This window comes from Streptococcus infantis (genome assembly GCF_047463315.1).
Taxonomy (GTDB): domain Bacteria; phylum Bacillota; class Bacilli; order Lactobacillales; family Streptococcaceae; genus Streptococcus; species Streptococcus infantis_AB.
Window position 1 is genome coordinate 115,344 of record NZ_JASHEB010000005.1, and the last position, 57,671, is coordinate 173,014.

54 protein-coding genes, 1 tRNA gene and 1 other RNA gene (2 of these 56 cut by a window edge) are annotated in these 57,671 nt (G+C 39.7%); 40 read left to right on the forward strand and 16 right to left on the reverse strand.

Translation table 11 applies throughout. From position 1 onward, the window contains the following. A protein-coding gene (gene galE, locus QM857_RS06735) for a UDP-glucose 4-epimerase GalE (protein WP_303407143.1) crosses the window boundary here: on the forward strand, nucleotides 1–153 show its 3' end. It extends 867 nt beyond the left edge of the window; only the last 153 of its 1,020 coding nucleotides appear in the window; its start codon lies off the left edge, out of view; its stop codon occupies nucleotides 151–153. Nucleotides 154–404: 251 nt separating this feature from the next. Here galE and QM857_RS06740 read toward each other — a convergent pair whose 3' ends face one another. Next, nucleotides 405–608, reverse strand: a complete 204-nt coding sequence (locus QM857_RS06740) for a ferredoxin (RefSeq protein ID WP_006148835.1) — start codon at nucleotides 606–608, stop codon at nucleotides 405–407. 45 nt (nucleotides 609–653) lie between these two features. Here QM857_RS06740 and QM857_RS06745 point away from each other — a divergent pair, with 45 nt between their 5' ends. The 6 genes from QM857_RS06745 (at nucleotide 654) to pdxT (ending at nucleotide 4,524) form a co-directional block, all read left to right on the forward strand. Next, complete coding sequence (locus QM857_RS06745; protein WP_414275470.1) at nucleotides 654–1,145, forward strand: SAG1386/EF1546 family surface-associated protein; 492 nt, start codon at nucleotides 654–656, stop codon at nucleotides 1,143–1,145. A gap of 8 nt (nucleotides 1,146–1,153) precedes the next feature. Continuing rightward, nucleotides 1,154–1,825: a (d)CMP kinase gene (cmk, locus tag QM857_RS06750; protein ID WP_414275471.1), complete on the forward strand. Its 672-nt coding sequence runs from the start codon at nucleotides 1,154–1,156 to the stop codon at nucleotides 1,823–1,825. A gap of 138 nt (nucleotides 1,826–1,963) precedes the next feature. Further along, the gene (locus QM857_RS06755) at nucleotides 1,964–2,302 is read left to right on the forward strand and encodes a zinc ribbon domain-containing protein YjdM (RefSeq protein ID WP_004253903.1); all 339 of its coding nucleotides are present in this window, start codon (nucleotides 1,964–1,966) and stop codon (nucleotides 2,300–2,302) included. A gap of 2 nt (nucleotides 2,303–2,304) precedes the next feature. Then, nucleotides 2,305–2,937: a Pr6Pr family membrane protein gene (locus QM857_RS06760; protein WP_414275472.1), complete on the forward strand. Its 633-nt coding sequence runs from the start codon at nucleotides 2,305–2,307 to the stop codon at nucleotides 2,935–2,937. Between the two features lie 138 nt (nucleotides 2,938–3,075). Further along, nucleotides 3,076–3,951 carry a pyridoxal 5'-phosphate synthase lyase subunit PdxS gene (pdxS, locus tag QM857_RS06765; protein ID WP_006153788.1) on the forward strand — a complete coding sequence of 292 codons (876 nt, stop codon included), beginning with the start codon at nucleotides 3,076–3,078 and terminating at the stop codon, nucleotides 3,949–3,951. After that, nucleotides 3,952–4,524: a pyridoxal 5'-phosphate synthase glutaminase subunit PdxT gene (gene pdxT / locus QM857_RS06770; RefSeq protein ID WP_414275473.1), complete on the forward strand. Its 573-nt coding sequence runs from the start codon at nucleotides 3,952–3,954 to the stop codon at nucleotides 4,522–4,524. It abuts the gene before it with no gap. Between the two features lie 32 nt (nucleotides 4,525–4,556). On the opposite strand, the gene trhA is transcribed toward pdxT, so the two are convergent. Together trhA and QM857_RS06780 are read right to left on the reverse strand one after the other, a co-directional pair. Further along, a complete protein-coding gene (trhA, locus tag QM857_RS06775) occupies nucleotides 4,557–5,204 on the reverse strand; it encodes a PAQR family membrane homeostasis protein TrhA (protein WP_414275474.1) in 648 nt (215 codons plus the stop codon). After that, complete coding sequence (locus QM857_RS06780; RefSeq protein WP_414275475.1) at nucleotides 5,194–5,649, reverse strand: DUF1836 domain-containing protein; 456 nt, start codon at nucleotides 5,647–5,649, stop codon at nucleotides 5,194–5,196. Before QM857_RS06780 ends, trhA begins: the two co-directional genes overlap by 11 nt. A 133-nt stretch (nucleotides 5,650–5,782) precedes the next feature. Between QM857_RS06780 and QM857_RS06785 the strand changes: the two genes are divergently transcribed. From QM857_RS06785 to trxB, 7 genes are all read left to right on the forward strand, one after another. Beyond that, nucleotides 5,783–6,283, forward strand: a complete 501-nt coding sequence (locus QM857_RS06785; RefSeq protein ID WP_036757749.1) for a GNAT family N-acetyltransferase — start codon at nucleotides 5,783–5,785, stop codon at nucleotides 6,281–6,283. 13 nt (nucleotides 6,284–6,296) lie between these two features. Next, nucleotides 6,297–6,788: a methylated-DNA--[protein]-cysteine S-methyltransferase gene (locus tag QM857_RS06790; RefSeq protein ID WP_414275476.1), complete on the forward strand. Its 492-nt coding sequence runs from the start codon at nucleotides 6,297–6,299 to the stop codon at nucleotides 6,786–6,788. Between the two features lie 12 nt (nucleotides 6,789–6,800). Further along, nucleotides 6,801–7,157 carry a Spx/MgsR family RNA polymerase-binding regulatory protein gene (locus tag QM857_RS06795; protein WP_006148818.1) on the forward strand — a complete coding sequence of 119 codons (357 nt, stop codon included), beginning with the start codon at nucleotides 6,801–6,803 and terminating at the stop codon, nucleotides 7,155–7,157. 156 nt (nucleotides 7,158–7,313) lie between these two features. Further along, nucleotides 7,314–8,114, forward strand: a complete 801-nt coding sequence (locus QM857_RS06800) for an amino acid ABC transporter permease (RefSeq protein WP_004253929.1) — start codon at nucleotides 7,314–7,316, stop codon at nucleotides 8,112–8,114. Beyond that, complete coding sequence (locus tag QM857_RS06805; RefSeq protein WP_004253930.1) at nucleotides 8,114–8,857, forward strand: amino acid ABC transporter ATP-binding protein; 744 nt, start codon at nucleotides 8,114–8,116, stop codon at nucleotides 8,855–8,857. The genes QM857_RS06800 and QM857_RS06805 overlap by 1 nt, the downstream gene beginning before the upstream one ends. Nucleotides 8,858–8,936: 79 nt before the next feature. Then, nucleotides 8,937–9,161: a DUF4059 family protein gene (locus QM857_RS06810; RefSeq protein ID WP_004253933.1), complete on the forward strand. Its 225-nt coding sequence runs from the start codon at nucleotides 8,937–8,939 to the stop codon at nucleotides 9,159–9,161. A gap of 65 nt (nucleotides 9,162–9,226) precedes the next feature. Beyond that, a complete protein-coding gene (gene trxB / locus QM857_RS06815; protein ID WP_414275477.1) occupies nucleotides 9,227–10,138 on the forward strand; it encodes a thioredoxin-disulfide reductase in 912 nt (303 codons plus the stop codon). A gap of 34 nt (nucleotides 10,139–10,172) precedes the next feature. Here trxB and rlmB read toward each other — a convergent pair whose 3' ends face one another. Continuing rightward, nucleotides 10,173–10,901, reverse strand: a complete 729-nt coding sequence (gene rlmB, locus QM857_RS06820) for a 23S rRNA (guanosine(2251)-2'-O)-methyltransferase RlmB (protein ID WP_414275478.1) — start codon at nucleotides 10,899–10,901, stop codon at nucleotides 10,173–10,175. A 44-nt stretch (nucleotides 10,902–10,945) separates the two neighbouring features. Beyond that, nucleotides 10,946–11,557, reverse strand: a complete 612-nt coding sequence (def, locus tag QM857_RS06825; RefSeq protein ID WP_414275479.1) for a peptide deformylase — start codon at nucleotides 11,555–11,557, stop codon at nucleotides 10,946–10,948. Nucleotides 11,558–11,705: 148 nt separating this feature from the next. On the opposite strand from def, the gene QM857_RS06830 reads away from it, so the two are divergent. From QM857_RS06830 to QM857_RS06850, 5 genes are all read left to right on the forward strand, one after another. Beyond that, complete coding sequence (locus QM857_RS06830) at nucleotides 11,706–13,025, forward strand: CapA family protein (protein WP_414275480.1); 1,320 nt, start codon at nucleotides 11,706–11,708, stop codon at nucleotides 13,023–13,025. 24 nt (nucleotides 13,026–13,049) lie between these two features. Beyond that, nucleotides 13,050–13,877 carry an HAD family hydrolase gene (locus QM857_RS06835; protein WP_414275481.1) on the forward strand — a complete coding sequence of 276 codons (828 nt, stop codon included), beginning with the start codon at nucleotides 13,050–13,052 and terminating at the stop codon, nucleotides 13,875–13,877. A gap of 1 nt (nucleotide 13,878) precedes the next feature. Continuing rightward, complete coding sequence (locus QM857_RS06840; protein WP_414275482.1) at nucleotides 13,879–14,514, forward strand: SGNH/GDSL hydrolase family protein; 636 nt, start codon at nucleotides 13,879–13,881, stop codon at nucleotides 14,512–14,514. 60 nt (nucleotides 14,515–14,574) lie between these two features. Beyond that, nucleotides 14,575–14,922, forward strand: a transfer-messenger RNA (tmRNA) gene (gene ssrA, locus QM857_RS06845). A gap of 398 nt (nucleotides 14,923–15,320) precedes the next feature. Beyond that, nucleotides 15,321–16,655 (forward strand): Nramp family divalent metal transporter, encoded by a 1,335-nt coding sequence (locus QM857_RS06850; RefSeq protein WP_225750159.1) that lies wholly within the window; start codon nucleotides 15,321–15,323, stop codon nucleotides 16,653–16,655. A 79-nt stretch (nucleotides 16,656–16,734) separates the two neighbouring features. Here the strand turns inward: QM857_RS06850 and QM857_RS06855 are convergent. Beyond that, nucleotides 16,735–16,822: transfer RNA gene (locus QM857_RS06855), tRNA-Ser, on the reverse strand. Between the two features lie 161 nt (nucleotides 16,823–16,983). On the opposite strand from QM857_RS06855, the gene QM857_RS06860 reads away from it, so the two are divergent. The 6 genes from QM857_RS06860 to QM857_RS06885 all read left to right on the forward strand — a co-directional run bounded on the left by QM857_RS06860 (nucleotide 16,984) and on the right by QM857_RS06885 (nucleotide 38,864). Continuing rightward, complete coding sequence (locus QM857_RS06860; RefSeq protein ID WP_414264160.1) at nucleotides 16,984–17,724, forward strand: DeoR/GlpR family DNA-binding transcription regulator; 741 nt, start codon at nucleotides 16,984–16,986, stop codon at nucleotides 17,722–17,724. Continuing rightward, nucleotides 17,721–18,632, forward strand: a complete 912-nt coding sequence (gene pfkB, locus QM857_RS06865; protein WP_006152496.1) for a 1-phosphofructokinase — start codon at nucleotides 17,721–17,723, stop codon at nucleotides 18,630–18,632. The genes QM857_RS06860 and pfkB overlap by 4 nt, the downstream gene beginning before the upstream one ends. Continuing rightward, nucleotides 18,629–20,578, forward strand: a complete 1,950-nt coding sequence (locus tag QM857_RS06870; RefSeq protein ID WP_414275483.1) for a fructose-specific PTS transporter subunit EIIC — start codon at nucleotides 18,629–18,631, stop codon at nucleotides 20,576–20,578. Before pfkB ends, QM857_RS06870 begins: the two co-directional genes overlap by 4 nt. Nucleotides 20,579–20,724: 146 nt before the next feature. Next, on the forward strand, nucleotides 20,725–23,010 hold the full coding sequence (locus tag QM857_RS06875) for a DNA translocase FtsK (RefSeq protein WP_414275513.1): 2,286 nt from the start codon (nucleotides 20,725–20,727) through the stop codon (nucleotides 23,008–23,010). Between the two features lie 326 nt (nucleotides 23,011–23,336). Continuing rightward, nucleotides 23,337–30,107, forward strand: coding sequence for a SpGH101 family endo-alpha-N-acetylgalactosaminidase (locus QM857_RS06880; protein WP_414275484.1), 6,771 nt, complete (start codon nucleotides 23,337–23,339; stop codon nucleotides 30,105–30,107). 153 nt (nucleotides 30,108–30,260) lie between these two features. Further along, on the forward strand, nucleotides 30,261–38,864 hold the full coding sequence (locus QM857_RS06885; RefSeq protein WP_414275485.1) for an SIALI-17 repeat-containing surface protein: 8,604 nt from the start codon (nucleotides 30,261–30,263) through the stop codon (nucleotides 38,862–38,864). Between the two features lie 144 nt (nucleotides 38,865–39,008). Here the strand turns inward: QM857_RS06885 and QM857_RS06890 are convergent, their stop codons facing one another. Further along, complete coding sequence (locus QM857_RS06890) at nucleotides 39,009–39,410, reverse strand: DUF6556 family protein (RefSeq protein WP_006153423.1); 402 nt, start codon at nucleotides 39,408–39,410, stop codon at nucleotides 39,009–39,011. 136 nt (nucleotides 39,411–39,546) lie between these two features. Here QM857_RS06890 and QM857_RS06895 point away from each other — a divergent pair, with 136 nt between their 5' ends. The 10 genes from QM857_RS06895 to QM857_RS06940 all read left to right on the forward strand — a co-directional run bounded on the left by QM857_RS06895 (nucleotide 39,547) and on the right by QM857_RS06940 (nucleotide 49,684). Continuing rightward, the gene (locus QM857_RS06895) at nucleotides 39,547–40,689 is read left to right on the forward strand and encodes a cysteine desulfurase family protein (RefSeq protein ID WP_414275486.1); all 1,143 of its coding nucleotides are present in this window, start codon (nucleotides 39,547–39,549) and stop codon (nucleotides 40,687–40,689) included. 8 nt (nucleotides 40,690–40,697) lie between these two features. Then, complete coding sequence (thiI, locus tag QM857_RS06900; RefSeq protein WP_414275487.1) at nucleotides 40,698–41,912, forward strand: tRNA uracil 4-sulfurtransferase ThiI; 1,215 nt, start codon at nucleotides 40,698–40,700, stop codon at nucleotides 41,910–41,912. Nucleotides 41,913–42,037: 125 nt separating this feature from the next. Next, nucleotides 42,038–42,862: an alpha/beta hydrolase gene (locus QM857_RS06905; protein WP_414275488.1), complete on the forward strand. Its 825-nt coding sequence runs from the start codon at nucleotides 42,038–42,040 to the stop codon at nucleotides 42,860–42,862. A 21-nt stretch (nucleotides 42,863–42,883) separates the two neighbouring features. Beyond that, nucleotides 42,884–43,624 (forward strand): esterase family protein, encoded by a 741-nt coding sequence (locus QM857_RS06910; protein WP_414275489.1) that lies wholly within the window; start codon nucleotides 42,884–42,886, stop codon nucleotides 43,622–43,624. A 12-nt stretch (nucleotides 43,625–43,636) separates the two neighbouring features. Further along, a complete protein-coding gene (locus QM857_RS06915) occupies nucleotides 43,637–44,803 on the forward strand; it encodes an ATP-grasp domain-containing protein (protein ID WP_414275490.1) in 1,167 nt (388 codons plus the stop codon). 157 nt (nucleotides 44,804–44,960) lie between these two features. Next, nucleotides 44,961–45,866, forward strand: coding sequence for an aquaglyceroporin Gla (gene gla, locus QM857_RS06920; RefSeq protein ID WP_195184239.1), 906 nt, complete (start codon nucleotides 44,961–44,963; stop codon nucleotides 45,864–45,866). Nucleotides 45,867–46,030: 164 nt separating this feature from the next. Continuing rightward, complete coding sequence (locus QM857_RS06925) at nucleotides 46,031–46,564, forward strand: YutD family protein (RefSeq protein WP_195184238.1); 534 nt, start codon at nucleotides 46,031–46,033, stop codon at nucleotides 46,562–46,564. Nucleotides 46,565–46,580: 16 nt separating this feature from the next. Then, complete coding sequence (gene rlmN, locus QM857_RS06930; protein ID WP_006153426.1) at nucleotides 46,581–47,666, forward strand: 23S rRNA (adenine(2503)-C(2))-methyltransferase RlmN; 1,086 nt, start codon at nucleotides 46,581–46,583, stop codon at nucleotides 47,664–47,666. 1 nt (nucleotide 47,667) lies between these two features. Next, a complete protein-coding gene (locus QM857_RS06935) occupies nucleotides 47,668–48,162 on the forward strand; it encodes a VanZ family protein (RefSeq protein WP_414275491.1) in 495 nt (164 codons plus the stop codon). Beyond that, the gene (locus tag QM857_RS06940) at nucleotides 48,143–49,684 is read left to right on the forward strand and encodes an ABC-F family ATP-binding cassette domain-containing protein (protein ID WP_414275492.1); all 1,542 of its coding nucleotides are present in this window, start codon (nucleotides 48,143–48,145) and stop codon (nucleotides 49,682–49,684) included. The genes QM857_RS06935 and QM857_RS06940 overlap by 20 nt, the downstream gene beginning before the upstream one ends. A gap of 114 nt (nucleotides 49,685–49,798) precedes the next feature. Here the strand turns inward: QM857_RS06940 and QM857_RS06945 are convergent, their stop codons facing one another. From QM857_RS06945 to QM857_RS06985, 9 genes are all read right to left on the reverse strand, one after another. Next, nucleotides 49,799–50,407 (reverse strand): hypothetical protein, encoded by a 609-nt coding sequence (locus tag QM857_RS06945; RefSeq protein ID WP_414275493.1) that lies wholly within the window; start codon nucleotides 50,405–50,407, stop codon nucleotides 49,799–49,801. Continuing rightward, nucleotides 50,404–51,096 (reverse strand): hypothetical protein, encoded by a 693-nt coding sequence (locus tag QM857_RS06950; RefSeq protein WP_414275494.1) that lies wholly within the window; start codon nucleotides 51,094–51,096, stop codon nucleotides 50,404–50,406. Before QM857_RS06950 ends, QM857_RS06945 begins: the two co-directional genes overlap by 4 nt. 110 nt (nucleotides 51,097–51,206) lie before the next feature. Next, nucleotides 51,207–51,446 (reverse strand): zinc-ribbon domain-containing protein, encoded by a 240-nt coding sequence (locus QM857_RS06955; RefSeq protein WP_414275495.1) that lies wholly within the window; start codon nucleotides 51,444–51,446, stop codon nucleotides 51,207–51,209. A gap of 27 nt (nucleotides 51,447–51,473) precedes the next feature. Then, nucleotides 51,474–52,280, reverse strand: coding sequence for a peptidylprolyl isomerase (locus tag QM857_RS06960; RefSeq protein ID WP_004253053.1), 807 nt, complete (start codon nucleotides 52,278–52,280; stop codon nucleotides 51,474–51,476). Nucleotides 52,281–52,345: 65 nt separating this feature from the next. Then, on the reverse strand, nucleotides 52,346–53,164 hold the full coding sequence (locus QM857_RS06965; protein ID WP_178894811.1) for an HAD family hydrolase: 819 nt from the start codon (nucleotides 53,162–53,164) through the stop codon (nucleotides 52,346–52,348). A gap of 13 nt (nucleotides 53,165–53,177) precedes the next feature. Next, a complete protein-coding gene (locus tag QM857_RS06970; protein ID WP_049494601.1) occupies nucleotides 53,178–53,921 on the reverse strand; it encodes a DeoR/GlpR family DNA-binding transcription regulator in 744 nt (247 codons plus the stop codon). A gap of 112 nt (nucleotides 53,922–54,033) precedes the next feature. Further along, nucleotides 54,034–54,243: a hypothetical protein gene (locus QM857_RS06975; RefSeq protein ID WP_259274724.1), complete on the reverse strand. Its 210-nt coding sequence runs from the start codon at nucleotides 54,241–54,243 to the stop codon at nucleotides 54,034–54,036. A 198-nt stretch (nucleotides 54,244–54,441) separates the two neighbouring features. Continuing rightward, complete coding sequence (locus QM857_RS06980) at nucleotides 54,442–54,666, reverse strand: helix-turn-helix transcriptional regulator (protein ID WP_178894812.1); 225 nt, start codon at nucleotides 54,664–54,666, stop codon at nucleotides 54,442–54,444. A gap of 2 nt (nucleotides 54,667–54,668) precedes the next feature. Beyond that, on the reverse strand, nucleotides 54,669–55,265 hold the full coding sequence (locus tag QM857_RS06985) for a DUF3796 domain-containing protein (protein WP_178894813.1): 597 nt from the start codon (nucleotides 55,263–55,265) through the stop codon (nucleotides 54,669–54,671). A gap of 483 nt (nucleotides 55,266–55,748) precedes the next feature. Here QM857_RS06985 and rpsP point away from each other — a divergent pair, with 483 nt between their 5' ends. From rpsP to trmD, 5 genes are all read left to right on the forward strand, one after another. After that, nucleotides 55,749–56,021, forward strand: a complete 273-nt coding sequence (rpsP, locus tag QM857_RS06990) for a 30S ribosomal protein S16 (protein ID WP_004253064.1) — start codon at nucleotides 55,749–55,751, stop codon at nucleotides 56,019–56,021. A 19-nt stretch (nucleotides 56,022–56,040) separates the two neighbouring features. After that, nucleotides 56,041–56,280, forward strand: a complete 240-nt coding sequence (kphA, locus tag QM857_RS06995; protein ID WP_000379617.1) for an RNA-binding protein KphA — start codon at nucleotides 56,041–56,043, stop codon at nucleotides 56,278–56,280. Between the two features lie 42 nt (nucleotides 56,281–56,322). Beyond that, a complete protein-coding gene (locus QM857_RS07000; protein ID WP_178894814.1) occupies nucleotides 56,323–56,655 on the forward strand; it encodes a MazG nucleotide pyrophosphohydrolase domain-containing protein in 333 nt (110 codons plus the stop codon). A 74-nt stretch (nucleotides 56,656–56,729) separates the two neighbouring features. Continuing rightward, nucleotides 56,730–57,248, forward strand: a complete 519-nt coding sequence (gene rimM / locus QM857_RS07005) for a ribosome maturation factor RimM (RefSeq protein ID WP_178894815.1) — start codon at nucleotides 56,730–56,732, stop codon at nucleotides 57,246–57,248. After that, nucleotides 57,238–57,671, forward strand: the 5' portion of a protein-coding gene (trmD, locus tag QM857_RS07010) for a tRNA (guanosine(37)-N1)-methyltransferase TrmD (RefSeq protein WP_178894816.1). 286 nt of this gene lie beyond the right edge of the window; 434 of the gene's 720 nt are visible here — the first part of the coding sequence; its start codon is at nucleotides 57,238–57,240; its stop codon lies beyond the right edge, outside the window. Before rimM ends, trmD begins: the two co-directional genes overlap by 11 nt.

A 57,671-nucleotide genomic window follows, 5' to 3' on the forward strand; every position in this document is an offset into this window, starting at 1 on the left:
GTTGAACGTCGCCCTGGTGATATTGCAGCTTGCTACTCAGACCCAGCAAAAGCTAAGGAAGAGCTAGGTTGGGAAGCTGAACTTGGTATTACAGAAATGTGTGAAGATGCCTGGCGTTGGCAAAGCAAGCATCCAAATGGATTTGAAGACTAATCGTTTGATTAAATAAAAAAAGAGGAAGTAATTCCTCTTTTTTTATAACTCTATATGTGGTTGAAATAAAAAATTTGATTAGTGCTTAAGTGATAGAAAAATGTCTTAAAAGAACGGTTTATTTATTATTGAAATGTTAGAACAAATAAAAGTAAAATTGTATAAAAATAGCTAGCAAAAGACTATAATTTTCTAGAAAAATATGCTAAACTAGAAGGAGTGGAAAATGGAGATTTATGTTCCACTAAAATTTAAGATTCATCTATAATCAGAGCACGAGTAGGGCAATTTTTAACGGCTTCTAAAATGTCGTCGTTGCAAGCAATTTCTCGCTCTAATTGCTCAGATTCATCGTAAAAACGGACGATACCATTATCATGGTAATCAAATAATTCTGAATAAGTTTGGCAGAGCCCACAAGCGATGCAACGTTCAGGTATAAGTCTAATCTTCATATTTATATTGTAATAAGAAACTAAAAAAAACTCAAGGAGTAAGGTATGGAAAAGGAACCGTGGCAAGAAGATATTTATGAAAACCAAGAGGAGGAATCAAGAACAGAGCGTCGTCAACGAAACAAAAAAGGTTCAGGTGTCGTGGCGAATCGTATTTTAACTATTTTGGCTGTTCTTTTCTTTGTCATTGTTGTTGGTATGGTAGTTGTATTAGTCTACTTGTCATCAGGTGGAAGCGACCGTACTTCAGCTCTGAAAGATTTTTATGATTCTTCAGCTCCAAAAGTAGAAGAAGTTACAACAGTGGCTACAACTACTCAGTCAACAGAGACAACTGAAGCAAAAACAAACCAACAAGAGCATACAGAGGCGCATACTGACTCTGAAGGAACAATCACAGTCTTACCAGGAGAAGGTGAAGCAGCCATTGCAGCTCGTGCTGGAATCTCTATTGCTCAACTTGAAGCCTTGAATCCTGGTCATATGTCTTCAGGAACTTGGTTTGCAAATCCTGGTGATGTCCTTAAGACAAGATAGGAGAGACAATGAAAACAATTCAGATTGCTATTGATGGACCAGCTTCAAGTGGTAAAAGTACAGTAGCTAAAATCATTGCTAAGGACTTTGGCTATACTTATCTGGATACGGGCGCTATGTATCGTGCAGCGACTTACATCGCATTGAAAAACCAAATTAGCCCAGATGAGCCATCTCAACTTCTTGAATTATTGGAACAATACCCGATTAGTTTTGGCCGCGCTGAAACAGGAGAACAGCTTGTTTTTGTTGGAGATGTTGATGTAACAAATCCAATCCGTGAAAATGAAGTAACTAATGCTGTTTCTGCCTTTGCGGCGATTCCAGCCGTTCGTGAAAAATTAGTAGCCCTCCAGCAAGAAATTGCCCGACAAGGTGGTATTGTCATGGATGGTCGCGATATTGGAACAGTAGTCTTGCCTCAGGCTGAATTGAAGATTTTTCTAGTAGCATCTGTAGATGAGCGTGCGGAACGTCGTTATAAGGAAAATCTTTCAAAGGGAATCGAAACAAATTTGGAAACTTTGAAGGAAGAGATTGCTGCGCGTGACTATAAAGATAGTCATCGTGAAACTTCACCTCTCAAGCAAGCTGAGGATGCAATCTATTTGGATACGACTGGCCTCTCTATTTTAGAAGTTGTTGAAAAAATTAAATCAGAAGCTCAAAAACATTTATAAGAACTATAAAACGATGAACTGAATTTCGGTTTGTCGTTTTTTATCATAATTTGTCAAATAGTCTGTTTTAAGGTATAATAGTTGCTGTTGAAGAAAATTTGACAATCAAATAATCATAAATTTTTTTAAGGAGATAACATGAGTCAATTACCAAATTGCCCAAAATGTAATTCAGAATATGTATATGAAGATGGCGCACTTCTAGTTTGTCCAGAATGTGCTTACGAGTGGAATCCTGCTGAGCAAGCAGAAGTTGAAGAAGGCATTGTTGCCATCGATGCAAATGGGAACAAACTAGCTGATGGAGATACAGTAACCTTGATTAAAGATTTGAAGGTTAAAGGGGCTCCTAAAGACCTCAAACAAGGAACTCGTGTGAAAAACATCCGTATTGTTGAAGGTGACCACAACATTGACTGTAAGATTGATGGTTTTGGTGCTATGAAGCTTAAATCAGAATTTGTGAAGAAGATTTAATCATGATTAAAAATGAAAAAGTAATATTTTATAGTCGTATCTTTTTATTTATAGCAGCCTTTACCGGTGTATACTTGGAGATTACCAAACGCGGTGGTTTAGGGATGTTGCTATACTACACAGTACTTTCTAACCTTTTGGTTGTACTTTTTACAGGTTATCTTTTGTTAAAGATGCGTAGTGGCGGTGATAGTTGGCAGAGTTCTGGTATTCTACGTCTCAAAGGTAGCGTCACTATGAGTATTATGATTACTTGTGTCATCTATCATTTCATGCTAGCTCCCTTGACGACAGATTTTTACCGTTTAGAAAATTTCCTTTGCCATTATATTGTCCCTCTCTGGTTTTTAGCAGATACAATTATTTTTGATAAGAGTCGTCAATATAAGTTAGTTGATCCCATGCTTTGGACTAGCCTTCCTTTGCTTTATATGATTTTTGCCCTCTTAAACGGTTTTGTTCTAAAGATGGATGTTCCTAATGCTAAGGATAGTCCCTTCCCTTATTTCTTTTTGAATGCTACCAAACATGGTTGGGGCTTTGTCTTTAAATGGGCGGCAACTATTTTTGTTGCCTACATGGTTTCAGGATATCTCTTTTATCTTGTGAAAAGTATTAAAAAATCTAAGAAATAAAAGTACCCAATGTGGGTGCTTTTTTTGTGATAGAGATAATTGTACCCGGACAAATCGATTTATTTTATCTTGTTATGCAGTCTTTTATACCTTACAATAAAACTGTAGCTACCAATACAACTATTGAGGATGAAAAAAATGACTGAAAATCGTTATGAATTAAATAAGAATTTAGCACAGATGCTTAAAGGTGGCGTCATCATGGATGTCCAAAACCCTGAACAGGCAAGAATTGCTGAGGCTGCAGGTGCGGCAGCAGTTATGGCTTTGGAACGAATCCCAGCTGATATTCGTGCGGCGGGTGGTGTCTCTCGCATGAGTGATCCAAAGATGATTAAGGAAATCCAAGAAGCAGTCAGCATTCCAGTTATGGCTAAGGTTCGAATTGGGCATTTTGTTGAAGCACAGATTTTAGAGGCTATCGAGATTGACTATATCGATGAGAGCGAAGTTCTATCTCCAGCTGATGACCGTTTCCATGTGGACAAGAAAGAATTTCAAGTTCCTTTTGTTTGTGGTGCTAAAGATCTAGGAGAAGCCTTGCGTCGTATCGCTGAAGGAGCTTCTATGATCCGTACAAAAGGGGAACCAGGAACAGGAGATATCGTTCAGGCGGTTCGTCATATGCGTATGATGAATCAAGAAATTCGCCGCATTCAAAACCTCCGTGAGGACGAGTTATATGTTGCTGCAAAAGAACTCCAAGTACCTGTAGAATTAGTTCAATATGTCCACGAACATGGAAAATTACCTGTTGTTAACTTTGCGGCTGGAGGGGTTGCAACACCAGCGGATGCTGCTCTTATGATGCAGCTAGGTGCAGAAGGTGTCTTTGTTGGCTCAGGGATTTTCAAGTCAGGTGATCCTGTTAAACGTGCAGCAGCCATTGTCAAGGCTGTTACCAATTATCAGAATCCTCAAATTCTGGCTCAAATCTCGGAAGACTTAGGAGAAGCCATGGTTGGTATCAATGAGAATGAAATCCAAATTCTCATGGCAGAGCGAGGAAAATAGATGAAAATCGGAATCTTGGCCTTGCAAGGTGCCTTTGTAGAACACGAGAAAATGCTTGCTCAACTAGGAGTTGAAAGTATTGAACTGCGAAACCTAGAAGATTTTCAGCAACATAGAAGTGAGCTATCAGGATTGATTTTGCCAGGCGGTGAGTCAACGGCCATGGGGAAACTGTTGCGAGATCAGCAGATGCTAATTCCTCTAAGAGAGGCTATTCTCAATGGTTTACCAGTCTTTGGAACTTGTGCGGGTTTAATTTTGCTAACAAAACAAATCACTTCTAAAGAGGAAAGCCATCTAGCAACCATGGACATAGTAGTAGAGCGCAATGCCTATGGACGTCAGCTAGGAAGCTTTTATACAGAAGCTGACTGCAAGGGCGTTGGAAAAATTCCAATGACTTTTATCCGTGGCCCGATTATCAGTAGTGTTGGTGAGGATGTTGATGTTTTAGCAATTGTGAACGATCAAATCGTTGCGGCACAAGAAAAAAATATGCTGGTAACCGCCTTTCATCCTGAATTGACAAATGATCTTCGCCTGCATCAGTACTTTATAAATATGTGTAAATAAAAAAAGAAGTTGGGATTTTTCCAACTTCTTTTTTACATGTAATAAACAATAGCAATGTATTGGAGAGCAGAGGCTGCTAGAATGAAGAGATGCCAAATCATATGGAAGTATGGTTTCTTTTTAGCGTAGAATCCAGCGCCAACTGTATAGCAAAGGCCACCTGATACCATAAGACTCCAAAACATTGGACTTGTCTGACTGATGATTGCTGGTAAGATAGCCAATACAAGCCATCCCATGATGAGGTATAGGATGAGACTGAATTTTTCATTGACCTTCTTGGCAAAGATTTTATAAAGAATACCGAAAATAGTTGTCCCCCATTGGATAGCAATAATGAGATAACCAAACCAATTATTCATCAGGGTTAAAACCACCGGGGTATAAGAACCTGCAATCGCAACATAAATCATAGAATGGTCAATAATTCGTAACACATATTTATGAGTTGAACCATAAGCCATAGAATGATAAATAGTTGATGATAAGAACATGAGAAAGAGGCTGATGACGAAGATGGAAACACCGATAGACGATAAGAAACCATGGGACTCATAACTGTAAGTAGATGAAATGGGAAGTAGGATGAGCATGATAAATGCTCCTACAGCATGGGTGACACTGTTGGCAATTTCTTCTCCAAAACTAAGTCGTTTACTAAGTTTGAAACTAGTATTCATTTGTTTCCTCCTTTTCGGTTTCTGTATAGACTAGTGCAAGTGTTTGATGATAGAGTTTGACCGTTTGGCAGCTTGCCTGGATAATGGGATTAGCTGGATCAATATCTTCATTCATATAGTCCACAAAAGCATTGTAAAGTTCTTCTGAATTAGTGTCTGTGTGAAGGATATTAAGGGTTTGAGCAATTTCTTGGATAGAAAAAACAGACTTGAGAGTGGTAATAGCAATCAATCGTGCGATTTGTTTGCGTTGGTATTTTTTCTTTTCAGGTTTACTGATGTAACCGTGTTTGACATAGTTGTTCACCATGGATGCTGTCAAACCTTTCTCCTTGTCAGGAGAAGCAGGAGGACAGATTTGATTGACATAGAGCAGAACCTGGTCCAGATAGAGATTGATACTTGGAATTTCTTCCCATTTTGGATAGGAAAAAGTAGTATTCATTTTCAACTCCTTTTTATCTAGTTTTAATAACTAGATTATAAAATATTAGAAATAATAAGTCAAGTTTCAAGTGCTTGTAGAAAGAAATAATTTATGCTATGATGAGAGAAATAGTATGAAAAGAGGATGAATGATGGAGATTCGCTTAGCCTTTCCAAACGAAGTTGATGCAATTATGCAAGTGATTGAGGGAGCCAAGAAATATTTGGCAGAAGCTGGTAGTACTCAGTGGCAAAACGGCTACCCAGATGCAGATACCATTATTGAAGATATCATCTCTGGTCAAGCTTATGTAGCCCTAGACGAAGGTGATCTCTTAGCCTATGCAGCAGTGACTAAGAGCCCCGAAAAAGCTTATGAAGCAATTTATGATGGCAACTGGGAGGGAAATGAAGCAGAATACTTAGTATTTCACCGTATTGCTGTTGCTAGAGACGCGCAAGGTCAAGGTGTTGCTCAGACCTTTTTAGAAGGCTTGATTGAAGGCTTCGATTACCTAGATTTTCGTTCAGATACACACGCTAAAAACATAGCCATGCAGCATATCTTTGAAAAACTTGGCTTCAAACAGGTTGGTAAAGTTCCAGTAGACGGGGAACGCTTGGCCTATCAAAAATTAAAATCAAATGCCTAAGAAGTATGTAAAGATGCTATACAAGTCACCGATTGGCCCCCTATCTCTGGTAGCAGATGACCACTATTTGTTTGGGATATGGATTGAAGAAGAGAGCGATTTTGAGAAGGGATTATCTGAAAATGATGTGACTATTGTTGAGAGTCATCCCATTTTAAATCAAATTACTTCCTATATAGAGACTTATTTTAAGGGGCAAGATCAAGACTTATCTGAGATTCCTTTAGCTCCTGTCGGTAGTGACTTTGAAAAAAGAGTTTGGAACTACTTGCGAGGAATTCCTTTTGGTCAGACAGTTACTTATGGGCAAATAGCTAAGGACTTGCAGGTGGCTTCTGCTCAAGCAGTCGGAGGAGCAGTAGGTCGCAATCCCTGGTCTATCCTTGTACCCTGTCACCGTGTGCTAGGTGCTGGAGGACGTCTGACAGGCTATGCTTGGGGACTCGAAAAGAAGGCTTGGCTTTTGAGGCATGAAGGTGCAGGTTATCAAGAAAATAAAAAATAGAAAGAGAAGAAAATGTTAGAATTTATCGAATATCCAAAATGTACAACTTGTAAAAAAGCTAAGAAAGAATTAGATCAACTCGGACTAGAATATAAAGACGTTCATATCGTTGAAGAGACTCCGAGTGAAAAGGTCATTTTAAACTGGCTCGAAACTTCGGGATTTGAATTGAAGCAATTTTTCAATACTAGTGGAATCAAATATCGTGAACTCGGATTGAAAGATAAGGTTGGAACATTGTCAAATAAAGAAGCAGCCAAACTCTTGGCCAGTGATGGTATGTTATTGAAACGTCCAATACTAGTTGAAAATGGACTTGTAAAACAAATTGGCTATCGTAAATCATACAATAACTTGGATTTGAATTAGTTTTTTTCTATCTCCTTGATAGATAAAATATATAACCTCCCACTTTTAAAGTATGATACACTAGAAGGTAGATGAAGTCTGATATGCTCGTAGCAAATATTTTTAATTAGAGCATAAGTATGATAGAATGAATCATTATCTTGAGAGGATGTTTCTATGAATGTTACAACGATTTTAGCATCTGATTGGTATCAAAATTTGATGCAATATATTCCAGATGGCAAACTTTTTAGTTGGCGTTCTGTCTTTGATGGGATTCCAAGAATTGTACAGCAATTACCTACAACATTGATGTTAACGGTATTTGGTGCCTTTTTTGGTATCATGCTAGCCCTAATCTTTGCTATCGTGAAAATCAACCGAGTTAGATTTATTTACCCATTACAAGCCTTTTTTGTAAGTTTCTTAAAAGGAACTCCAATTTTAGTTCAACTGATGTTGACCTATTACGGGATTCCATTAGCTTTGAAAGCCTTGAATCAACAATGGGGAACTTCTCTGAACATTAATGCTATTCCAGCAGCAACATTTGCGATTGTGGCTTTTGCTTTTAACGAGGCGGCCTATGCCAGCGAAACTCTTCGTGCGGCAATTCTTTCTGTAAATCCAGGTGAGATTGAAGCTGCTCGTAGTCTTGGTATGACACGTGCGCAAGTTTATCGTCGTGTGATTATTCCCAATGCAGCAGTAGTTGCAACACCAACCTTGATTAACTCTTTGATTGGCTTGACCAAGGGGACTTCCCTAGCCTTCAGTGCAGGTGTTGTAGAAGTCTTTGCTCAAGCTCAGATTTTGGGTGGTGCAGACTATCGTTACTTTGAACGTTTTATCTCAGTTGCCCTTGTCTACTGGGTGGTAAATATCGTTATTGAAAATCTTGGCCGTTTCATTGAAAGAAAAATGGCTATTACAGCACCAGATAATGTTGAGACAGATGTGAAAGGAGAGCTTCGCTAATGATTAAAATTTCAAATTTAAGCAAATCCTTTTCAGGTCAAACCGTTCTGGATCATCTGAACTTAGATATTCAAAAAGGAGAAGTTGTTGCCTTAATTGGTTCTTCAGGAGCTGGGAAATCAACTTTTCTTCGTAGCCTAAACTATCTAGAAACTCCTGATAGTGGAAGTATTCAGATTGATGATTTCAAAGTTGATTTTTCTCAAATTACGCAAGAAGAAATTCTAACTCTTCGTCGCAAACTATCGATGGTTTTCCAACAGTTTAATTTATTTGAGCGTAGAACAGCGCTAGACAATGTTAAAGAAGGCTTGGTGGTCGTTAAAAAACTATCGGACGAAGAAGCGACTGAAATTGCTAAGGAAGAGCTAGCTAAGGTTGGACTTTCTGATCGTGAGCAGCATTATCCGCGTCACTTGTCAGGGGGGCAAAAACAACGGGTAGCTATAGCGCGTGCCCTAGCCATGAAACCAGACGTCTTACTTTTGGATGAACCGACTTCAGCACTGGATCCAGAATTGGTTGGTGAGGTAGAAAGATCGATTGCCAATGCTGCAAAATCAGGTCAAACCATGGTTTTGGTTAGTCATGATATGTCATTTGTTGCTCAAGTGGCTGATAAGGTTTTATTCTTGGATAAAGGAAAGATTATTGAATCTGGAACACCTGATGAGATTATCAACCATCCTAAAGAAGAACGAACAAAAGAGTTCTTTGCTAGTTACAAACGGACCTATATCTGATATAATAGAAGATAAGAAAAACTCAGTTGGCTAAGCTAACTGGGTTTGCTCTTTAAAAATAATAGAAATGAGAGAGAGCATGCTAGTTCAGCTATTTGCTTTGTATTTAGAGAGTTTGGTTTTGACGATTTTACTAGTCTTGGTTGTCTTAGGGATTTGGATTGGTTTTAGAGCCCTGTCAGGTGTCGATAAAACTGCTAAGGAGCGTCAGGCTCACCTCTATGATATGATTATGATTGGAGTTCTAACAATTCCAGTATTGTCTTTTGCAACCATGAGCATCTTGTTGGTTCTCAAGGCTTAATAGTTGTCAAATAGGATTTTATCCGTTAGAATAAGAATAGTTACAACAAGAAAGAAGGAAATAGAATGTACGATACGATTATTATCGGTGCAGGTCCTGCTGGGATGACTGCAGCCTTGTATGCAGCTCGCAGCAATCTCAAAGTAGCTTTGATTGAAGGTGGTCTTCCTGGCGGTCAGATGAACAACACTTCTGACATTGAAAACTATCCAGGTTATGCTAACATTAGTGGACCTGAGTTAGCAGAAAAGATGTTTGAACCTCTTGAAAATCTAGGTGTTGAACATCTCTATGGCTTTGTAAAAAATATTGAGAACCATGGTGATGTTAAGAAAGTAATCACAGACGATGAAGAATTTGAAACTCGCACAGTTATTGTGGCGACTGGTTCTAAGCACCGACTCTTAGGAGTTCCAGGTGAAGAAAAACTCAACAGTCGAGGTGTTTCTTACTGTGCGGTTTGTGATGGAGCCTTTTTCCGTGACCAAGATTTGTTGGTTGTAGGTGGAGGTGACTCAGCGGTTGAGGAAGCAATCTTCTTAACACAGTTTGCCAAAACTGTAACCATCGTTCACCGTCGTGATGAGCTTCGTGCTCAAAAAGTCTTGCAAGATCGCGCCTTTGCCAATGAAAAAATCAACTTCATTTGGGATTCTGTTGTCAAAGAAATCAAGGGTGAAAACCGTGTGGAGTCAGTTGTCATTGAAAATGTTAAAACAAATCAAGTGATTGAACATGCCTTTGGAGGTGTCTTCATCTATGTTGGTTTAGATCCAGTTAGCGATTTTACAAAAGATTTACAAATCCAAGATGAGTCAGGTTGGATTGTGACAGATGACCACATGAAGACAAGTGTTGCAGGTGTCTTTGCAGTTGGAGATGTTCGTCAGAAAGACCTTCGCCAAGTTACAACAGCAGTTGGTGATGGAGCTATTGCAGGTCAAGAAGCCTATAAATTTATTACTGAACATAGTTAAAAAAGTTTCCAATCAACTGATTGGAAACTTTTTATTAGAATCGATTTCGGAAGACTTCGTACATAAGAATAGCAGCAGCAACGCTTGCATTGAGACTCTGTACATGTCCATTCATTGGTATAGTGATCATCTCGTCCACTTGTTTTTTGATGTTGCTAGAGATACCCTTCCCTTCATTTCCGATAATGAGGGCGACCTTTCCACTGGTGTTCCATTTATGGCAAGGAGTTCCATTCATATCAGTTCCAAAGGTCCAAAATCCTTCTTCTTTTAGCTTGTCCAAGGTTTGGCTGAGATTGGTAACGCGAGCGATAGGCACATGCTCGATGGCACCCGTTGCTGTTTTTGCAACTACGGGTGTCACACCAACAGCTCGATGCTTGGGAATAATGACGCCTGAAACATTGGTTGCATCGGATGTTCTTAGGATAGAACCTAAGTTATGAGGGTCAGTTAGTCCATCGAGAATCAATAGGAGTGGGTTTTCTTCTTGACGAGTCTGAGCAAGAATCTGCTCAAGTTCAGTATAGGCAAATTCAGAAACACGTAGGACAAAACCTTGGTGGACAGCTCCTTCAGTCATTTCGGAAAGAGATTTTTTTGAAGTCCAAGAAATGGATACTTTCTTTTCAGTTGCCAGTTCCTTGACTTTTTCTACATTCTTACCTCGTAAATCATCCTGGAGATAGAGTTTGTTTCCAGTATTTGTTAACAGTGCTTCCGTAACGGCGTGAACGCCATAGACAATATCATTTGTTTTCATGGCTCTATTATAACATAAAACCCCGTTGTCGAACGGGATTTTCTTTATTCCAGAATGAGTAAACCTTCTTTGACTGCGAAAGGATCCTTTTCATTGATACGATCATAAAACATAACACCATTTAAGTGATCGATTTCATGTTGTACAACGATGGAGTTGTAGCCTTTTAGCTTGATGCGATGCTTTTCGCCATCTTTGTCAAAGTAGTCGACAGTTACTCGGGCATGGCGGATAACATAACCTGGGACAGCACGATCGACTGATAGACATCCTTCTCCCTCACCTAGAGCAGCGTCTTGGACTGAGTGTGAGACAATCTTAGGATTGTACATAACAGCTTGTAAGTCATAGGCTTCTTGAGGTGTTTCACCTTTCTCGGTGATAGTAGGAACTAAAACAGCAATGATGCGTTTTGAGATATCTAATTGTGGTGCAGCAAGTCCGACTCCTCCACGTAGACCTAACTTTTCAGCCATAACTGGGTCTTGTGAATGTTTTAAAAATTGCATCATTTTCTCACCAAGGATGATATCTTGATCGCTCAATGGGAAAGTGACTTCCTCAGCAACTGCACGTAGGGTTGGATTGCCCTCGCGGATAATATCTTTCATATCGATTAAATGTGAAGCTTTTGTAATACGTTCTATAGCAGACATCTTCTCTCCTTCCTTCCATTACAATTCCATGATAACACAAAATAGTTGAGAAAGAAAGTCACAGAAGTTGCTAATAAAGGGAAATAGCTATTTGTCTGTGGTATAATAAGGTAAGGAGACTTGCATCAAAAAAGCAAGGAGAAAAGATATGGAAAAACGCAGTAGTAGAAATCAAAAAGATCCTGTCTTAGGACTTGTCAGAAAATTTATTCGTTTTTTTAGAAACTATCGCCAATGGAGTAATAAAACCTTTGTTGTTGTGTTGTTGATTGTTGTTGCGATTTCGATGGCTTTGACTTTATTAGCTCAAGGAATAAAGGGACTTCCATTGTGGAATAGCAATGCACCTGCAGTGAGTCAGAATTCAGACTCTAAAGGTAAGACTTCCGTAACGGAAGAAGAAACAAGTGTGCGCATCATGGCAAATGGTGACCTCCTCTATCATATTCCGATTTATCGAACTGCCCTAAAAGAAGATGGGACTTATGATTTTCATGAAAATTTTGAGTATGTAAAACCTTGGCTCAAACAAGCAGACCTAGTCATCGGTGACTTTGAAGGAACTGTAAACAAGGATCACTACTTAGGAGGTTATCCTTTGTTTAATGCACCTGGAGAAGTCATGGATGCTATAAAGGATGCTGGTTACCAAGTGTTAGACTTGGCTCATAATCATATCTTGGATTCTCAGATTGAGGGAGTTTTTTCAACTGCTGATGCTATCGAAAAAGCTGGAATGACTCCAATCGGAGTTTACACCCACGAACCAAGAGATAAGGCGCCTATCGTCATCAAGGAAGTCAAGGGCATAAAAGTTGCTCTTCTAGCTTATTCTTATGGCTTTAACGGTATTGAAGAATACATTTCTAAAGAAGACTATGACAATCATCTTTCTGACCTCAACGAAGAAAAAATGAAGGCCGAAATTGAAAGAGCTGAAAAAGAAGCAGATATAACGGTTGTTATGCCTCAGATGGGAATTGAGTATCAATTGGAACCAACTGAAGAGCAAAAGGAACTCTACCATAAAATGATTGACTGGGGAGCTGATATTATCTTCGGTGGACATCCTCACGTTGTTGAACCAGCTGAGACAGTTGAAAAAGACGGGGATAAGAAACTTATTATCTACTCTATGGGGAATTTCCTATCGAATCAGCGTATTGAAACCATGCAAGATGAGGAAAATGCAAAATGGACGGAACGTGGAGTTCTCATGGATGTGACCATTAAGAAGAAATCTGGTAAAACGACTATCGAAACTGCCCAAGCCCATCCAAGCTGGGTGAGTAGGACTCCAAAGGGAGGCTATTCTCCAGAAGGATACCCACTCTATCTTTACCAAACTTATATCCTGGAAGACTTTATTGAGGGTGGGAAATACCGTAGTCAGTTAGACGAGGCTACCAAGGAACGGATTGATACAGCCTATAAAGAAATGAATGAACATGTAGGTTTGAAGTGGTAGTGATTCGAATCTCAAGGAGACACAATGGAAATTAAGATAGTAGCAACGGATATGGATGGTACTTTGTTAGATCCAAGAGGTCAATTAGACCTTCCTCGTTTAGAGAAAATTTTGGATAAGCTGGACCAACGTGGCGTTCGGTTTGTCATCGCGACTGGAAATGAAGTTCATCGTATGAGACAATTACTGGGACATCTAGCAGAAAGAGTCGTTCTGGTAGTTGCTAATGGTGCTCGGATATTCGAAAATAATGAATTACTTCAAGCACAAACTTGGGATGATGCCATGGTTGATAGGGCTTTGAGCCATTTTAAAGGTAGAGAATGTCAGGATCAGTTTGTCGTAACTGCTATGAATGGTGGTTTTGTAAAGAAAGGTACTGTTTTTACAGAACTTGATAAATTTATGACTCCAGAGATGATTGAAAAGCTCTATCAACGAATGAACTTTGTTGATGAATTTGACCCTAATCTCTTCGGTGGTGTTCTCAAGATGAGTATGGTTGTTGGTGAAGAACGATCCGATTCGGTTTTACAGGAAATTAATGACCTATTTGATGGGCATGTACGAGCTGTTTCCAGCGGTTATGGCTGTATTGATATCTTACAAGATGGGATTCATAAAGCGTGGGGGCTAGTAGAATTGCTCAAACGTTGGAACTTAAAACCTGAACAAATCATGGCCTTTGGTGATAGTGAAAATGACATTGAAATGTTAGAGTTGGCAGGAATTTCATACGCTATGGAAAATGCAGAAGAGGCTGTAAAAGAAATTGCGACAAAAGTAGCTCCAGCCAATAGTCAGGCAGGTGTTTACAAAGTTTTAGAGAACTGGTTAGAAAGAGGAGAATAACTTGGCAGTACAGCTATTAGAAAACTGGCTCTTAAAAGAGCAAGAGAAAATTCAAACCAAGTATCGTGAACTCAATCAGATTTCGGTAATTGAACCAGATATCATCTTTATTGGAGATTCTATTGTTGAGTATTATCCCTTGCAAGAATTACTAGGGACAACAAAGACCATTGTAAATAGAGGTATTCGTGGTTATCAAACTGGCCTTTTACTTGATAACCTTGATTCCCACCTCTATGGTGATGCAGTGGATCAAATTGTGCTTTTGATTGGGACCAATGATATTGGAAAAGATATTCCAATGAGTCAAGCATTAACAAATCTTGAAAGTGTGATTCAAAGTATTTCTCGTGACTATCCGCTGTCACAGATTAAGCTAGTTTCTATTCTGCCAGTTCATCAAGGGGAAGAATACAAACAGACAGTTTATATTCGTACAAATGAGAAAATCAAGGCTTGGAACCAAGCCTATCAAGAGCTAGCTTCTGCATACATGCAGGTAGAATATGTGTCTGCTTTTGAAGAGCTACTCGATCAGGAAGAGCAACTCAAATCTGACTATACAACAGATGGGCTTCACCTTAGCATTTCTGGCTATCAGGCTCTATCAGAAACCTTGAAAACTAGACTTTTCTAGACATCTACTTGCATTTTTGCTTTTTTAACCTAGATAAGGTATAATATCTTTATAGTCTTTGGGGTCGTTACGGATTCGACAGGCATTATGAGGCATATTTTGCGACTCGTGTGGCGACGTAAACGCTCAGTTAAATATAACTGCAAAAAATAACACTTCTTACGCTCTAGCTGCCTAAAAACCAGCAGGCGTGACCTGATTCGGATTGCTCGTGTCTGATGACAGGTCTTATTATTAGCGAGATACGATCAAACTTTGTCTAGCAGTTTGATAAGAGATTGATAGACTCGCAGTTCCTAGGCTTGAGTTATGTGTCGAGATGCTGTTAAAACAATACATAACCTATGGTTGTAGACAAATATGTTAGCAGGTGTTTGGACGTGGGTTCGACTCCCACCGGCTCCATTGATAATTTACATTGTTTTGTAAATCTTTCTAAAACGTTGTTTTTACAACGTTTTTTATTTTATTCTTTGGTATTCTTTTGCAAAAAAAGAATACAACATTTTGTTGTATCCTAAATATTAAATCAAGTCCTGAATTTTCTTAAGTTTTTATCATATTTTCTGTTATAATTAAGGTGCCTTAAGAAAAATAATGAAAAAACTAAATGTTTTTCATATAGTTTTCATTTTTTGTGTTATAATTAAGGTGCCTTAATAAAAATATTAAGGTGCCTTAAGAAAAATAATGAAAAAACTAAATGTTTTTCATATAGTTTTCATTGTTTTAATAGTTTAAAGTCAATCTTATTTTTCTCTAATAGAAAATAATGAAAAAGTAGGTTTAGAAAGAGGTAAGTATCTATGTCTTCTCATAAAAAAGTGTCACTCTCTGAGATTAATCAATCTATCGATACTCCAAATAACAATCATTTCTGGCAAAATTTAAAGGCCTTTTTAGGTCCGGGTGCTCTTGTCGCAGTTGGTTATATGGATCCAGGAAACTGGATTACCAGTGTAGTCGGTGGTGCTTCCTATAAGTATAGTCTCTTGTTTGTTATCTTGATTTCATCTCTCATTGCCATGCAACTTCAGCAGATGGCAGGAAAGCTTGGTATTGTAACCCAGATGGACCTGGCTCAAGCAACGGCTCATCATTCACCTAAATGGCTTCGTTATAGTCTATGGGTGATTTTAGAATTAGCCTTGATGGCGACAGATCTGGCAGAAGTTCTAGGTTCAGCGATTGCTCTCAATCTTCTCTTTAAGATTCCGATTATGATAGCCATCCTTTTGACGGTTCTAGATGTCTTTCTCTTATTGCTTTTGATGAAATTTGGCTTTAAGAAGATTGAAGCTATTGTGACAACACTGATTTTAACGATTTTAGCAATCTTTACTTATCTGGTAGCTTTGTCACATCCAAGCTTCCAAGGAATCGTTGAGGGTTATCTACCGAATGCAACCTTATTTGAAAGTCCTTTGCCAGGGCATGAAAGTCAATTAACCTTGGCGTTAGGTATCGTGGGTGCGACAGTGATGCCCCATAACCTCTATTTGCATTCTTCCTTGTCTCAAACTCGGAAAATCAATCACAAGGACAAGAATGATGTTCGAAAAGCCGTGCGCTTTATGACCTGGGATTCAAATCTTCAACTGTCCTTGGCCTTTATCGTTAACTCCCTTCTATTAATTCTCGGGGCGGCTCTCTTTTTCGGCCATGCATCCGAGATTTCTGCCTTCTCTCAAATGTATAATGCCTTGCAGGATTCTACTATTGCAGGAGCTATAGCTAGCTCAACCTTATCAACCTTGTTTGCCTTGGCTTTATTAGCCAGTGGTCAGAATTCGACAATTACGGGTACCTTGACTGGACAAATCGTTATGGAAGGTTTCTTGCATATGAGATTGCCTCAATGGTTCATTCGTTTGGCAACTCGTCTCTTTGCCTTGTTGCCTGTCATGATTGTAGCGGTTGTGTTTGGTCATCAGGAAAAAACCTTGGATCAGTTATTGGTTTATTCGCAGGTCTTTCTTTCAATCGCTCTTCCATTTTCAATCTTCCCTTTGATTTATCTAACTTCTAAGAAATCACTGATGGGCGAATTTACCAATGCTAAATGGAATACCATCCTTGGTTATATTGTTTCCATTATCTTAACAATTCTCAATGTGAAATTGTTATTTGATATTTTCTAAGAAATTCACCCGAGTTATAAAACAAGTATATAAGAAAAAAGATACCCAAGATTTCTTGGGTATCTTTTTTGAAACTAAACGGAAGACATGGGATTCGAACCCACGCACGCTTTAACACGCCTACCGCGTTTCCAACACGGCCTCTTAAGCCTCTTGAGTAATCTTCCATTGTTTACTAACCTAGTCTACCATAAAGCCTTCTTTCTTGCAAATTTATTTAAAGTTGAGGATCCAGTGATAGAAAATGAAAGAAATTGACAAAAAATGCTTGACTTTGATATTTTTTATGATAGAATGAATAATGTAATCGTTAACAGGAGGTGGGTTCGTGCTAAAAAGCGAGAGAAAAAAGTTGATTTTAGAAGAATTGAGTAAGCATAAAATCGTCTCTCTAGAGAAATTGGTAGGCTTGTTAGATACTTCAGAATCAACAGTCAGACGTGATTTAGATGAATTGGAGTCCGAAAATAAACTTCGTCGAGTGCATGGAGGAGCAGAGTTGCCTCACTCCTTGCAAGAAGAAGAAACCATTCAAGAAAAATCTGTCAAAAACCTTCAAGAGAAGAAGTTGATTGCGCAAAAAGCGGCTTCCCTCATCAAAGAAAAAGATGTTATCTTTGTGGATGCAGGAAGTACGACAGCCTTTCTCATTAAGGAATTGGAGCGAAAAGACATTACAGTGGTAACCAATTCCATTCACCATGCGGTTCAATTAGTGGATAAGCAAATCCCAACAGTCATTATCGGTGGTGGAGTTAAAATGACAACAGATGCCAGTATCGGAGGAGTAGCTCTCAATCAGATTAACCAACTGCACTTTGATCGTGCCTTTATTGGAATGAATGGTGTAGATGAAGGTTACTTTACAACTCCAGATATGGAGGAGGGCGCCGTCAAGCGTGCTATCTTAGAAAATGCTAAACAGACATATGTTCTAGCAGATTCATCCAAGATTGGTCAGTCTTGTTTTGCTAAGGTAGCTCCTATAAAACGTGCTATTGTCATTACAAGCAAGGGTCACGAGCTCTTGCCAGCTATCAAAGAGAAAACGGAGGTAATAGAAGTATGATTTATACAGTCACACTCAATCCATCTATAGACTACATTGTCCGTTTGGACAAAGTGGAAGTTGGTAGTGTCAATCGTATGGACAGTGATGATAAGTTTGCTGGTGGTAAAGGAATCAATGTTAGCCGTGTCTTGAAACGCTTGGATATTCCAAATACAGCGACAGGCTTCATCGGTGGCTTTACAGGTAAATTTATCACAGATACTTTAGCTGAAGAACAAATTGAAACGCAATTTGTTCAAGTGGCAGAAGATACGCGTATCAATGTCAAGATCAAAGCAGACCAAGAAACTGAAATCAATGGGACAGGTCCTAATGTTGAGCCCGAACAACTTGAAGAGTTAAAAGCCATTCTTTCAAGTCTGACAGCAGAAGATACTGTGGTATTTGCTGGTTCAAGTGCAAAGAACTTAGGCAATGTTATCTACAAGGATTTGATTGCCTTGACCCGTCAGACAGGCGCTCAAGTAGTCTGTGACTTTGAAGGTCAGACCTTAATCGATAGTTTGGATTATCAACCTCTTTTGGTCAAACCAAATAATCATGAACTTGGAGCAATCTTTGGAGTCAAACTTGAAAGCTTAGATGAGATTGAAAAATATGCTCGTGAGTTGCTGGCTAAAGGTGCTCAAAACGTGATTATTTCTATGGCTGGTGATGGTGCCCTTCTGGTAACATCAGATGGAGCATACTTTGCTAAACCGATTAAAGGAACCGTGAAAAACTCAGTTGGTGCTGGTGACTCGATGGTTGCTGGATTTACGGGTGAGTTTGTCAAATCAAAAGACGCAGTAGAAGCCTTCAAATGGGGAGTGGCTTGTGGAACAGCAACTACATTTTCAGATGATTTAGCAACTGCAGCATTTATTAAAGAAACTTATGAAAAAGTTGAGGTAGAAAAAAGATGAAAATTCAAGATTTATTGAGAAAAGATGTCATGTTGCTTGATTTGCAAGCAACTGAAAAAACAGCAGCTATCGAAGAAATGATTCATAGCTTGGTGGAGCATGGCTACGTGACAGATTTTGAAACCTTTAAAGAAGGAATCTTAGCGCGTGAAGCTTTGACTTCTACAGGCTTAGGCGACGGTATCGCTATGCCACACAGCAAAAATGCTGCTGTTAAGGAAGCAACAGTTCTCTTTGCTAAGTCAAACAAGGGTGTTGACTACGAAAGTTTAGACGGGCAACCAACTGACCTCTTCTTTATGATTGCTGCTCCAGAAGGTGCCAATGATACTCACTTGGCTGCCTTGGCAGAATTGTCACAATATTTGATGAAAGACGGATTTGCTGATAAACTTCGTCAAGTAACATCAGCTGATCAAGTCATTGAACTCTTTGACCAAGCTTCAGAAAAAGCTCAAGAACCAGTTCAAGCTCCTGCAAATGAATCTGGTGACTTTATCGTAGCAGTTACAGCTTGTACAACAGGAATTGCCCACACATACATGGCCCAAGAAGCTCTTCAAAAAGTGGCTGCGGAAATGGGTGTTGGTATCAAGGTTGAAACCAACGGTGCAAGTGGTGTTGGCAACAAATTGACAGCAGAAGAAATCCGCAATGCCAAAGCTGTTATCATCGCTGCAGATAAGGCAGTTGAGATGGATCGTTTCGATGGTAAACCATTGGTGAACCGTCCGGTTGCAGATGGTATTCGTAAGACAGAAGAGTTGATCAACTTGGCTCTTTCTGGTAATGCTGAAGTATATCGTGCTGCTAATGGAGCGCAAGCTTCAACAGCATCTAATGAAAAACAAAGTCTAGGTGGTGCCTTCTACAAACACTTGATGAGTGGTGTATCACAAATGTTGCCATTCGTTATCGGTGGAGGTATCATGATTGCCCTTGCCTTCTTGATTGATGGTGCTTTGGGTGTGCCACAGGATAGTCTTGGCAATCTCGGTTCCTACCATGAGCTAGCTTCCATGTTCATGAAAATTGGTGGTTCAGCCTTCGGTTTGATGCTTCCAGTATTTGCTGGATATGTTGCTTACTCAATCGCTGAAAAACCAGGTTTGGTAGCCGGTTTCGTAGCTGGTGCTATCGCTAAAGAAGGTTATGCCTTTGGTAAAATCCCTTACGCACAAGGTGGCGAAGCAACTTCAGCCCTTGCAGGGGTATCATCAGGTTTCCTTGGAGCCCTCGTAGGTGGATTTATCGCAGGTGCCTTGGTGCTCTTGGTTAAGAAATACGTGAAGGTTCCTCGCTCACTTGAAGGTGCTAAATCAATCCTTCTTTTGCCACTTTTTGGAACAATCTTGACAGGATTTGTCATGCTAGCTGTTAATATCCCAATGGCCGCAATCAACACTGGTATGAACAACTTCCTTGGTGGTCTTGAAGGTGGATCAGCTGTCCTTCTTGGAGTCGTTCTTGGAGGAATGATGGCTGTCGATATGGGTGGACCTGTCAATAAAGCAGCCTACGTCTTTGGTACTGGTACCCTTGCAGCAACAGTGGCAACAGGTGGTTCAGTAGCCATGGCAGCAGTTATGGCTGGAGGAATGGTTCCACCACTTGCAATCTTTGTGGCAACACTTCTCTTCAAGAATAAATTTACCAAAGAAGAACGTAACTCTGGTTTGACGAATATCGTTATGGGCTTGTCATTCATCACTGAAGGTGCGATTCCGTTCGGTGCAGCAGACCCTGCTCGTGCTATTCCAAGCTTTATCCTTGGTTCAGCAGTAGCAGGTGGACTTGTTGGTCTTGCAAATATCAAACTCATGGCTCCTCATGGAGGAATCTTCGTTATCGCCCTTACTTCAAATGCTCTTCTTTACCTTGTCTTTGTCTTGGTAGGAGCACTTGTCAGTGGTGTAGTTTACGGTTACCTTCGTAAACCATTATAAAAATAATCATAAATACATTCAAATGACTGAACACGAAAGTGGGCAGTCATTTTTTAACCCCTCGAAAAGTTTCTGAAATATGATATAATAGAAGCATGGCAAACAAGAATACAACTAAAACAAGACGAAGACCGTCTAAAGCAGAATTGGAAAGAAAACAAGCGATTCAACGAATGCTGATTTCCTTAGCTTTGGCTATCTGTTTAATTTTTGCGGCCCTCAAATGGGGAGCTGTTGGAATCACTGTTTATAACCTGATTCGCTTACTCGTAGGGAGTTTAGCATACTTAGCTATTTTCTCTCTCTTGATTTATCTATTCTTCTTTAAATGGATTCATAAACAAGAAGGCTTGCTAGCAGGTTTCTTCTTTATTTTTGCAGGCTTGCTCCTCATCTTTCAAGCTTATCTTGTCTGGAAGCTTAGCATGGCAAATGCTATTTTTCAAGGAACGATTGGACAAATCTTTAAAGATTTAACCAGTTTTCAAGTAACAAGTTTTGCAGGGGGAGGCTTGTTAGGGGTAGGTCTCTACATACCAGTAGCATTTTTGTTCTCAAACATCGGTACCTATTTCATCGGGGCAATCTTAATCCTAATCGGAGCTCTTTTAATGAGTCCATGGTCTATCTATGATATTGCTGATTTTCTTTCAGCTCGATTTGCTATCTGGATGGAGCGCCGTGAACAGAAAAAACAAGAGCGCTTTATCAAGCGTGAAGAGGAAAAGGCACGAAGAGAAGCAGAAGAGCAAGCAAGACTTGAAAAAGAAAGAGAAGAGCAGGCTTTGCTTGACATGCAGCCTGTAGATATGGAAACTGGAGAAATCTTATCAGACCAACCACTGCAAGAATTTCCTCCACTTCCAGAGGAGGAATGGGTAGAACCTGAGATTATTCTCCCGCAAGCTGATTTTGATTACCCTGAAGAAGGAGACTATCCAGAGGAAGAAGTTTTCTCTGAAGAAGATGATGATGACGAAGAGGTTGAAGTAGATTTTTCTGCTAAAAAGGCCTTGGAGTATAAGCTTCCAAGCTTGCAACTCTTTGCACCTGATAAACCAAAAGATCAGTCAAAAGAAAAGAAAATCGTTCGAGAAAATATTAAAATTTTGGAAGAGACCTTCGCAAGTTTTGGTATTAAAGTGACTGTAGAAAGAGCAGAAATCGGTCCGTCGGTGACCAAGTATGAGGTTAAACCTGCAGTTGGTGTCCGTGTCAACCGTATTTCAAACCTAGCAGACGATTTAGCTTTGGCCTTGGCTGCTAAGGATGTCCGTATCGAAGCACCGATTCCTGGGAAATCCTTGGTAGGTATCGAAGTTCCTAACTCGGAAATTGCAACTGTATCCTTCCGTGAGCTTTGGGAACAATCACAAACAAAACCTGAAAATCTTTTAGAAATTCCTCTTGGGAAAGCAGTCAATGGTACGGCTCGTAGTTTTGATTTGGCAAAAATGCCTCACTTGCTAGTGGCCGGTTCGACAGGTTCTGGTAAATCCGTTGCAGTTAATGGAATTATCGCAAGTATTTTGATGAAGGCCCGCCCTGACCAGGTTAAGTTTATGATGGTGGACCCTAAGATGGTTGAGCTTTCAGTATACAACGATATCCCTCATCTCTTGATTCCAGTTGTGACCAACCCTCGTAAGGCCAGTAAGGCCCTTCAAAAAGTCGTTGATGAGATGGAAAACCGCTACGAACTTTTCGCTAAAGTCGGAGTTCGAAATATTGCTGGTTTTAATGCTAAGGTTGAGGAATTCAACGCTCAATCAGAGTACAAACAAGTACCTCTACCTTTAATCGTCGTGATTGTGGATGAGTTGGCTGACCTCATGATGGTTGCTAGCAAGGAAGTAGAAGATGCCATTATCCGACTTGGACAGAAGGCACGTGCGGCTGGTATTCACATGATTCTTGCAACTCAGCGTCCTTCAGTGGATGTTATCTCTGGTTTGATTAAGGCAAATGTGCCGTCACGTGTAGCATTCGCTGTTTCTTCAGGAACAGATTCACGTACTATTTTGGATGAAAATGGTGCGGAGAAATTACTCGGCCGAGGGGATATGCTCTTTAAGCCAATTGATGAAAACCATCCTGTTCGTCTCCAAGGTTCCTTTATCTCAGATGATGATGTTGAACGTATCGTAAACTTCATTAAGGCTCAAGCTGATGCTGATTATGATGAAAGCTTTGACCCAGGAGAAGTATCTGAGTCAGAAGGTGAGTTTGGTTCTGGAGATGATGGTGGAGATCCACTTTTCGAAGAAGCCAAGGCATTAGTTATTGAAACTCAAAAAGCAAGTGCATCCATGATTCAGCGCCGTCTTTCGGTTGGATTTAACCGAGCCACTCGATTGATGGAAGAATTAGAGATGGCAGGTGTTATTGGACCTGCTGAAGGAACAAAACCTCGTAAAGTTTTACAACAATAAATTGTTTGAAAATAGAATAAAAATTCAAGAAATTACCTTTCGAAATTGGGATAATCTACTCTATTTTTTCGAAGGTAATTTCTTTTTTATGCCTATGATTATAGGTGTTCTTGTAGTAAAAAAACTTTCAGTCTGGTTCGGAATTTAGATTTTACTTTTACTAATTTTAACTAATATAGTATTGATTTTTAAACCGATTTTTGATATATTAAAATGGTTTAAGAAATATTTATATGTTTAAAAAATAAGCGAAAATAATGAAGGGGGTTATTTTTTTAAGACGAAATGCAAACGCTTACTTTTTAAGCAGGAAGGAATAAAAAATAATGGATAAAAGGTTATTTGAAAAACGTTGTAAATATAGTATTCGGAAATTTTCATTAGGTGTTGCTTCTGTTGTCATTGGTGCTACATTCTTTGGAACAAGTACTGTTTTGGCAGATACAGCCCAAACTGGGTCTACCGCAAATATGCCAGCTGATTTAGCAGCTGCTCTGGCAAATGCAAAAGATGATAATGGACATGATTTTGAAGCACCAAAACCTGGAGAAGATCAAGGTTCTCCTGAAGTTACCGAAGGACCAAAAACTGAGGAAGAATTATTAGAGAAAGAAAAAGAAGTTGCAACAAGTTCAGCAACTGAAAATGAACTTCCAAAGGATTTGCGTGAAAAACTCGATAAGGCTGAAGATAGTGGACATTCTGCTTCAAAAGAAGATTTAGAAAAAGAAGATAAAAGTTTAGTTCCAGAAGATGTCGCTAAAACTAAAAACGGTGAGTTAAATTACGGTGCGACTGTTGAAATTAAGAGCGAAGCTGGTATTGGTAGTGGGGTTGTTATCGGAGAAAATCTTGTCTTATCAGTATCTCATAACTTTATCAAGGATGTTCCGGATGGCAATAATCGTAAGGTAGCAGACAACATCGAAAGTGATAAAGATGTGTATACAGTTTCTTATGAAGGTGCACCAGACGTTAAGTTTAGTAAAAATGATGTAAAACACTGGGACCGTGAAGGCTTCCTAAAAGGTTATAAAAATGACTTAGCCATAGTCAAACTTCGCAGTCCACTTGCAAATGCTCCAGTTGAAGTTGCGGATAAACCATCAACTATTAAGGTAGGAGATAAGGTACATGTATTTGGCTATCCAAAAGGAGAGCTTGATCCAATTCTTAATACCACTGTCGAAGATATTAATGACCATGGAGAGGGCGTTCGTGGAATTAGTTACCAAGGAAGTGAACCTGGTGCCAGTGGTGGCGGAATCTTTGATGAAAATGGAAAATTAATTGGGATTCATCAAAACGGTGTATCTGGTAAACGTAGTGGAGGTATTCTTTTCTCACCTGCTCAATTAGAGTGGATTCAAAACTACATCAAAGGTATTGAAACAACTAAACCAGCGGGTCTAGATGCACTTGATAAACAAGTTGAAGATAAAGAAGAAAAACCAAAAGAGGATAAACCAAAAGAGGATAAACCTCAGGAAGAAAAACCAGCTGAAAACAAACCGGCTGAAAATAAACCAGCTGAAAGAAAAGAAGTCAAACCAGAATGGAAAACTGTTGATAAGAAGGAACAACAAGGAACAGTAGCAATTCGTGAAGAAAAAGGTGTTCGATACAATCAACTAGCTTCAACAGCTCAAAATGATAACGGCAAAAATCCAGCCTTGTTCGAAAAAGAAGGTTTGACAGTTGATGCTAATGGGAATGCTACAGTTGATTTAACCTTCAAAGAAGAGTCTGAAACAGGCAAGTCTCGCTTTGGTGTCTTCATGAAATTTAAAGATACTGATAACAATGTTTTTGTAGGGTATGACCAAGGCGGATGGTTCTGGGAATACAAGACAAACGGTAGCGGATTATGGTATCAAGGCGAACGTGTCGCAGCACCAGTAAATGGTTCTGTTAACCATTTGACAATCAGTCTCAAATCGGATGGACAACTTAACGCAACAAACAATGATGTCAAGTTATTCGATACTCTTACCTTACCTTCTGCAGTTAATGACAAATTAAAAGATGAGAAGAAGATTGTTCTTAAAGCTGGAACATACAATAGTAGTGAAAGAACAATTGTAAACATTAAAACAGATGACCAAGAAGGCGTTAAAGCAGACCAAGAAGTCGCTGAAAAAGAAAAAGGCGATGAAGTCGATGATCGTAATGTGAAATACGATACAATTGAGTCTACTGTTTTGAAAGCAGTCATTGACCAAGCCTTCCCTCGTATTAAAGAATATGTCCTTAATGGCAACAAGCTTCCAGGTCAACTTCAACCAATTAATCAAGTTGTTATCAATAAGCATGCTGTAACTCCGGAAGTTACCTATAAAAAAGTAAATGCAACGACTGCCGAGTACGAAATGAAACTTCGTGATGAGGAAAATCTCATCAATGCAGATATGACTGTTCGTTTACAAGTAGTGGGCAATCAACTTCACTTTGATGTGACTAAGATTGTCAACCATAACCAAGTAACGCCAGGACAGAAAATTGATGATGAACGTAAATTACTTTCTTCTATCAGCTTCCTAGGCAATGCCTTGGTATCTGTTTCAAGTGACCAACCTGGAGCTAAGTTTGATGGGGCAACCATGTCAAACAATACTCACGTAAGTGGTGACGACCATATCGAAGTAACCAATCCAATGAAAGAATTGGCCAAAGGTTACATGTATGGATTTGTTTCAACAGATAAACTTGCTGCTGGTGTATGGAGCAACTCACAAAACAGTTACGGTGGTGGTTCTTATGACTGGACACGTTTGACAGCATACAAGAATACTATTGGTAATGCTAACTACGTTGAAATCCATAGTTCTGAATGGCAATGGGAAAAAGCACACAATGGTATTGTCTTCCCAGCATATACTAAGGAACTTCCAAGTGCTAAAGTTGTCATCACAGAAGATGCCAATGCTGATAATAAAGTAGACTGGCAAGATGGTGCGATTGCATACCGTAGCATCATGAACAACCCTCAAGGATGGGAAAAAGTTAAAAATATTACAGCCTACCGTATCGCCATGAACTTTGGTTCACAGGCACAAAACCCATTCCTGATGACCTTGGATGGTATCAAGAAGATTAACCTCCACACAGATGGTCTTGGACAGGGTGTCCTCCTTAAAGGTTACGGTAGTGAAGGACATGACTCAGGTCACTTAAACTACGCGGATATCGGTAAACGTATCGGTGGTACGGAAGACTTTAAAGCTCTTATTGAAAAAGCTAAGAAATATGGTGCCCACCTCGGTATCCACGTTAACGCTTCAGAAACCTATCCTGAATCAAAATACTTCAATGAAAATATCCTTCGTAAAAATGCTGACGGTAGCTATAGCTATGGTTGGAACTGGCTTGACCAAGGTATCAACATCGATGCAGCCTATGACTTGGCTCATGGACGTTTAGCGCGTTGGGAAGAATTGAAGAAAGAATTGGGTGAAGGCCTAGACTTCATCTATGTCGACGTTTGGGGTAACGGTCAATCAGGAGACAATGGTGCTTGGGCAACTCACGTTCTTGCAAAAGAAATCAACCAACAGGGTTGGCGTTTTGCAATTGAGTGGGGCCATGGTGGTGAGTATGACTCTACCTTCCATCACTGGGCAGCTGACTTGACTTATGGTGGCTATACCAATAAAGGTATCAACAGTGCCATTACTCGCTTTATCCGTAACCACCAGAAAGATGCTTGGGTTGGTGATTACAGAAGCTACGGAGGTGCGGCAAACTACCCACTTCTAGGCGGATACAGCATGAAAGACTTCGAAGGTTGGCAAGGTCGTAGCGACTATAATGGTTATGTAACCAACTTGTTTGCCCACGATGTTATGACTAAATACTTCCAACACTTCACTGTTAGCAAATGGGAAAATGGTAAACCAGTAACCATGACTGACAATGGTGGTACCTACAAGTGGACACCTGAGATGAAGGTTGAATTGGTTGATGAGGAAAACAACAAGGTAGTTGTTACTCGTAAATCTAATGATGTCAATAGCCCACAATACCGTGAACGGATTGTTACGCTTAATGATCGTGTCATTCAAGATGGTTCAGCCTACTTGACACCTTGGAACTGGGATGCAAATGGTAACAAGCTTACTGGTGACAAGGAAAAAATGTACTACTTCAATACTGAAAAAGGTGCAACAACTTGGACACTTCCTAGCGATTGGGCAAACGGCAAAGTTTACCTTTACAAACTAACAGACCAAGGTAAGACTGAAGAACAAGAAGTGGCTGTCAAAGATGGTAAGATTACACTTGACCTTCTAGCAAATCAACCTTATGTTCTTTATCGTTCTAAACAAACTAATCCTGAAATGTCATGGAGTGAAGGAATGCACATCTATGACCAAGGATTTAACAGTGAATCTTTGGATCATTGGAAGATTGAAGGTGACGCTTCTAAAGCAACAGTTGTCAAATCTCAAGGTGCAAACCAAATGCTCCGCATCCAAGGCAATAAAGAAAAAGTTAGTCTCACTCAAAAATTGACTGGTTTGAAACCAAATACTAAATATGCTGTCTATGTCGGTGTGGATAACCGTAGTGATGCCAAAGCAAGCATTACTGTTAACACTGGTGAGAAAGAAGTGACCAACTACACGAACAAGTCACTGGCCCTTAACTACGTTAAAGCATACGCTCATAATACTCGTACTGACAATGCAACTGTTAATGATAGAAGTTACTTCCAAAACATGTATGCCTTCTTCACAACAGGTTCAGATGTATCAAATGTAACTGTGACCTTGAGTCGTGAAGCAGGAGATGAAGCAACTTACTTCGATGAAATCCGTACCTTCGAAAATGACTCTGCTATGTATGGTGATGGTCATGATACTGCAACAGGCGTTTTCAAACAAGACTTTGAAAATGTCGGACAAGGTATCTTCCCATTTGTCATCGGTGGAATCGAAGGTGTTGAAGATAACCGTACTCACTTGTCTGAAAAACATGGTCCATACACACAACGTGATTGGAATGGCAAGAAAGTTGACGACGTTATCGAAGGAAATTGGTCACTCAAGACAAACGGTCTCGTTAGCCGTCGTAACTTGGTTTACCAAACAATTCCACAAAACTTCCGCTTTGAAGCAGGTAAGACCTACCGTATCACATTTGACTACGAAGCTGGATCAGATAATACTTACGCCTTTGTTGTAGGTAAGGGAGAATTCCAATCTGGCCGTCGTGGTAGTCAAGCAAGCGATCTCGAAATGCATGAATTACCAAACTCATGGACAGATTCTCAAAAAGCGAAACGTGCAACCTTCCTTGTGACAGGTGCTGAAACTGGCGATACTTGGGTAGGTATCTACTCTACAGGTAACGCAAGTAATACTCGTGGAGATTCTGGTGGTAATGCTAACTTCCGTGGTTACAATGACTTCATCATGGATAAACTTCAAATTGAAGAGATTGTCTTGACAGGTAAGATGATGACAGAAAATGCTGTCAAGAATTATCTTCCAACTGTAGCCATGACTAACTACACCAAAGAAAGTATGGATGCTTTGAAAGAAGCTGTCTTCAACCTCAGTCAAGCAGATGATGACATTAGTCTGGAAGAAGCTAAAGCAGAAATCGATAAGGTCAATGCTCTTAAAGATGCTTTAGTAATGAAGAAAGTAGCTCTTGTGCCAGATGACTTTGCAAGTCTTTCAGCTCCTGCTCAGGCTGGTGAAGGTCTTGAAAATGCCTTTGATGGCAACTTGTCTAGTCTATGGCATACATCATGGGGCGGAGGAGATGTTGGTAAACCAGCAACCATGGTCTTGAAAGAACCAACTGAAATTACAGGCTTCCGTTATGTTCCACGCGGTTCAGGTTCAAATGGTAACTTGAGAGATGTGACTCTTGTTGTTACTGATGAAACAGGTAAGGAGCATACCTTCAATGCAACTAATTGGGCTGATAATAACAAACCAAAAGATATCGACTTTGGTAAGACTATCAAGGCTAAGAAGATTGTTCTAACTGGAACAAGAACTTATGGAGATGGTGGTAATCAATATCAATCAGCTGCAGAATTGATCTTTGCTCGTCCTCAAGTTGCTGAAGCAGGTCTTGACACAAGTGCATATGAAGCAGCCTTAGCTAAAGCTCAAAAATTGACTGATAAGAGCAATCAAGAAGAAGTGGCAAGCGTTATTGCTAGCATGAAATATGCAACAGATAACCACCTCTTAACAGATCGAATGGTGACATTCTTTGCAGAGTATCTGGATCAATTGAAAGATTCAACTCCAGATCCAGAACCAACTCCAGATCCAGAACCAACTCCAGATCCAAAACCAACTCCAGATCCAGAACCAACTCCAGATCCAGAGCCAACTCCAGATCCAGAGCCAACTCCAGATCCAGAACCAACTCCAGATCCGAAACCAACTCCGGATCCAAAACTAACTCCAGATCCAGAGCCAACTCCGGATCCAGAACCAACTCCAGATCCAAAACCAACTCCAGATCCAGAGCCAACTCCAGATCCAGAGCCAACTCCAGATCCAAAACCAACTCCAGATCCAGAACCAACCCCAGAACCTGAAGTCCTTTCAAGTAAGGGAGATCAGCAACCACCAGTAGTTGAAATTCCTGAATTTACAGGTGGAGTTAATGCTGCAGAAGCAGCTGTTCATGAAATCTCAGAGTTCAAGGGTGGCGTCAATTGGGTTGAAGCGGACAAGAATGAGCTCCCAGAATTCAAGGGTGGCGTTAATTGGGTTGAAGCGGACAAGAATGAGCTCCCAGAATTCAAGGGTGGCGTTAATTGGGTTGAAGCTGCTAAGAATGACGTTCCTGAGTTCAAGGGTGGCGTTAATTGGGTTGAAGCTGCTAAGAATGACGTTCCTGAGTATAAAGAAACATTAGGTGCAGGAGACAATCAGACAAGTCCAGTTGCAGAAAAACTTGATCAGAAACCAGCTCTTACACCAACACCTGCTATGCAAGCGGCACAAAAAGAAACAGAACAGCCTAAACTTCCTGAAACTGGTGAAGGCACAACTGAACACCTCTTCCTAGCTGGTCTTACATTAGCAATGTCTGCTCTATTTCTTCAAAAAAGAAAAGAAGATTAAAATATAATAGAGTTTTATACTATGAAAACTCAAACTCCTAACTTATTGTAATGGAGAAAACCAAACACCTAGAGAGGACCTCTTGGTCCTCCCTTTTTAAAAGGGAAATGATAACGCTTACCCGATTTAAGCGTGGGAAAGGAAATAAAGAAAATGGGAAAACATTTTTTTGAGAGACGGTGTCATTACAGTATACGTAAGTTTGCAATAGGCGCTGCTTCTGTCATGATTGGTGCAAGCATTTTTGGTGCTGGTATGGTTCAAGCAGCAGAAACAGAAGGGCCTGCAGAGACAGAAGGCACGGTGACACAGGTTCAGCCCCTGGATAAGTTACCAGCGGATATAGCAGCAGCCATTGAAAAAGCTGAATCAGCAAAACCAACTGATCCTACTGAAACGAATCCGACTGATGCGGAAGCTCAGCCTGAAAATACTGGAGAAGTAGCTCCAAAACCAGCAGAAACTCCAGTTCCTAAGGAAGAAGCAACACCAAAACCAGCAGAAACTCCAAAAGAAGAAGCAGCACCAGTAGCTAAACCAGCAGAAACTCCAGTTACTAAAGATTTGGTTGAAACTCCAGATGTCAATCATTTGGAAAAGGCTACTGCGACAGCATCAAACCATGAAGCCAACACACCATTTACAGCTGAGAAGGCGATTGATGGAAATCCAGATACTCGTTGGGCAACTGACCGTGATGTTGTGAAACCAACAATCGAATTTAAACTTGAAAAGACAACCTTAATCAAGCATGTGGAAATTGATTGGGATCGTCGTGTTCGTGGCGAGCAAAATGATCCAAATATCAAATCTTGGAATCTCTATTATGCAGGTCAAGACGAAGTCAATGGATCAGGTCCTGGAGAATGGAAGTTGGCTCATCAACGAACAGGAACTCCAGTTCTAGATGAAAAAGTTGACTTAAAAGAAGCCGTTCAAGCTAAGTATCTTAAACTTGAAATTACAGATTATCAAGCCGGTACTATGCAATGGAAAAATGTGGGTATTCAAGAAATTCGTGCCTACTCAAATATTCCAGACACCAGCAAACCAACAGATATTCGTCAAGTTACAGAAATAGCGGTTGCTGAAGACGGAAAATCACTTGTATTGCCTAAATTACCTGGTCAAGTTAACTTGATTGGAAGCAATAAGCAAGGTGTTATCGACCTAAATAATAAAATCTACACACCGCTGACAGAACAACATGTCAAAGTGATGGTCCAACAAACCAATGATAACCATACCTTCACAAAAGAATTTGAAGTTGTCATTAAAGGTTTGCACGCTGATGAAGGCGTTGGGACTAAACCTGCAGTTGCCCCAGCAGTTCAACAATGGTACGGCACTGAAGGTAAAACTTCTATTACTTCTGAAACTGTCATTTCCGTTGGGAATTCTGGATTTGATAAGGAAGCTAAGTTCTACCAAACTGACCTTGAAAATCGTGGTTTGGAAGTCGCAACCGGTGGTCAAGAAGCGCAAAACCGTATTGAGTTCAAAAAGGTTGAAGACAAGGGTTATGGCAAAGAAGGCTATGGTATCACCATTAAAGATGGAGTTATCACTGTAGAAGCTGCGACCAATGCAGGAGCATTTTATGCTACACGTACCCTCCTTCAGTTGGGAGAAAATGATTTGCAAAACGGAGAAATCCGTGATTACCCAAGCTTTAGTCACCGTGGCTTTATGCTAGATACAGGTCGTAAGTTTATCCCTTATGATACGCTTGTAGATATCATGCTCAATATGGCCTACTACAAGATGAACGACTTGCAGTTGCACTTGAATGACAACTATATCTTCTTAAAAGATCATTTAGCAGGGAAAAATCTTACTCCTCAAGAGGAACTGGATTATGTTCTTAAAAATGCTAAGACAGGCTTCCGTGTAGAAACTGATGTTGTCGGTGAAAATGGTGAAAAATTAACATCAGACGAGCATTATACTAAGGAAGAAATGCAACAGATCATCAAGTTGGCTAAAGCTTTGCATATCAACCTTGTTCCTGAGATTGACACACCAGGTCACGCTTTGTCCTTTGTTAAAGTTCGTCCAGACCTTATGTATAAAGGTAGTCTGAGCGATTACAGAGGTAAGCACAATGTAGAACGTGTTGCTATGTTGGACTTGGATAATAAGTACGAAGAAACTCTTGCTTTTGTTAAATCAGTCTATGATAAATTGCTCGATGGAGAAAATGCACCACTTCATGGTGTCTCAACAGTTCATATCGGAACTGATGAGTACTACGGCAGTAGAGAAAGCTATCGTCGCTACGTCAACGATATGATTCAGTACATCAAAGGAAAAGGTTATACACCTCGTATTTGGGGCTCACTTAGTGCTAAGCCTGGCACAACGCCAGTTGATTGGAATGGAGTAGAAGTTGATATCTGGAGTATTGGTTGGCAACGTCCACAGGCAGCAATTGCTCAGGGTGCCAAGATTATCAATATCACAGATATTCCAACCTATAGTGTCCCAAGCGGAAGCAACAGTCAAGGTGGTTATGGCGATTATGCTAACTACGAAACTCAATACAATCGCTGGACACCAAATGACTTCTCAACAGGTGGAGGACCACGCCTAGAAGCATCTAATCCAAATATCCTTGGTGGTGGTCATGCAGTCTGGAATGACAACATTGACCTACATGAAACAGGACTTACTTCTTACGATATCTTTAAACGTTTCTTCAAGAGTATGCAATCAACTGCAGAACGCACTTGGGGTTCAGATCGTGCAGCTAAGACCTATGCAGACCGTATCCAACCAACAAGTGTTTATGCACCACAATCTAATCCAGATAAGACCGTTTCTGAAGAAGATTTGTTCAAGATTAATCCTGAGACTGTCAAAGATTATCTTGCTAAGAATGTGAAGAAAACAGAAGCAGGTTTGAACTTCGAAAAAGATTCTAGTATCGAAGGTTTAGTAGGTGATGTTGGTCCTAGTCACGTTTTGAAATTGGATGTAACTGTTACAGGTGATGGAGAGCAAGTCTTCTCTACAAGTGGGGACAACCAACTTTACCTTGCGGACAAGGATGGCTACTTAGCTTATAAATTTGAACAATTCCATATTCAATTTAACAAGAAGCTAGAGAAGAATAAACGTTATCAAATCTCTGTTGTTACGAAACCACAAAAAACAGAAGTTTATGTAGACGGTGAAAAGGTTGAACGGATTGCAAATCCAGCTCATCCTCGCTTGGCTCACAATAGCTTGGTACTTCCACTTGAAACAATCGGTGGCTTCCAAGGAATCTTGCATAGTGCAGAATTGTCGAATGAAGCATTTGTAAACCCACGTTTAATCCCAACAGATCACTTCACAGTTTCTGCAACTAGTCAGGAAACACCAGGAACAGAGAATGAAGGACCAGTTGAAAAAGCTTTCGATAATGATCCAAATACCTTCTGGCATTCTAAATGGACTGGAGACCGTGCTCCTTATACCGTTGCCATGAATTTGAACGCTCCTGAAAAAGTCAATGGTTTGACTTATCTTCCACGTCCAGGTGGTGGTAACGGAGTTGTGACCTCTTATGAAATCTATGCTCAAAAAGATGGTCAAATGGTTAAGGTTGCTTCAGGAACTTGGGAAAATAATACTAAAGAAAAAACTGTTAATTTTGCAGCAGTTGAAACTAATAAGGTAGAATTTAAAGTTCTGTCAGGTGTCGCAGGATTTGGTAGTGCCGCAGAAATTCAACTACTCAAGCCGCTTTCTGATAGTGAAACAGAAGAACCAGTTGTTCCAGAAAAACCGGAAACTCCTGAGAAACCGGTGACTCCAGAACAACCAAGAGTTGAAGAGGTGGGCGATGGTACAACTGAACTTGCTGATAGCTTTGTAGCTACAAAACCAGCTAGTGATGATGCGATTGCTGCTGCAGCACAAAGCCAAGACTATCTCAAGAAAGAATACAAGGTATTCCCAACACCACAAAAAGTCACTTATGGAGAAGGTGTCACTAAACTTCAAAAACAAGTTAATCTTGTTATGGGAGACCATCTAGATATTTATACTCGCAACCGCTTGAAGAGTGTACTACAAGATCATCAAATCTCTTATACAAGTAGTCAAGCAGCAGTAGCAGGTGCTACAAATATCTATCTTGGTGTTCATGGTCAACATTCACAGGCTGAAAAAGAAATATCTGGTATTTCTCAAGGACTCTTTGATAAGATCGATGCTTATGCTTTGTCAATCAAGAACAATACAATCTCTATCGTCGGTAAAGATACAGATGCTGTCTTCTATGGATTGACGACTCTTAAACACATGCTTAATGAAAGTGAAGCTCCAGTTTTACGTAATGTAACTGTTGAAGACTACGCTGAAATTAAGAATCGTGGTTTTATCGAAGGTTACTATGGAAATCCATGGAGCAATGCTGATCGTGCTGAATTGATGCGCTATGGTGGTGACTTGAAGTTGACTCAATACTTCTTTGCTCCAAAAGACGATCCATACCACAACAAGAAATGGCGTGAACTCTATCCAGAAGAAAAATTAGCTGAAATCCGTGAATTGGCGCGTGTCGGAAACCAAAATAAGACTCGCTATGTTTGGACCATCCACCCATTCATGAACAACCGTATCCGCTTTGGTAATGACACTGACTACCAAAAAGACCTTGAGACCATTAAGGCTAAGTTCACTCAATTGATGGATGTCGGCGTACGTGAGTTCGGTATTTTGGCCGATGATGCTCCAAGTCCAGTTGGTGGCTACAATAGCTACAATCGCTTGATGAAGGACATGACAGATTGGTTGACTGAAAAACAAGCAACTTATGTTGGCCTTCGTAAGGAAATGATTTTTGTCCCAGGTCAGTATTGGGGTAATGGTCGTGAAGATGAGTTGAAATCTCTAAATGAAAATCTTCCAACTTCAACTTCTATGACCCTTACTGGTGGTAAGATTTGGGGTGAAGTGTCCGAAAACTTCTTATCTAATTTGAAGAATAACCTAACTACAGGTGGTAAGACCTACCGTCCAGTTGCCCTATGGATTAACTGGCCATGTACAGACAACTCTAAACAACACTTAATTTTAGGTGGTGGTGAGAAATTCCTTCATCCAAATGTTGACCCAAGTCTCCTTTCAGGTATCATGTTGAATCCAATGCAACAATCTGAGCCTTCTAAGATTGCCCTCTTCTCTGCAGCTCAGTATGCATGGAAACAATGGAAATCTGAAGACGAAGCTAAGAAAGTAAATGACATCGCCTTCAACTTTGTTGAAACAGGTAAGTTTACTGACAGTGAAACATCTGTTGCCTTCCGTGAACTTGGTAAACATATGATCAACCAAAACATGGATGGTCGTGTTGTGAAGTTGGAAGAGTCTGTTGAACTCGCACCAAAATTGGCGGCCTTCATGTCTAAGTTGAAAGCTGGTCAAGATGTCAATGCAGAGCGTCAAGAATTGCGTGCAGAATTTGCTAAACTAAAAGCTGCAGCACAACTTTATAAAGCATCTGGTGACGAAAAGATGCGTGCTCAAATCCACTATTGGTTGGATAATACAATTGACCAAATGGATGCTTTGAGTGCTTTCCTAGATGGATCAGAAGCTATTGAAAACAATGATTCTGCTAGACTTTGGGATAGCTATTACAAGGGCTTGAAACTTTATGAACAATCACAAACTTATACTTTCCATTATGTAGACCATGATGAAAGAGCTGAGTTGGGTGTACAACATATCCGTCCATTCTTGCTTGGCCTTCGTGAAGTATTGGCAACTGAAGTTCAAAAAGCCCTACACCCAGACCAAGTAATCAGCACCTTTATCACAAACCGTACAGGAGTAGAAGGTGGACTTGCTGAAGTCACTGATGGAGATTTAGGAACACATGCCCTTATCAAATCACCAAACAGCATCCAAACAGGTGACTATATTGGTTTGAAATTTAATAAAGCTGTTCCAATTCAAAACTTGACATTTGCAATGGGAACTCAAGCAAATCCACGCGATACCTTTAACAATGCTAAGGTTGAGTACCTCAATGAAAATGATGAGTGGGTAACACTTTCTGAACCAAGCTACACTGGTAATGAGCCTCTTCTTAAATTTGAAAATCTCAATATCAATGCTAAAGCTGTTCGAATGATTGCAACTTCTGATCGTGAGAACACTTGGTTTGCTGTACGAGAAATCGCTGTGAATCGTCCTGTAGAAGTAAGTCGTCCTAAACAGGCAGCTACAGTGACCATCAGTCCAAATCTTATGTACAAGTACAATACGACAGTTGCTCAGATTACAGATGGTCGTGACAATACAGAAGCCATGCTGGCAAATGCAGATCGAACAGATACAACTCCAGTCGATGGTTGGGTTCAACTAGACTTGGGTGGAGTCAAACCTGTAACTAAGGTTCGCCTCGTTCAAGGTTCTGGAGATAAATTGGCAGAAGGTGTTCTTGAGTATTCTACAGATGGTACTTCATGGCAAGAATTGGATCGTTTAGCTGGTGAACAAACCAAAGAAATTGAAACTCCAATTTCAGCTCGTTACATCCGTGTTCGTAACACCAAGAATATCAATCTATGGTGGCGTATCGCTGACTTCTCAGTTGAAACACGTGCTGGCAATAGCGAGATGACAGATACTAATGTTGAAAGTTTGAAATCAACTCCAGTATATGACAGTCTAGGTCATTATGACATGCAAATTCCAAGTGGAACTAAGCTTCCAGCTCATAGCTACTTGGGTATGAAGCTAGACCGTCTACACCAGGCTGAAAGCATTCAGGCTATCGGTATTGGAAATCCAGCCCTTGACTTGGAATTCTCTCCAAATGCACAAGAATGGTATCCAGCTAGCCAAGTAACTGATAAGTCCTTGGTACGTTATGCTCGTTTGGTTAATAAGACTGACCAAGAACAAGCAGTGACAGCGACATCTCTACTCGTTAAGACAAAAGAAGTGGAGCCAACTAAACTTGATTCTACATCTATGGGAATTGATGCCTACTATGGTGCAAATGATGTTCGCAAGATCAAGAATTTGGATCAGTTGTTTGATGGCGTTTACAATAACTTTGTAGAGTTCTCTGACTATGCACGTAAAGATGGTCACATAACCTTGAAACTTGGTAGCGAACGTGAAATCAAGAAGATTAGAGCTTACATTCAAGATGGTACTAAGAACTATCTTCGTGATGGTAAGATTCAGGTTAGTCAAGATGGTAAGACATGGACAGATGTTGTGACAGTAGGTGATGGTGTCGCTAATGAAATGCGTGATGATTCATTGACAGATGGATGGACACATGATTCTAAGATGCCTGGAAATCGCTACATCGAGGGTGAACTTGCAAGACCAGTTAAAGCTAACTATCTCCGTGTTCTCTTCACTGCTAATTACGATGCTCGTTTTGTTGGGTTTACTGAGTTAGTTATCAATGACGGCGAATTTGTGAAACCTATCAACGACCCAACTGTTCAAGGAAATGGTGGAGAAAGTAGAGGCAACCTTTACACAAATCTTGTAGATGGCAAAGTCTTGACAAGCTATAAGGCTGAGAAAGACCAAGGTGAGTTGGTTTACCACTTGTCAGAACCAACAGACGCTAACCACATCCGACTTGTTTCTAGTCTACCTCAAGGAGTAGCAGCGCGTCTACTTGCTCGCACTCTGAAAACAGACAGAGACGGTGCTTGGACAGATTTGGGCGAAATTACCTCAAGCTTCCAAACATTTGCAGTGAGAGATAAGGCTCCGTTACTTGATGTTAAACTCATTTGGGAAGGTGGCAAGCCAGAGTTCTATGAAATGACCACTTACTATCAAGAACTTTCAGAAGAACCTGAGCAACCAACTCCAGATCCAGAACCAACTCCAGATCCGAAACCAACTCCAGATCCAGAACCAACTCCAGATCCGAAACCAACTCCAGATCCGAAACCAACTCCAGATCCAGAGCCAACTCCAGATCCGAAACCAACTCCAGATCCGAAACCAACTCCAGAACCAACTCCAGATCCGAAACCAACTCCAGATCCAGAGACAACTCCAGATCCAGAGACAACTCCAGATCCAGAACCAACTCCAGATCCAGAGCCAACTCCAGATCCGAAACCAACTCCAGATCCAGAGCCAACTCCAGATCCGAAACCAACTCCAGATCCAGAACCAACTCCAAATCCAGAGCCAACTCCAGATCCAGAGCCAACTCCAGATCCAGAGCCAACTCCAGATCCAGAGCCAACTCCAGATCCAGAGCCAACTCCAGATCCGAAACCAACTCCGGAACCTGAAGTCCTTTCAAGTAAGGGAGATCAGCAACCACCAGTAGTTGAAATTCCTGAATTTACAGGTGGCGTCAACGCTGCAGAAGCAGCTGTTCATGAAATCCCAGAGTTCAAGGGCGGTGTTAATTGGGTTGAAGCGGACAAGAATGAGCTCCCAGAATTCAAGGGTGGCGTTAATTGGGTTGAAGCGGACAAGAATGAGCTTCCAGAATTCAAGGGTGGCGTTAATTGGGTTGAAGCAGCTAAGAATGAGGTTCCAGAATATAAAGAACCTGTTGCAAACTCAGTTACACCAATTGCGGATCACAAGCAACCTTCAAGTTCAACAAACCAAAAACAAGAACCAGGAGGACCAAATGCACCAGCGACTGAAGCTAAAGGTCAACTTCCAGCAACTGGTGAGCAAGATTCAGTAGGCTTAGCCTTCCTAGCTAGTCTTGGATTGGTTCTCTCTGCAACCTTTATCAAAAAAGGGAAAGAAGACTAAGTACGAATCTCCATTCGATGCAGAATATCTTGTTTTAAAAAAGAAAAACCAGGGACATTAGTTCCTGGTTTTTTGTGATAAAAATGAAATGAAAAACTAACAAATAAAAACACCAACGAAGTAACCGTTGGCGTTGAGCAATGTTTAGGATGCTCCGTTATTAGCGCTAACTCCTGCTTCAGTAGTTGGAGTATTTGATGAAGAATCAGATTGCTCATTTTTCTGAGAATTGTCATCTGATTTTGTATCTTCCTTCTTGCTAGGTGTTTGAACTTCTTCTTTTTGAGTTGTTTCTTGATTATTAGACTGACTTTGTGCAGGTGCATTGGATTCAGCGGGAGCTTCCTTTTGAACTTCCTTGATAATGGTTGTTTGTGGAGTCGTATCTTTATGATCCTTGTTTTTATCTAAAGCATTCATGATAGTGATACTAGCTGTAATCAAACCAAGGATACTGGCCAAAGTTGCAATTGTTTTTTGAAAGACGGTAAAGCCTTTTTTGATATGTTCAGTTTTAGGTTTTGATTTTCTGCGATAGTTAGACATAATTTCTCTCCTTTACCATGATTCATTATACCCAAAATCTTTAAAAAAAACTTAAATGAACCTGAACGGCATTTCTTGTCGCCTGAACTGTTTCGTGTTACAATAGAAGGAGTGATTTTAGAAAGTGTGAGAAACAATGATTTACTTTGATAATTCGGCAACGACCAAGCCTTATCCTGAAGTACTTGAAACTTACATGCAGGTGTCTGCAAAAATTATTGGTAACCCATCTAGCCTTCATCGTTTGGGTGATCAGTCTACCAGAATTTTAGAAGCTTCTCGTCAACAAATTGCAGATTTAATTGGTAAGAAAAGTGAAGAAGTCTTCTTTACCTCTGGTGGTACCGAAGGGGATAACTGGGTTATCAAAGGTGTCGCTTTTGAAAAAGCTCAGTTTGGTAAACACGTCATCGTGTCAGAAATTGAGCATCCAGCGGTTAAGGAGTCTGCTCTTTGGCTTCAGACTCAAGGATTTGAGGTGGATTTTGCACCAGTAGATGAGCAAGGTTTTGTGGATTTGAAGGTATTAAAAAGTCTAATACGACCTGATACCACACTTATTTCTATCATGGCTGTTAACAATGAAATTGGATCAATCCAACCTATTCAAGCGATCTCAGAACTATTAGCAGATAAGCCAACGATTTCCTTCCATGTTGATGCGGTTCAAGCTTTAGCTAAGATTCCGACAGAAAAATATTTGACTGACCGAGTGGATTTTGCGACCTTCTCTAGTCACAAGTTCCACGGCGTTCGTGGTGTTGGATTTGTCTATATCAAGTCTGGCAAGAAAATCACCCCCCTATTAACTGGTGGTGGCCAAGAGCGTGATTATCGTTCAACGACTGAGAATGTAGCAGGTATTGCTGCGACAGCCAAGGCCTTACGTTTGGCCATGGAAAAACTGGATTTGTTTACAAGCAAAACAAGTCAGATGAAGGCAGTCATCCGTCAAGCTCTACTCGAATATCCAGATATTTTTGTTTTCACAGGAGAAGAAGATTTTGCTCCTCATATTCTGACCTTTGGGATTAAGGGTGTCCGTGGGGAAGTCATCGTTCATGCATTTGAAGACTATGATATTTTCATTTCAACAACCTCTGCTTGCTCGTCCAAGGCAGGAAAACCTGCTGGTACCTTGATTGCCATGGGGGTTGAAAAGGATAAGGCTCAGTCAGCAGTACGCGTCAGCCTAGACCTAGAAAATGACATGAGTCAAGTTGAGCAATTTTTGACCAAACTAAAATTAATTTACAATCAAACTAGAAAAGTAAGATAGGAGCATTCATGCAATATTCAGAAATTATGATTCGCTACGGGGAACTTTCAACCAAAGGTAAAAACCGTATGCGTTTCATCAATAAACTACGTAATAATATCTCAGATGTTTTATCTATCTATCCTCAAGTCAAGGTAACTGCTGATCGCGACCGTGCCCATGCTTATCTTAATGGAGCCGACTATGCAGCAGTAGCTGAGTCTCTCAAACAGGTTTTCGGGATTCAAAACTTTTCTCCAGTATATAAGGTTGAAAAATCTGTCGAGGTTCTTAAATCTGCTGTCCAAGAGATTATGCAGGACATCTATAAGGAAGGCATGACCTTTAAGATCTCTAGCAAACGCAGTGATCACAACTTTGAACTGGATAGTCGTGAACTCAACCAAGTTCTTGGTGGTGCTGTTTTTGATGCCATTCCAAATGTACAAGCCCAGATGAAAAATCCCGATATCAATCTGCAAGTGGAGATTCGTGAAGAGGCGGCTTATCTTTCCTATGAGACCATTCGTGGGGCAGGTGGTTTACCAGTTGGAACTTCTGGGAAAGGAATGCTTATGTTGTCAGGGGGGATTGATTCGCCCGTAGCAGGTTATCTTGCGCTGAAACGTGGTGTAGATATTGAGGCTGTCCACTTTGCTAGTCCACCATATACCAGTCCAGGTGCCCTCAAAAAAGCCCAAGATTTGACCCGTAAATTGACTAAATTTGGTGGCAATATCCAGTTTATCGAAGTACCTTTCACGGAGATTCAAGAAGAAATTAAAGCCAAGGCTCCAGAAGCCTACCTCATGACTTTGACACGTCGCTTTATGATGCGAATTACAGACCGTATCCGTGAAGTGAGAAAAGGTTTGGTCATCATCAATGGTGAAAGTCTTGGTCAGGTGGCAAGCCAAACCCTAGAAAGTATGCAGGCTATCAATGCCGTAACCAATACACCGATTATCCGACCAGTTGTAACTATGGACAAGTTGGAAATCATTGACATTGCGCAGGAAATTGATACTTTTGAAATTTCTATCCAACCTTTTGAAGACTGCTGTACGATTTTTGCGCCTGATCGTCCCAAAACAAATCCAAAGATTAAGAATGCTGAACAGTATGAAACACGTATGGATGTTGAAGGATTGGTTGAGCGAGCAGTAGCAGGAATTATGATTACTGAAATTACCCCTCAAGCCGAAAAAGATGCTGTCGATGAATTAATTGAAGATCTTCTTTAATTTAAAGAAACTGAAATTCCTAAGAAAAAAAGTTAGTTTTTATCCTAAATTTGGACGAAAACCGACTTTTTTCTATTTTTGTGCTATAATAAGATAAAATTTTGAATATAGAGAGTTTTCTGACAATGAATCAATCCTACTTTTACCTAAAAATGCGAGAGCATAAATTGGTGGTTCCCTACACAGGCAAGGAGCGCCGTGTACGTGTTCTCCTCCCGAAAAATTACGAGAAAGACACGGATCGAACTTATCCGGTTGTCTATTTCCATGATGGTCAAAATGTCTTTTACAGTAAAGAATCCTATGTCGGTCATTCATGGAAGATCATTCCTACCATTAAACGGAATCCAGATATCAGCCGCATGATTATAGTTGCCATTGATAATGATGGTCTAGGACGGATGAATGAGTATGCGGCATGGAAATTCCAGGAGTCTAATATTCCCGGTCAACAGTTTGGTGGCAAAGGTGTCGAGTACGCTGAGTTTGTCATGGAAGTGGTCAAACCCTTTATCGATGAAAACTATCGTACAAAATCAGACCGCAAGCATACTGCTATGGTTGGTTCTTCTCTGGGAGGTAATATTACCCAGTTTATTGGCTTGGAGTATCAGGATCAGATTGGGTGTTTGGGAGTGTTCTCATCAGCCAACTGGCTTCACCAAGAGGCCTTTGATCGCTATATGGAGCGTAAAAAACTATTACCTGATCAACGAGTCTTTATCTATGTCGGGACGGAAGAAGCAGATGACACGGATAAGACCCTTATGGCTGGTAATATTAAGCAGGCCTATATTGACTCTTCTCTTCGCTATTATCATGATTTGATAGCAGGAGGAGTACAGTTAGAAAATCTTTCACTCAAGGTTCAGACTGGGGCTATCCACCATGAAATTCCATGGGCAGAAAATCTTCCAGCTTGCCTACGCTTTTTTGCAGAGAATTGGTAATTAGTATAAAGGAGACAGGATATGCATATTGAACATCTTAGCCACTGGAGTGGTCATCTTAATCGTGAAATGTATGTCAATCGATACGGACATGCGGGTATCCCTATTGTAGTCTTTCCTTCTTCAGGTGGTAGCCACAATGAATACTATGATTTTGGCATGATTGATGCTTGTGCGTCCTTTATCGAGGAAGGCCGTGTCCAGTTCTTCACCCTTTCAAGTGTCGATAGCGAGAGCTGGCTTGCTACTTGGAAAAATGGTCATGACCAAGCTGAAATGCACCGTGCCTATGAACGATATGTGATTGAAGAAGCTATTCCTTTTATCAAGCACAAGACAGGCTGGTTTGACGGTATGATGACGACAGGTTGCTCAATGGGCGCTTACCATGCACTTAACTTTTTCCTTCAGCATCCAGATGTCTTTACCAAGGTAATTGCCCTTAGTGGTGTCTATGACGCACGCTTTTTTGTAGGTGACTACTATAATGATGATGCTATCTATCAAAATTCACCAGTAGACTACATCTGGAATCAAAATGATGGTTGGTTTATTGACCGTTACCGTCAGGCTGAAATTGTGATTTGTACTGGCTTAGGTGCTTGGGAACAGGATGGCCTGCCTTCTTACTACAAGTTAAAAGAAGCCTTTGACCAAAAACAAATTCCTGCCTGGTTTGCAGAATGGGGGCACGATGTTGCCCATGACTGGGAATGGTGGCGCAAACAAATGCCTTATTTCCTTGGTCACATGAGTCTATAAAAGGAGTTGCTTATGAATTATCTTGTAATTTCACCCTATTACCCACAAAATTTTCAGCAATTTAGTATTGAGTTAGCCAATAAAGGAATCACAGTTCTAGGGATTGGGCAAGAACCCTACGAACAACTAGATGAACCATTGCGAAATAGCCTGGCTGAGTATTTCCGAGTTGATGATCTTGAAAATATCGATGAAGTTAAACGTGCAGTAGCTTTTCTTTTCTATAAACATGGACCAATTGACCGCATTGAATCACACAATGAATACTGGCTTGAGTTAGATGCTGCTCTTCGTGAACAGTTTCATGTCTTTGGTGCCAAACCAGAAGACCTCAAGAAGACCAAGTTTAAGTCTGAGATGAAAAAACTCTTCAAAAAAGCGGGCGTACCAGTCGTTCCAGGTGCTGTCATTGAATCTGAAGCAGATGTTGACAAAGCTGTGAAAGAAATCGGTCTTCCCATGATTGCCAAACCTGATAATGGAGTAGGTGCAGCTGCAACCTTCAAACTTGAAACAGAAGATGATGTAAACCACTTTAAGGCTGAATGGGACCATTCAACAGTTTATTTCTTTGAAAAATTTGTTACCTCTAGTGAAATCTGTACCTTCGATGGTTTGGTAGATAGAGATGGAAATATTGTCTTTTCAACTACCTTTGACTATGCACATACACCGCTTGATCTCATGATTTACAAGATGGACAATTCTTATTATGTTCTTAAAGATATGGATCCAAAATTGCGTAAATATGGTGAGGCTATTGTCAAGGAATTTGGTATGAAAGAACGTTTCTTCCATATCGAGTTCTTCCGTGAGGGTGATGATTATATTGCCATTGAGTACAATAACCGTCCAGCGGGTGGCTTCACTATTGACGTCTATAACTATGCGCATTCCTTGGATTTGTACAAGGGTTATGCAGCTATCGTTGCAGGTGAAGCATTCCCAGAGTCTCCGTTTGAAACCCAGTATTGCTTGGCAACATCCCGTCGCGCCAATGCTAACTATGTTTATTCTGAAGAAGACTTGCTCGCTAAATATGGTCAGCAGTTCAAGGTCAAGAAAATCATGCCGGCAGCCTTTGCTGAATTGCAAGGAGACTATCTCTATATGCTTACGACACCAAGTCGTGAGGAAATGGAGCAGATGATTAAGGACTTTGGTCAGCGTCAAGAATAATCGAAATCAGGACTTAACAAACTCTCTTTGTTAAGTCTTTTTTTAAAGCCCTAAATAAAAGCGTTTTCCATAGGATTCTTTTAGAAAATCTGTTGCTAAAAGCCTTAAAAATTGATAGAATAGGGATTGTCAAAAAAATATTAAGGAGAATCTATCAATGGATTTCACATGGGCAGTCAAATATGCCACTGAATTTTTGGGAACAGCAATCTTGATTATCTTGGGTAATGGTGCAGTTGCCAACGTTGAACTTAAAGGTACGAAAGGTCACCAAAGTGGCTGGCTCGTTATCGCTGTTGGTTACGGTATGGGGGTTATGATCCCTGCCTTGATGTTTGGTAATGTTTCTGGTAACCACATCAACCCAGCCTTCACACTTGGTCTTGCTGTTAGCGGACTTTTCCCTTGGTCACAAGTAGCTCAATACATCATCGCTCAAGTTTTGGGAGCAATCTTTGGACAAGCCTTGGTTGTTGCAGCTCACCGTCCATACTACTTGAAGACAGAAAACCCAAACAACATCTTGGGAACTTTCTCAACAATTTCAAGTATCGACCACGGAACAAAAGAATCACGCTTTGCAGCTTCAGTTAACGGTTTTATCAACGAGTTCGTTGGTTCATTCGTACTTTTCTTTGCAGCACTTGGTATGACAAAGAACTTCTTTGGTGCTGAATTGCTTTCTAAAGCTCAAGGAATGATTAATGATCAAGTTGCACAAGCGACTGCTCAAGGTCAAACAATTCCTCAAGAACAAGTTACTGCAGCTCTTGAACAAGCAAAAACTCAAGTAGCTCCGTTCTTGTCACCAGGTCTTGCTGTTGCACACTTGGCTCTTGGTTTCCTTGTAATGGCCTTGGTTACTTCACTAGGTGGACCAACAGGGCCAGGTTTGAACCCAGCTCGTGACTTTGGACCACGTCTTCTTCACGCAGTACTTCCAAAATCAATCCTTGGCGAACACAAGGGTGATTCAAAATGGTGGTATGCTTGGGTACCAGTAGTTGCACCGATTGCAGCTGGTATTGCCGCAGTAGCACTCTTCAAATTACTTTACATGTAATCATTAAAAAACTGGGAATTCCCAGTTTTTTCTTTTTTGTACAGTTGTGTCTTTTAGAATTAAAGGGTGAAATCGTCAGACTTTTTTCATTTTAAATCAAAAGATGTAAATATGGCAAAAATATGGTAAAATAGAGTATTAAGTAAACGTTAAAAAGGAATATTATGCGTAAAGAAATTGCACCTGAATTATATAATTACAATAAATTCCCTGGTCCTGAATTTCATCTATCTGGTGATAAAGTCGAAGCTGAAGGGTTTACCTTTACTTTGGTTGAAAATAGCAAGGATGCTTTTGATGCAACGGCATTTACTCAACGCTTTTCGGAAGTTTTAAACAAGTATGATTATATTGTAGGAGACTGGAGCAATGAGCAGCTACGCTTACGTGGTTTCTACAAAAATGAGAGAGCTGAAGAGTCTCTCGAGAAAATCAGTCGTTTACAAGATTACCTACTCGAGTATTGTAGCTATGGATGTGCCTACTTTGTCTTAGAAAATGAGACTCCTAAACGAGCACCGTTTGACCAAAAAATGCGCAAGAAAGAAGAAGAGAAAGACAACCGTAAAGGGAAAAAGTCTTCTCAAAATAAGAAAAAAAATCATACGGACAAGAGAAATAGACGTCGCCGTAAAGAACAGAAACCTCAGAATGAAGAAAAGGGACAACGTCATTTCGTCATCCGTAAGAAAGACTAGAAAATAAGGAGAAAAGATGAAACCGTCGATTTATAGTTTAACTCGTCAAGGAATGCAAGAATGGGTCTTAGAGCAAGGAGAAAAGAAATTCCGAGCGGATCAAATCTGGGAATGGCTTTACCGTAAACGTGTTCAGACATTTGAAGAAATGACTAACTTGTCTAAGGATTTGATTGCCAAACTCAACGAGCAGTTTGTAGTCAATCCCTTGAAACAACGTATCGTTCAAGAGTCAGCCGATGGTACTGTGAAGTATCTCTTTGAATTGCCAGATGGGATGCTGATTGAGACAGTTCTAATGCGTCAACATTATGGTTTGTCAGTCTGTGTAACAACTCAAGTAGGATGCAATATCGGTTGTACCTTCTGTGCATCAGGTTTGATCAAGAAGCAACGTGACCTCAATAACGGGGAAATCGTTGCCCAGATTATGTTGGTTCAAAAATATTTTGACGAACGTGGACAAGATGAACGTGTTAGCCATATCGTTGTTATGGGGATTGGAGAACCATTTGACAACTACAATAACGTTTTGAACTTTATCCGTACCATCAATGACGATAAGGGGATGGCTATCGGTGCTCGCCATATTACTGTATCAACTTCAGGTTTGGCTCACAAAATCCGTGAGTTTGCTAATGAAGGTGTGCAGGTCAACCTTGCTGTTTCTCTTCATGCACCAAACAATGAACTTCGTTCAAGTATTATGAAGATTAACCGTGCCTTTCCAATCGAAAAACTCTTTGCTGCTATCGAGTATTATATTGAAACAACTAACCGTCGCGTAACTTTTGAATATATCATGCTAAATGAAGTGAATGATGGAGTTGAACAAGCACTTGAGTTGGCTGAATTGCTGAAAAATATCAAGAAATTGTCTTATGTCAACTTGATTCCTTACAACCCAGTTAGTGAGCATGATCAATATAGTCGTAGTCCCAAAGAGCGCGTGATGGCTTTCTATGATACCCTTAAGAAAAAAGGCATCAACTGTGTTGTTCGTCAGGAACACGGTACTGATATCGATGCAGCATGTGGACAATTGCGTTCAAATACCATGAAACGTGATCGCCAAAAAGCAGTAGCTGAAGTAAATCCATAAGATGAAACGAAAAAAATTATTAAGCTTGGGAGTCGTACTATACAGTCTTTGTATCGTCTGTTTTTGCTTTACTCCCCAGCCTCAACTTCCTACAGGAGTGGAAACTCCAGGTATTCAAACTTTTGGACGCCTGGTTTTTCTTTTGACCCCTTTTAACTCCCTATGGAAACTGGGAGAAGTAACCAGTCTTTTACAGCTGTTTTGGATATTTTTACAAAATGCCTTAAATATCCTCTTGCTTTTCCCATTAATTTTCCAGCTTCTCTATCTTATACCTGCTCTAAGAAAAACGAAGAAAGTAATTTTGTTTAGCTTTTTATTGAGCTTGAGCATCGAGTGTACACAACTAGTTTTAGACTTTTTCTTTGATTTTAACCGGGTATTTGAGATTGATGATTTATGGACCAATACTTTGGGTGGCTACCTGGCTTGGGTCCTTTATAAACTACTACATAGAAACAAGATAAGGAATAAGAATGAGTATCTTAGAAGTTAAGAATTTGAGTCACGGTTTTGGAGACCGTGCGATTTTTGAAGACGTGTCTTTCCGTCTCCTCAAGGGTGAACACATCGGCTTAGTCGGTGCCAATGGTGAGGGGAAATCAACCTTTATGAGCATCGTGACTGGTAAAATGCTACCTGATGAAGGTAAGGTGGAATGGTCTAAATACGTGACAGCAGGTTACCTGGACCAGCATGCTGTGCTCAAAGAAGGTCAAACCGTACGTGATGTTCTTCGTACTGCCTTTGACGAATTATTCAAAGCCGAAGCTCGCATCAATGACCTTTACATGGAAATGGCAGAAGAAGGTGCAGATATCGAAGCTCTGATGGAAGAAGTTGGCGAACTTCAGGACCGTTTGGAAAGCCGTGACTTTTACACCTTGGATGCTAAGATTGACGAAGTCGCGCGTGCTCTTGGTGTCATGGATTATGGTATGGATACGGACGTAACCGCCTTGTCAGGTGGACAAAGAACCAAGGTTCTCTTAGCCAAACTCCTTCTTGAAAAGCCAGATATCTTGCTGCTTGACGAGCCTACTAACTATCTCGATGCCGAACATATTGACTGGCTCAAGCGCTATCTCCAAAACTATGAGAATGCCTTTGTTCTTATTTCGCATGATATTCCTTTCCTAAATGATGTGATCAATATCGTCTATCATGTAGAAAATCAACAGTTGACACGCTATTCAGGCGATTACTACCAGTTCCAAGAAGTCTATGCCATGAAGAAATCGCAACTGGAAGCAGCCTATGAGCGTCAACAGAAAGAAATTGCGGATCTCAAGGACTTTGTGGCTCGAAACAAAGCACGTGTTGCAACTCGTAACATGGCCATGTCTCGTCAGAAAAAATTGGACAAGATGGATATCATCGAACTTCAAAGTGAGAAACCAAAGCCATCCTTTGAATTCAAAACGGCTCGTACACCTGGACGCTTTATCTTCCAAGCCAAGGACTTGCAGATTGGGTATGACCGTCCCCTTACTAAACCATTAAATCTTACCTTTGAGCGCAATCAAAAGGTTGCCATCATTGGTGCTAACGGTATCGGGAAAACAACCCTCTTGAAGTCTCTTTTGGGGATTATTCCTCCAATTGCTGGGGAGGTTGAACGTGGGGACTATCTAGAACTCGGCTACTTTGAACAGGAAGTGGAGGGTGGCAATCGCCAGACACCACTGGAAGCAGTTTGGAATGCCTTTCCGGCGCTCAATCAAGCAGAAGTCCGTGCAGCTCTTGCCCGCTGTGGTTTGACGACTAAACACATTGAAAGTCAGATTCAAGTCTTGTCAGGTGGAGAGCAAGCCAAGGTGCGTTTCTGTCTCTTGATGAACCGTGAGAACAATGTCCTTGTTCTTGACGAGCCAACCAACCACTTGGATGTGCATGCCAAGGATGAACTTAAACGAGCTCTGAAAGAGTATAAGGGTTCTATCCTAATGGTTTGCCACGAACCAGATTTCTATGAAGGTTGGATGGACCAAATATGGGATTTCAATGAGCTAACATAAAAGTCATCAAAAAGCCAAGTCTATTTGACTTGGCTTTTTTGATGGATAGCTAAAAGACTATGTGAGTTTTCATAAGATTTTATATATTCATACAAGGTTTAAGTCGTATTCTGTTTAGCTTTTAGCTTCTTCGAGTTCATCCTCTTCAAAGTGTCCCACACCATCTTCAACAACAAATGGGCAAGTAACTTTCTTTTTTATTCCATTTTCATCATAGGAACAAGTGATGTTATAGATTCCATCGGAAAATGAATTTTTTGGTAAAGATAAGATTTTTTCCTTAAAGGCATCCACAGGACTAGCATTTTCTGCCTTTATATTCGAAAGGTCACAATCAAAATCGAGAGTAAGACCTTTGTTTTTCATGAGATCTTTTGTTGTAATATTATAAAAGCCAGCTGCGTCAGAATCCCCTTTTTCTCGATTGCTGACAGCCTGCTTAATCATTGCAACATAGTAGTTTTCTATAGGGTATTTTCTAAATTCAAAACTAGAAGCAATTTTTTCTGGTGTATCAAAAAGCTTATTTATTTTATCAGCAGTAGCATTTTTGATACTATCTTCTTCTTGTTGAAGATTCGGTCTCTCTTGGTGTACATATAGTAAGAAGTCAAACTCGTCTTGTTTGACAGTTTTAAACAGTTTTTTTTCTTCGTCGTTAAGAAGTGTTTCGAGATCTGTTCCTGAAGGAAGATAGAAATTTGATAAGTGTTCTCCATTCATTTTATGAATTTTTGCGTCAGTATATTTTTTAAAATAGTTCCATCCGATAAATTTTCGGTATATGTTAGCTCGTAGACTGTTCCATTAAATGCTTCAATCTCTCTATGTTTATCAGTTAACTCAACTTTACCCTTTAGTCCAAGTGATTGAAATTCTTCAGCAAAATTGGGAGTAGAGTATGTATTGGCTGGCGAAGAGGGAGAGAAAGAGGTTGTAAGCAGTGTTAGGTTAGTATAAAAAATTACCGTAACTCCAAAGATAAAACCAAGTATGGCCAAAGTATCTTTCCCTTGCCCTAACTTGATCGTCTGATAAATACCGATAAGGAGAATGATAGAGTACACAATACTAGCGCTAACTAGTAGTGGATAATTATCAATGTAATTAAGTGGAGCACCCTTAAAACCGATTATTTGCATGAAAAATCCAATTGTAGCTAAGACTAACTGTATAGTAGAAGTCTTTTGGATCAACTCATTATCTTCAAAGGAAGTTTTTAATTTTGAGATATCTCTAAACATAAAAATATTTCCTAGCACCATTCCTGCATATGATGCGAAAAAAGCTGGCCACAAGATTATAAAAGCAAAACCTCCAGAATCATAAGTAATCGAATAAACGACATTAAAGATTAAATATGTTGGCAAGAGTAAACCAAGCCGGAATAGGTTTATTTTATAAGGTTTCATAGGTAAACCTCCTTTGTTACGGTTAACTGTATTATAGCATAACTGGAGAAGAAAAAGAGCGTTTACATGGAAGCGTTCATAAAAAAGATAGGCCCTATGACCTATCTTTTTTAATAGTTGAGATATTGATCAATCTCAGATTTTTGAATTTCTTTACCGTAGTGACAAATCGGACAAGAAACGAAATAAGTTTTACCATAAGGAAAGAGTGGAATCCAATAAAGTGTAAACTTACGTCCATATTCCGTAATTTCCCAAGTATCAACATTGTTACAATGGCCACATTCGATAGTAGTCTGTGTATGTCCCAACACTTTTTGGTAACCTTTTGACCCCCAAAATAGAATCATTTTTACATCTCCTTATAATTAATGATGTTATTGTTTACTGAAATCGTAGTCTTTAACAATTTCGATACTATCGATAGTGATAGCAGTAGTTGGTTTGTCTTTTTCGTCTTTTTCAGCCTTGGCGATTTTATCGACTACGTCCATCCCATCGATCACTTGTCCAAAGACGGGGTGTTTCCCATCAAGAGTTGGATTTCCACCTTCTTTGTAGGCTTCGATAATTTTCTTAGGATAGCTACTTGTAGGAAGTTTAGATGAATAGTCTGTTGTACTTTGGTTAATGAAGAATTGGCTACCATTTGAATTTGGTTGACCAGTATTGGCCATAGATAGAGAACCACGGATATTATAGAGATATGGAGAAATTTCGTTTTTGAAACCTGTTCCCTTGTCCTTGGTTTTATCCTTATCATGCCAGATAGATTCACCACCTGTTCCATCTCCCTTAGGATCCCCAGTTTGTACCATAAAGCCGTCAATTACACGGTGGAAAGTCACACCATTGTAGTAACCTTCTTTAGCATGAGTAAGGAAGTTTTCGACCGCAAGTGGAGCTAACTTAGGAAAGAGTTTGATACGAATATCACCTTGACTTGTGTGAAGGATAGCTTCAGCCTCATCTTCAGCTACTTCCTTAGAAAGTTGAGGGAAGTTAGCATTTTCGTTTGTTAAGGCGTCTTTCAAATCTTTTTCTGCTTGGGCAGCAGCTTTCGAACTCTCTTCAGCAGCAATTTTAGAATCCACGTAATCATCACCACGAAGTGCACGTTGGATGCTTGTGCATCCACCAAGAGCAAAAGTTGAAATGAGTAGTAGTGTAGCTAATTTTTTCATATTAGTCCTTTCAAAAATCATTTTTACTATTGTACCGTAAAAGAAAGGGGATTTCAAATTTTCAATTAAGAATATTTATCTAACACATGTAACTTTATAGCTTTACTTACTCCATTTTGTTCATTAGAGTCAGTAACTGCTTTTGCACAAGTTTTGACATCTCTAGGAGCATTCCCCATGGCTATACCTAGCCCTGCGGTTTCAATCATGGGAATATCATTATAATTGTCACCGAGAGTCATAATTGAGGTAAGGGGAAGTTGATAGTAATTTGCTAATTCTAACAGAGCTTGTTTTTTGGATACTTGATTATGTGTAACTTCTAGATAGTTATCTTTAGAGAGATAGAAGTCGGTTTGAGGGAAATCTATTGAGGATAAGGTTTTTTGAAGTTTCTGTATGGTATCCGTATTATCTATCAGCAAAAGTTTATGAACAAGAGTTTTCTCGTCTCTTATAAAATCTGCTAAAGATGTAACTTTTGGACTTTCTCCAGTAATAGTTGCTTCGATTTCTACCCATTCATCAATAGTATTCACAAGCCAATCTTTTCCAGAATAAACATTTATAGAAACTGTCGGGAATTCTTTTTTCAAAAAGTCATGAAGTAAGAGCAATTCGCTTTTATCAATAGAATACTGACTTAGGATTTTATCTCCTAAACTGATGAGTGCTCCATTATAGCAGGCAATAGGAAAGTCGGTGATGCCAAGTTCTTTAGAAATTGGAGCTATACCGAGAGGAGATCTAGCAGAAGCTAGAACAAAAGGAATATTACATTGTTTTAAAAGTGGCATCAGTTCTATCAAATGAGAATCTAATTGGTGATTTTTATCCAGAATAGTGCCGTCAATATCACTCATAATTAATTTAATTCTTGACATATTTTGCTCCTTTTTAAAAGAGGATCGTTGTTCTACCATCTAAAGATTCTTGTATTTCTACATCAGGCTCTTTATCTGTAATCCAGTAATCAAAATCAGCTAGTTCAGAAAGTATAAAATGAGAGTGTTTGTTTATCTTTCCTGTTTCAGCTAGCAAAACACGAATAGCACTTGTTTTAAATGCTCTTTTTTTCATGAGAACATCTTCTTGATCCTCAAAGCTAACTTGCCCGTCTGAAAGACTAGCAGCGCCAAAAAATGCTACATCAAATCTAATTCCCTCTAAAGTATTGGATTCTTCTAGTGAATAATAAAAACGATTCTGTCTATGAAATTTTCCACCGAGAATATGAAAATCGACATTTTCATTATTTCCTAAGATAAGTGCGTTATCTAATGAATGACTGAAAATAGTAACTTTTTTATCTATAATTTTTGCTAACTCAAGTATAGTGGTTGAAACATCAAAGAATATCAGTTGTGAATCGGAAATGAGTTGGGTAGCTAAATGAGCAATTTTCGCTTTTTCTTTAGAAGACTGTTCTGCTCGACCTTGAAAACCAAGAATTACTTGTTTTTTTATTGGCAACAAACCTCCGTGAGTTCGTTGCGCTCGCTTTTCCTTTGCAAGAATGGAAAAATCTCTCCGGATAGTATCCTTGGATACTTGGAAATAGTCAACCATTTCTCTTGCCGATAGACTTCCTCTATCTTCTAAAAGTTTTATGATTTCTTCTAATCTTTGTGCTTGGTACATAGGAATTCCTCCTTTTTTTAATACTATACTCTTTTTATAAGTATTTGTCAATAATTGTAATGATTTGTAAGTATTTTAAAAAATTACAAAAAAATCAACCAGTATTGGTTGATTAAAGATTCTTTTTAGGATGGCGGTCAATGATTACTTGATGATCCTTGAGTGCCTGTTCTCCTTTGGGAGTTAGTTTATAGCAACGGATAGAGAAGCGGTTAGCTAATTCTTCTTCTGAAAAATGATCATGAAGTGCTTGATTCAATTCGGTGGCCTTCATCTTGGAGAGTCCAGTAACACCCTTCTTTTTAAGGATACTCTTTTTCATAGTAGCATTTAGATGGTAAAGCGAGTCAAAGGCGGTTTCGATAATAGCATATTCTTTTTCAACAAGCGTATCTAAATGTTTTGGGATATCAATGCCATAAGAATTACTATATTTTAAAAGAGTATATTTTCTAAGGATTTTTCTTTCGGCTTCAATTCCTAATGAATCAATGAATTTAATACTAGGTCTCGAAAAGAATTATGCTTCCTCTTTCTGTCTGAGTTCAAAGAGGTCTTCTACTTTCAGATTAAAAACTTGAGCAATTTTAAGAGCCATTTCCAGTGAAGGATTGTAACGGTTATTTTCCAAGTGCAGAATTGTCTCGCGTCGCATGCCGATAAGGTCGGCTAACTCCTGCTGGGTCATGCCTGTGGACTCACGAATTGATTTGAGATTAGTAATAATATTGCTTTCTTTGGCCATGCTTATCCTCTACGTTCTAAGATAACATAGACAACCGCAAAGATGCAAATTAAGGCAGCTATGCTAATAAATATTTGGCCCATGTAAAGAGTGAGAGACCCCATATACCCAATGATAACTGCTAGGATCATCAGTGCGCCTAGTATAAAAACAAACATCAAGCTAGCTGCCTTGGCTAAATTAGCATAAAAGCGTTCGTCCGGAGTTTCCTTGACATTTTTCAAACAGAAAAAACCAAATACAATCACTTCAATAACGAGGCCAATTCCCAAAATCCATTCTTTAATACCAGAACTTACGCTTGGGGTCGCAAGCCAAATCCCTACTGTATAAAAAATGCTAGCTGCAAAAATAAGTATCGAGTAAAGCTTTGCAGACAAGTCAAAAATAATCTTCCCCTTATCTTTCTGACTCTTATGAGGCCGTGGTTTCATATGTAGCCAGCTCCAAATAGCTATAATTTGACCTGACACTGAAATACCAACAATAACTAACTTGGGTTCCCAATTAAGATTAGAACCAAATAAAACAATAAAATCAATAAAGAGAGCTACGGCAATCATTGCAATGAGGCCACGCATTTTTTGACTTTTTTTCATGATAGACTCCTTTTTTTGTGTTATAAATATATAACATTTAAATGTTATGTTATAAATATATCACACTTAAATTTAGAAAGCAAGAATTTTATGTGTCAATGTGGCAATTATTTGAAAAAATTTTTTAATTAAAGACCTTGCTAGTCAAACAACTAAAGAATTCTTTGAAACAATGCATCGGATTTGGTTTGGATAGTTTTGTTAATAATATTTGATGATAAAGAATATTTGGAAAATCTAGATACTGTATGAAACTCTACTTTTTTATTAGGCTGTTATAAAGTCTATCAGAAAAAGCTTTGTAGGTGTAGAAGTTAATTTTTTCTTTCTAATTTATCCCTATTAGTCTAAAAAATTTAAAAATATTTAAAGTCTGTCAAGTTTTTTTCTTGACACCTCTCAGAAATCTGTTATAATAGAACATGTGCTAAATAGCTTAGCTATTTCACCGAAATAAAAAATAAAAGAAAAGAGATATTAAAAATGGCAGTAAAAATCCGTTTGACTCGTATGGGTTCTAAGAAAAAACCTTTCTACCGTATTAACGTAGCAGATTCACGTTCACCACGTGACGGACGTTTCATCGAAACAGTTGGAACTTACAACCCACTTGTTGAAGAAAATCAAGTAACTTTGAAAGAAGACCGTATTTTGGCATGGTTGGCTGACGGAGCTCAACCTTCAGATACAGTTCGCAACATCCTTTCAAAAGAAGGTGTATTGAAGAAATTCCACGATTCTAAATTCTCAAAATAAGTTTAAAGTAGGTTGACAGATGGATACGATTGAAAATCTCATTATTGCAATTGTGAAACCCTTGATTTCACAACCAGATGCCTTAACTATCAAGATTGAAGATACACCAGAATTTTTGGAATATCATTTGGATCTTGACCAGAGCGATGTGGGTCGTGTAATCGGTCGTAAGGGTCGCACTATTTCTGCGATAAGAACGATTGTCTACTCTGTCCCAACTGAAGACAAAAAAGTAAGAATCGTTATTGACGAAAAATAAGAAAAGCGGGACATAGTCTCGCTTTTTTTGCAAGGAGAAGGAATGAGAGATTTAACAGTTAGACAACTAGAGGAATACTTACTTGACCATTATCAACAATCTAGGACAGAAGAAGGACTCTTTATAAAACTAGTTGAAGAAGTTGGAGAAGTCGCTGAGGTTTTAAATGGACGTTCCGGTAGAAAAGAGGGTGTCCAAGATTCAAACGAGGAATTGGCAAAGGAGTTGGCAGATATCATTCACTATACAGTGGCAATTGCAGCTATCAACGATATTGACCTAACGAAGACCATTTTTGAAAAAGACAAGAAGGCAGCCATCAAGTATCAGCATGAACAAGATTTGGAAGGCTTTTTAGCAAGAAACCATCCATAGTTGCTCTTTTCTCCAACTTGTGAAAATCCCTATAACATGATAAAATAAAGGGAGAAACAGATACAGGAGATCAGATGAACTACTTTAATGTTGGGAAAATTGTCAATACCCAAGGCTTGCAAGGTGAGATGCGAGTCTTGTCTGTGACGGATTTTGCTGAAGAACGCTTTAAAAAAGGGGCAGAGCTTGCCTTATTTGATGAAAAAGATCAATTTGTGCGAACAGTGGTCATTGCAAGCCACCGTAAACATAAAAACTTCGATATCATCAAGTTTAAAGATATGTACCATATCAATGATATCGAAAAATATAAGGGGCACAGTCTGAAGGTTGCTGAGGAGAATCTCAATGACCTCGATGAAGGTGAGTTTTACTACCACGAGATTATCGGTTTAGAAGTCTATGAGGGAGATAACTTGATTGGAACCATCAAGGAAATCCTTCAGCCAGGCGCCAATGATGTCTGGGTAGTCAAACGAAAAGGCAAACGAGACTTACTCTTACCTTATATCCCGCCTGTAGTTCTCAATATAGATATTCCTAATAACCGTGTGGATGTTGAACTCTTAGAAGGGTTAGACGATGAAGATTGATATTTTAACTCTCTTTCCAGAAATGTTCACACCCTTAGAACATTCCATCGTTGGCAAGGCTCGTGAAAAAGGACTCTTAGATATCCACTATCATAATTTTCGTGACTACGCTGAAAAGGCCCGTCATGTGGATGATGAACCTTACGGAGGTGGTCAAGGGATGCTCCTTAGAGCCCAACCCATCTTTGACGCCTTTGATGCCATTGAAAAAAAGAACCCGCGCGTGATTCTCTTAGACCCTGCTGGGAAACAGTTCGATCAGGCTTACGCTGAGGATTTGGCGCAAGAAGAAGAGCTTATCTTCATCTGTGGTCACTACGAAGGCTATGATGAGCGTATTAAGACCTTGGTAACCGATGAGATATCTCTTGGAGATTATGTCTTGACTGGTGGAGAACTAGCAGCGATGACCATGATTGATGC

Excerpts from the sequence above, each read along its gene's own strand:
- QM857_RS06740 (WP_006148835.1), bottom strand. The coding sequence starts at position 608 with ATGAAGATTAGACTTATACCTGAACGTTGCATCGCTTGTGGGCTCTGC.
- QM857_RS06745 (WP_414275470.1), top strand. The coding sequence starts at position 654 with ATGGAAAAGGAACCGTGGCAAGAAGATATTTATGAAAACCAAGAGGAG.
- cmk (WP_414275471.1), top strand. The coding sequence starts at position 1,154 with ATGAAAACAATTCAGATTGCTATTGATGGACCAGCTTCAAGTGGTAAA.
- QM857_RS06755 (WP_004253903.1), top strand. The coding sequence starts at position 1,964 with ATGAGTCAATTACCAAATTGCCCAAAATGTAATTCAGAATATGTATAT.
- QM857_RS06760 (WP_414275472.1), top strand. The coding sequence starts at position 2,305 with ATGATTAAAAATGAAAAAGTAATATTTTATAGTCGTATCTTTTTATTT.
- pdxS (WP_006153788.1), top strand. The coding sequence starts at position 3,076 with ATGACTGAAAATCGTTATGAATTAAATAAGAATTTAGCACAGATGCTT.
- pdxT (WP_414275473.1), top strand. The coding sequence starts at position 3,952 with ATGAAAATCGGAATCTTGGCCTTGCAAGGTGCCTTTGTAGAACACGAG.
- trhA (WP_414275474.1), bottom strand. The coding sequence starts at position 5,204 with ATGAATACTAGTTTCAAACTTAGTAAACGACTTAGTTTTGGAGAAGAA.
- QM857_RS06780 (WP_414275475.1), bottom strand. The coding sequence starts at position 5,649 with ATGAATACTACTTTTTCCTATCCAAAATGGGAAGAAATTCCAAGTATC.
- QM857_RS06785 (WP_036757749.1), top strand. The coding sequence starts at position 5,783 with ATGGAGATTCGCTTAGCCTTTCCAAACGAAGTTGATGCAATTATGCAA.
- QM857_RS06790 (WP_414275476.1), top strand. The coding sequence starts at position 6,297 with ATGCTATACAAGTCACCGATTGGCCCCCTATCTCTGGTAGCAGATGAC.
- QM857_RS06795 (WP_006148818.1), top strand. The coding sequence starts at position 6,801 with ATGTTAGAATTTATCGAATATCCAAAATGTACAACTTGTAAAAAAGCT.
- QM857_RS06800 (WP_004253929.1), top strand. The coding sequence starts at position 7,314 with ATGAATGTTACAACGATTTTAGCATCTGATTGGTATCAAAATTTGATG.
- QM857_RS06805 (WP_004253930.1), top strand. The coding sequence starts at position 8,114 with ATGATTAAAATTTCAAATTTAAGCAAATCCTTTTCAGGTCAAACCGTT.
- QM857_RS06810 (WP_004253933.1), top strand. The coding sequence starts at position 8,937 with ATGCTAGTTCAGCTATTTGCTTTGTATTTAGAGAGTTTGGTTTTGACG.
- trxB (WP_414275477.1), top strand. The coding sequence starts at position 9,227 with ATGTACGATACGATTATTATCGGTGCAGGTCCTGCTGGGATGACTGCA.
- rlmB (WP_414275478.1), bottom strand. The coding sequence starts at position 10,901 with ATGAAAACAAATGATATTGTCTATGGCGTTCACGCCGTTACGGAAGCA.
- def (WP_414275479.1), bottom strand. The coding sequence starts at position 11,557 with ATGTCTGCTATAGAACGTATTACAAAAGCTTCACATTTAATCGATATG.
- QM857_RS06830 (WP_414275480.1), top strand. The coding sequence starts at position 11,706 with ATGGAAAAACGCAGTAGTAGAAATCAAAAAGATCCTGTCTTAGGACTT.
- QM857_RS06835 (WP_414275481.1), top strand. The coding sequence starts at position 13,050 with ATGGAAATTAAGATAGTAGCAACGGATATGGATGGTACTTTGTTAGAT.
- QM857_RS06850 (WP_225750159.1), top strand. The coding sequence starts at position 15,321 with ATGTCTTCTCATAAAAAAGTGTCACTCTCTGAGATTAATCAATCTATC.
- pfkB (WP_006152496.1), top strand. The coding sequence starts at position 17,721 with ATGATTTATACAGTCACACTCAATCCATCTATAGACTACATTGTCCGT.
- QM857_RS06870 (WP_414275483.1), top strand. The coding sequence starts at position 18,629 with ATGAAAATTCAAGATTTATTGAGAAAAGATGTCATGTTGCTTGATTTG.
- QM857_RS06880 (WP_414275484.1), top strand. The coding sequence starts at position 23,337 with ATGGATAAAAGGTTATTTGAAAAACGTTGTAAATATAGTATTCGGAAA.
- QM857_RS06885 (WP_414275485.1), top strand. The coding sequence starts at position 30,261 with ATGGGAAAACATTTTTTTGAGAGACGGTGTCATTACAGTATACGTAAG.
- QM857_RS06890 (WP_006153423.1), bottom strand. The coding sequence starts at position 39,410 with ATGTCTAACTATCGCAGAAAATCAAAACCTAAAACTGAACATATCAAA.
- QM857_RS06895 (WP_414275486.1), top strand. The coding sequence starts at position 39,547 with ATGATTTACTTTGATAATTCGGCAACGACCAAGCCTTATCCTGAAGTA.
- thiI (WP_414275487.1), top strand. The coding sequence starts at position 40,698 with ATGCAATATTCAGAAATTATGATTCGCTACGGGGAACTTTCAACCAAA.
- QM857_RS06905 (WP_414275488.1), top strand. The coding sequence starts at position 42,038 with ATGAATCAATCCTACTTTTACCTAAAAATGCGAGAGCATAAATTGGTG.
- QM857_RS06910 (WP_414275489.1), top strand. The coding sequence starts at position 42,884 with ATGCATATTGAACATCTTAGCCACTGGAGTGGTCATCTTAATCGTGAA.
- QM857_RS06915 (WP_414275490.1), top strand. The coding sequence starts at position 43,637 with ATGAATTATCTTGTAATTTCACCCTATTACCCACAAAATTTTCAGCAA.
- gla (WP_195184239.1), top strand. The coding sequence starts at position 44,961 with ATGGATTTCACATGGGCAGTCAAATATGCCACTGAATTTTTGGGAACA.
- QM857_RS06925 (WP_195184238.1), top strand. The coding sequence starts at position 46,031 with ATGCGTAAAGAAATTGCACCTGAATTATATAATTACAATAAATTCCCT.
- rlmN (WP_006153426.1), top strand. The coding sequence starts at position 46,581 with ATGAAACCGTCGATTTATAGTTTAACTCGTCAAGGAATGCAAGAATGG.
- QM857_RS06935 (WP_414275491.1), top strand. The coding sequence starts at position 47,668 with ATGAAACGAAAAAAATTATTAAGCTTGGGAGTCGTACTATACAGTCTT.
- QM857_RS06940 (WP_414275492.1), top strand. The coding sequence starts at position 48,143 with ATGAGTATCTTAGAAGTTAAGAATTTGAGTCACGGTTTTGGAGACCGT.
- QM857_RS06945 (WP_414275493.1), bottom strand. The coding sequence starts at position 50,407 with ATGAATGGAGAACACTTATCAAATTTCTATCTTCCTTCAGGAACAGAT.
- QM857_RS06950 (WP_414275494.1), bottom strand. The coding sequence starts at position 51,096 with ATGAAACCTTATAAAATAAACCTATTCCGGCTTGGTTTACTCTTGCCA.
- QM857_RS06955 (WP_414275495.1), bottom strand. The coding sequence starts at position 51,446 with ATGATTCTATTTTGGGGGTCAAAAGGTTACCAAAAAGTGTTGGGACAT.
- QM857_RS06960 (WP_004253053.1), bottom strand. The coding sequence starts at position 52,280 with ATGAAAAAATTAGCTACACTACTACTCATTTCAACTTTTGCTCTTGGT.
- QM857_RS06965 (WP_178894811.1), bottom strand. The coding sequence starts at position 53,164 with ATGTCAAGAATTAAATTAATTATGAGTGATATTGACGGCACTATTCTG.
- QM857_RS06970 (WP_049494601.1), bottom strand. The coding sequence starts at position 53,921 with ATGTACCAAGCACAAAGATTAGAAGAAATCATAAAACTTTTAGAAGAT.
- QM857_RS06975 (WP_259274724.1), bottom strand. The coding sequence starts at position 54,243 with ATGAAAAAGAGTATCCTTAAAAAGAAGGGTGTTACTGGACTCTCCAAG.
- QM857_RS06980 (WP_178894812.1), bottom strand. The coding sequence starts at position 54,666 with ATGGCCAAAGAAAGCAATATTATTACTAATCTCAAATCAATTCGTGAG.
- QM857_RS06985 (WP_178894813.1), bottom strand. The coding sequence starts at position 55,265 with ATGAAAAAAAGTCAAAAAATGCGTGGCCTCATTGCAATGATTGCCGTA.
- rpsP (WP_004253064.1), top strand. The coding sequence starts at position 55,749 with ATGGCAGTAAAAATCCGTTTGACTCGTATGGGTTCTAAGAAAAAACCT.
- kphA (WP_000379617.1), top strand. The coding sequence starts at position 56,041 with ATGGATACGATTGAAAATCTCATTATTGCAATTGTGAAACCCTTGATT.
- QM857_RS07000 (WP_178894814.1), top strand. The coding sequence starts at position 56,323 with ATGAGAGATTTAACAGTTAGACAACTAGAGGAATACTTACTTGACCAT.
- rimM (WP_178894815.1), top strand. The coding sequence starts at position 56,730 with ATGAACTACTTTAATGTTGGGAAAATTGTCAATACCCAAGGCTTGCAA.